The 57,264-nt window shown below is 59.4% G+C and carries 49 protein-coding genes; 23 read left to right on the plus strand and 26 right to left on the minus strand.

All coding sequences use genetic code 11. The features are described 5' to 3' along the window. Positions 1–468 precede the first annotated feature (468 nt). The 7 genes from ACZM8Y_RS06700 to argF form a co-directional block, all read right to left on the minus strand. On the minus strand, positions 469–798 hold the full coding sequence (locus ACZM8Y_RS06700; protein WP_482330370.1) for a hypothetical protein: 330 nt from the start codon (positions 796–798) through the stop codon (positions 469–471). A gap of 198 nt (positions 799–996) precedes the next feature. Then, on the minus strand, positions 997–1,953 hold the full coding sequence (locus ACZM8Y_RS06705; protein ID WP_482330371.1) for a Tim44 domain-containing protein: 957 nt from the start codon (positions 1,951–1,953) through the stop codon (positions 997–999). Positions 1,954–2,099: 146 nt separating this feature from the next. Next, positions 2,100–2,765 carry a CatA-like O-acetyltransferase gene (locus tag ACZM8Y_RS06710; protein WP_482330373.1) on the minus strand — a complete coding sequence of 222 codons (666 nt, stop codon included), beginning with the start codon at positions 2,763–2,765 and terminating at the stop codon, positions 2,100–2,102. A 3-nt stretch (positions 2,766–2,768) separates the two neighbouring features. Beyond that, positions 2,769–3,656: a DUF4198 domain-containing protein gene (locus tag ACZM8Y_RS06715; protein ID WP_479859039.1), complete on the minus strand. Its 888-nt coding sequence runs from the start codon at positions 3,654–3,656 to the stop codon at positions 2,769–2,771. A gap of 24 nt (positions 3,657–3,680) precedes the next feature. Then, positions 3,681–4,526 carry a phosphoribosyltransferase family protein gene (locus ACZM8Y_RS06720; protein WP_482330374.1) on the minus strand — a complete coding sequence of 282 codons (846 nt, stop codon included), beginning with the start codon at positions 4,524–4,526 and terminating at the stop codon, positions 3,681–3,683. After that, positions 4,519–5,148: a flavodoxin family protein gene (locus tag ACZM8Y_RS06725; RefSeq protein WP_482330376.1), complete on the minus strand. Its 630-nt coding sequence runs from the start codon at positions 5,146–5,148 to the stop codon at positions 4,519–4,521. Before ACZM8Y_RS06725 ends, ACZM8Y_RS06720 begins: the two co-directional genes overlap by 8 nt. Before the next feature lie 146 nt (positions 5,149–5,294). Further along, positions 5,295–6,197, minus strand: coding sequence for an ornithine carbamoyltransferase (gene argF, locus ACZM8Y_RS06730; RefSeq protein ID WP_302553322.1), 903 nt, complete (start codon positions 6,195–6,197; stop codon positions 5,295–5,297). 121 nt (positions 6,198–6,318) lie between these two features. On the opposite strand from argF, the gene ACZM8Y_RS06735 reads away from it, so the two are divergent. The 6 genes from ACZM8Y_RS06735 (at position 6,319) to ACZM8Y_RS06760 (ending at position 16,077) form a co-directional block, all read left to right on the plus strand. Then, a complete protein-coding gene (locus ACZM8Y_RS06735) occupies positions 6,319–7,092 on the plus strand; it encodes a UPF0280 family protein (protein ID WP_482330377.1) in 774 nt (257 codons plus the stop codon). 211 nt (positions 7,093–7,303) lie between these two features. Continuing rightward, the gene (locus ACZM8Y_RS06740; RefSeq protein ID WP_482330378.1) at positions 7,304–7,846 is read left to right on the plus strand and encodes a GNAT family N-acetyltransferase; all 543 of its coding nucleotides are present in this window, start codon (positions 7,304–7,306) and stop codon (positions 7,844–7,846) included. A 333-nt stretch (positions 7,847–8,179) separates the two neighbouring features. Next, complete coding sequence (locus ACZM8Y_RS06745) at positions 8,180–9,634, plus strand: MFS transporter (RefSeq protein ID WP_337431131.1); 1,455 nt, start codon at positions 8,180–8,182, stop codon at positions 9,632–9,634. A gap of 12 nt (positions 9,635–9,646) precedes the next feature. Beyond that, on the plus strand, positions 9,647–10,663 hold the full coding sequence (gene hypE, locus ACZM8Y_RS06750; protein WP_479859043.1) for a hydrogenase expression/formation protein HypE: 1,017 nt from the start codon (positions 9,647–9,649) through the stop codon (positions 10,661–10,663). A 997-nt stretch (positions 10,664–11,660) separates the two neighbouring features. After that, entirely contained in the window at positions 11,661–14,219 is a 2,559-nt protein-coding gene (secA, locus tag ACZM8Y_RS06755) for a preprotein translocase subunit SecA (protein ID WP_302554204.1), read from the plus strand. Positions 14,220–14,568: 349 nt separating this feature from the next. Then, entirely contained in the window at positions 14,569–16,077 is a 1,509-nt protein-coding gene (locus ACZM8Y_RS06760) for a DUF4139 domain-containing protein (RefSeq protein ID WP_482330379.1), read from the plus strand. A gap of 1,662 nt (positions 16,078–17,739) precedes the next feature. Here the strand turns inward: ACZM8Y_RS06760 and mutL are convergent. Beyond that, positions 17,740–19,833, minus strand: coding sequence for a DNA mismatch repair endonuclease MutL (gene mutL / locus ACZM8Y_RS06765; RefSeq protein ID WP_482330380.1), 2,094 nt, complete (start codon positions 19,831–19,833; stop codon positions 17,740–17,742). Between the two features lie 122 nt (positions 19,834–19,955). On the opposite strand from mutL, the gene ACZM8Y_RS06770 reads away from it, so the two are divergent. Then, the gene (locus tag ACZM8Y_RS06770; protein WP_308772219.1) at positions 19,956–20,447 is read left to right on the plus strand and encodes a GlcG/HbpS family heme-binding protein; all 492 of its coding nucleotides are present in this window, start codon (positions 19,956–19,958) and stop codon (positions 20,445–20,447) included. A gap of 246 nt (positions 20,448–20,693) precedes the next feature. Here the strand turns inward: ACZM8Y_RS06770 and ACZM8Y_RS06775 are convergent, their stop codons facing one another. The 7 genes from ACZM8Y_RS06775 to ACZM8Y_RS06805 all read right to left on the minus strand — a co-directional run bounded on the left by ACZM8Y_RS06775 (position 20,694) and on the right by ACZM8Y_RS06805 (position 25,303). Beyond that, positions 20,694–20,939: a hypothetical protein gene (locus tag ACZM8Y_RS06775; protein WP_482330382.1), complete on the minus strand. Its 246-nt coding sequence runs from the start codon at positions 20,937–20,939 to the stop codon at positions 20,694–20,696. Beyond that, complete coding sequence (locus ACZM8Y_RS06780; protein WP_482330384.1) at positions 20,936–21,076, minus strand: hypothetical protein; 141 nt, start codon at positions 21,074–21,076, stop codon at positions 20,936–20,938. Before ACZM8Y_RS06780 ends, ACZM8Y_RS06775 begins: the two co-directional genes overlap by 4 nt. A 100-nt stretch (positions 21,077–21,176) precedes the next feature. Next, the gene (locus ACZM8Y_RS06785) at positions 21,177–21,743 is read right to left on the minus strand and encodes an HD domain-containing protein (protein ID WP_482330386.1); all 567 of its coding nucleotides are present in this window, start codon (positions 21,741–21,743) and stop codon (positions 21,177–21,179) included. Positions 21,744–21,766: 23 nt separating this feature from the next. After that, entirely contained in the window at positions 21,767–22,213 is a 447-nt protein-coding gene (locus ACZM8Y_RS06790; RefSeq protein ID WP_482330387.1) for a GNAT family N-acetyltransferase, read from the minus strand. A gap of 165 nt (positions 22,214–22,378) precedes the next feature. Further along, entirely contained in the window at positions 22,379–23,296 is a 918-nt protein-coding gene (gene lpxC, locus ACZM8Y_RS06795; protein ID WP_302551525.1) for a UDP-3-O-acyl-N-acetylglucosamine deacetylase, read from the minus strand. Between the two features lie 130 nt (positions 23,297–23,426). After that, positions 23,427–24,374: a peptide chain release factor N(5)-glutamine methyltransferase gene (gene prmC / locus ACZM8Y_RS06800; protein WP_337431767.1), complete on the minus strand. Its 948-nt coding sequence runs from the start codon at positions 24,372–24,374 to the stop codon at positions 23,427–23,429. Positions 24,375–24,736: 362 nt separating this feature from the next. Beyond that, positions 24,737–25,303: a cysteine hydrolase family protein gene (locus ACZM8Y_RS06805; protein ID WP_482330390.1), complete on the minus strand. Its 567-nt coding sequence runs from the start codon at positions 25,301–25,303 to the stop codon at positions 24,737–24,739. Between the two features lie 136 nt (positions 25,304–25,439). Here ACZM8Y_RS06805 and ACZM8Y_RS06810 point away from each other — a divergent pair, with 136 nt between their 5' ends. Beyond that, on the plus strand, positions 25,440–26,990 hold the full coding sequence (locus ACZM8Y_RS06810; RefSeq protein WP_479859889.1) for a sulfatase-like hydrolase/transferase: 1,551 nt from the start codon (positions 25,440–25,442) through the stop codon (positions 26,988–26,990). A 1,186-nt stretch (positions 26,991–28,176) separates the two neighbouring features. Here the strand turns inward: ACZM8Y_RS06810 and groL are convergent. Next, the gene (gene groL, locus ACZM8Y_RS06815; protein WP_302551519.1) at positions 28,177–29,820 is read right to left on the minus strand and encodes a chaperonin GroEL; all 1,644 of its coding nucleotides are present in this window, start codon (positions 29,818–29,820) and stop codon (positions 28,177–28,179) included. A 73-nt stretch (positions 29,821–29,893) separates the two neighbouring features. Next, positions 29,894–30,181 (minus strand): co-chaperone GroES, encoded by a 288-nt coding sequence (gene groES / locus ACZM8Y_RS06820; RefSeq protein WP_005030493.1) that lies wholly within the window; start codon positions 30,179–30,181, stop codon positions 29,894–29,896. 509 nt (positions 30,182–30,690) lie between these two features. Between groES and rplU the strand changes: the two genes are divergently transcribed. From rplU to rfaD, 6 genes are all read left to right on the plus strand, one after another. Further along, positions 30,691–30,999: a 50S ribosomal protein L21 gene (gene rplU / locus ACZM8Y_RS06825; protein ID WP_302551517.1), complete on the plus strand. Its 309-nt coding sequence runs from the start codon at positions 30,691–30,693 to the stop codon at positions 30,997–30,999. A gap of 25 nt (positions 31,000–31,024) precedes the next feature. Next, positions 31,025–31,306 carry a 50S ribosomal protein L27 gene (rpmA, locus tag ACZM8Y_RS06830; protein ID WP_005030497.1) on the plus strand — a complete coding sequence of 94 codons (282 nt, stop codon included), beginning with the start codon at positions 31,025–31,027 and terminating at the stop codon, positions 31,304–31,306. 215 nt (positions 31,307–31,521) lie between these two features. After that, the gene (locus ACZM8Y_RS06835; RefSeq protein ID WP_482330391.1) at positions 31,522–31,923 is read left to right on the plus strand and encodes a hypothetical protein; all 402 of its coding nucleotides are present in this window, start codon (positions 31,522–31,524) and stop codon (positions 31,921–31,923) included. 27 nt (positions 31,924–31,950) lie between these two features. Then, positions 31,951–33,057: a GTPase ObgE gene (gene obgE, locus ACZM8Y_RS06840; RefSeq protein WP_302551515.1), complete on the plus strand. Its 1,107-nt coding sequence runs from the start codon at positions 31,951–31,953 to the stop codon at positions 33,055–33,057. Between the two features lie 1,045 nt (positions 33,058–34,102). After that, positions 34,103–35,251 carry a glutamate 5-kinase gene (proB, locus tag ACZM8Y_RS06845; protein ID WP_337431895.1) on the plus strand — a complete coding sequence of 383 codons (1,149 nt, stop codon included), beginning with the start codon at positions 34,103–34,105 and terminating at the stop codon, positions 35,249–35,251. A gap of 60 nt (positions 35,252–35,311) precedes the next feature. Beyond that, entirely contained in the window at positions 35,312–36,283 is a 972-nt protein-coding gene (rfaD, locus tag ACZM8Y_RS06850; protein WP_302551513.1) for an ADP-glyceromanno-heptose 6-epimerase, read from the plus strand. Between the two features lie 1,009 nt (positions 36,284–37,292). On the opposite strand, the gene ACZM8Y_RS06855 is transcribed toward rfaD, so the two are convergent. Further along, a complete protein-coding gene (locus ACZM8Y_RS06855) occupies positions 37,293–38,558 on the minus strand; it encodes an OmpP1/FadL family transporter (protein ID WP_482330394.1) in 1,266 nt (421 codons plus the stop codon). A 193-nt stretch (positions 38,559–38,751) separates the two neighbouring features. Here ACZM8Y_RS06855 and ACZM8Y_RS06860 point away from each other — a divergent pair, with 193 nt between their 5' ends. After that, positions 38,752–39,729 (plus strand): ABC transporter ATP-binding protein, encoded by a 978-nt coding sequence (locus ACZM8Y_RS06860; protein ID WP_482330396.1) that lies wholly within the window; start codon positions 38,752–38,754, stop codon positions 39,727–39,729. A 230-nt stretch (positions 39,730–39,959) separates the two neighbouring features. Here the strand turns inward: ACZM8Y_RS06860 and ACZM8Y_RS06865 are convergent, their stop codons facing one another. The 5 genes from ACZM8Y_RS06865 to ACZM8Y_RS06885 are packed head-to-tail and all read right to left on the minus strand — an operon-like array spanning position 39,960 to position 43,950. Then, on the minus strand, positions 39,960–41,978 hold the full coding sequence (locus ACZM8Y_RS06865) for a hypothetical protein (RefSeq protein WP_482330397.1): 2,019 nt from the start codon (positions 41,976–41,978) through the stop codon (positions 39,960–39,962). Positions 41,979–41,986: 8 nt separating this feature from the next. After that, positions 41,987–42,466 carry a PulJ/GspJ family protein gene (locus tag ACZM8Y_RS06870; RefSeq protein ID WP_482330399.1) on the minus strand — a complete coding sequence of 160 codons (480 nt, stop codon included), beginning with the start codon at positions 42,464–42,466 and terminating at the stop codon, positions 41,987–41,989. After that, positions 42,456–42,812, minus strand: a complete 357-nt coding sequence (locus ACZM8Y_RS06875; protein ID WP_337431063.1) for a type II secretion system protein — start codon at positions 42,810–42,812, stop codon at positions 42,456–42,458. The genes ACZM8Y_RS06870 and ACZM8Y_RS06875 overlap by 11 nt, the downstream gene beginning before the upstream one ends. Next, complete coding sequence (locus tag ACZM8Y_RS06880) at positions 42,809–43,300, minus strand: prepilin-type N-terminal cleavage/methylation domain-containing protein (RefSeq protein ID WP_482330400.1); 492 nt, start codon at positions 43,298–43,300, stop codon at positions 42,809–42,811. Before ACZM8Y_RS06880 ends, ACZM8Y_RS06875 begins: the two co-directional genes overlap by 4 nt. Before the next feature lie 8 nt (positions 43,301–43,308). Next, positions 43,309–43,950, minus strand: coding sequence for a DUF4124 domain-containing protein (locus tag ACZM8Y_RS06885; RefSeq protein WP_482330401.1), 642 nt, complete (start codon positions 43,948–43,950; stop codon positions 43,309–43,311). A gap of 139 nt (positions 43,951–44,089) precedes the next feature. Here ACZM8Y_RS06885 and ACZM8Y_RS06890 point away from each other — a divergent pair, with 139 nt between their 5' ends. Then, a complete protein-coding gene (locus ACZM8Y_RS06890) occupies positions 44,090–44,788 on the plus strand; it encodes a lytic transglycosylase domain-containing protein (protein WP_489501683.1) in 699 nt (232 codons plus the stop codon). Here ACZM8Y_RS06890 and ACZM8Y_RS06895 read toward each other — a convergent pair. Further along, positions 44,778–45,590 carry a prepilin peptidase gene (locus tag ACZM8Y_RS06895; RefSeq protein WP_302551504.1) on the minus strand — a complete coding sequence of 271 codons (813 nt, stop codon included), beginning with the start codon at positions 45,588–45,590 and terminating at the stop codon, positions 44,778–44,780. The two genes, ACZM8Y_RS06890 and ACZM8Y_RS06895, sit on opposite strands and share 11 nt — an antisense overlap. Positions 45,591–45,817: 227 nt before the next feature. On the opposite strand from ACZM8Y_RS06895, the gene ACZM8Y_RS06900 reads away from it, so the two are divergent. Then, complete coding sequence (locus ACZM8Y_RS06900; protein WP_482330404.1) at positions 45,818–46,882, plus strand: type IV pilus twitching motility protein PilT; 1,065 nt, start codon at positions 45,818–45,820, stop codon at positions 46,880–46,882. Between the two features lie 413 nt (positions 46,883–47,295). Here ACZM8Y_RS06900 and ACZM8Y_RS06905 read toward each other — a convergent pair whose 3' ends face one another. Continuing rightward, complete coding sequence (locus tag ACZM8Y_RS06905) at positions 47,296–47,613, minus strand: hypothetical protein (RefSeq protein WP_482330405.1); 318 nt, start codon at positions 47,611–47,613, stop codon at positions 47,296–47,298. Between the two features lie 253 nt (positions 47,614–47,866). On the opposite strand from ACZM8Y_RS06905, the gene ACZM8Y_RS06910 reads away from it, so the two are divergent. From ACZM8Y_RS06910 to clpA, 5 genes are all read left to right on the plus strand, one after another. Next, positions 47,867–49,273, plus strand: coding sequence for a mannose-1-phosphate guanylyltransferase/mannose-6-phosphate isomerase (locus tag ACZM8Y_RS06910; protein ID WP_482330407.1), 1,407 nt, complete (start codon positions 47,867–47,869; stop codon positions 49,271–49,273). A gap of 2 nt (positions 49,274–49,275) precedes the next feature. Then, positions 49,276–50,970, plus strand: coding sequence for a potassium channel family protein (locus ACZM8Y_RS06915; RefSeq protein WP_308770847.1), 1,695 nt, complete (start codon positions 49,276–49,278; stop codon positions 50,968–50,970). 219 nt (positions 50,971–51,189) lie between these two features. Further along, positions 51,190–52,539: a DNA repair protein RadA gene (gene radA, locus ACZM8Y_RS06920; protein ID WP_302551497.1), complete on the plus strand. Its 1,350-nt coding sequence runs from the start codon at positions 51,190–51,192 to the stop codon at positions 52,537–52,539. Between the two features lie 212 nt (positions 52,540–52,751). Further along, positions 52,752–53,027 (plus strand): ATP-dependent Clp protease adapter ClpS, encoded by a 276-nt coding sequence (gene clpS / locus ACZM8Y_RS06925; RefSeq protein WP_374044387.1) that lies wholly within the window; start codon positions 52,752–52,754, stop codon positions 53,025–53,027. Then, on the plus strand, positions 53,024–55,297 hold the full coding sequence (gene clpA / locus ACZM8Y_RS06930; RefSeq protein ID WP_482330409.1) for an ATP-dependent Clp protease ATP-binding subunit ClpA: 2,274 nt from the start codon (positions 53,024–53,026) through the stop codon (positions 55,295–55,297). The genes clpS and clpA overlap by 4 nt, the downstream gene beginning before the upstream one ends. A 404-nt stretch (positions 55,298–55,701) precedes the next feature. On the opposite strand, the gene ACZM8Y_RS06935 is transcribed toward clpA, so the two are convergent. Continuing rightward, positions 55,702–56,460 carry a sulfite exporter TauE/SafE family protein gene (locus tag ACZM8Y_RS06935; protein ID WP_302551494.1) on the minus strand — a complete coding sequence of 253 codons (759 nt, stop codon included), beginning with the start codon at positions 56,458–56,460 and terminating at the stop codon, positions 55,702–55,704. Between the two features lie 102 nt (positions 56,461–56,562). Between ACZM8Y_RS06935 and aat the strand changes: the two genes are divergently transcribed. After that, entirely contained in the window at positions 56,563–57,243 is a 681-nt protein-coding gene (gene aat, locus ACZM8Y_RS06940; RefSeq protein WP_482334141.1) for a leucyl/phenylalanyl-tRNA--protein transferase, read from the plus strand. Positions 57,244–57,264 lie beyond the last annotated feature (21 nt).

The raw sequence follows: 57,264 nt of genomic DNA on the forward strand, positions 1-57,264 counted from the left end.
AACCAGCAAAATGCCTTAGCCATAGGTTTCGCCAAGGGGAAAACTGGAGAAAAAGGCTGTATTTTCACCACACTGTGGGATGAAACAACCGCATACTATGACAGGGCCAAATTATTTAACTGTTTTTTAAAGCTATAAAATATTATTTTTAATAATTTCAAATAATTATATTCAAAATAACGATACGGCCTAAGCCATTCAAAGGTGATTGTCCCGGTTTCCGCTTGCATGTTCAACAAAACAAGAGGGTACCGTCCTTTGAATACTTCCGATTTCTTATTCTATATACATTACAATTGGTTGTTAAGATACGATCATTTGACGCAGCGTCTTTGAGAAGAAAGGCCGTTTCATGGCAGACGATAGGTGCTTTACTCTAGGCTGTGCCGTTATTTTGAATATAATTATTTGAAATTATTGAAAATATTTTTTTGTGATTTTGAAAGATAGTTAACTAACTTCAATATATCATATATAATTGGCGACACGGCCTAATCCCTTATTTATTGAAGCTGCTCCGTCATTGCATTGGATTGGTGTAATTTTAGAACCATTGCCTTCATTGCGTTTTTTAAGGTACTTGCCGAAGATTTCTGTGGCAAAAAATGCTTGTCGGCACTTATTTTGAATTGCATAAAATGAACATCGAGCTTTCACTATGATGGAGCCATTGCTTGTTTCAAGCGATAACGGATGAAAGGTTTCGCTATAGCTCCCGCCAGCGGGAAATTGGAGAAAAAGGCTATATCTCCACTCCAGCGTGGAGATGAAACAACCATATACTGCGGCAAGGCTCAAAAAAGCCCCGAACCATAAAGGTTCGGGGCTTGCTTTTTGCTGAGATGCCGGGAGACGCCCTGTAGAGGGACGGCTTCCCGTGCGGCCCGTCCCGCCATCGACCCTTATAAAAGTTTTAGGGGGATAGGGGAGGGGTTCGGGGAGGGGAAAGGGAGCCCTTTTTCAAAAGGGGCCCTTTCCCCTCCCCGATTCACTCATCTACACATTCTCAACCTGCTGGATGCCGTCGAGCTTCCATGTGCCGTCGCCGGAGGCGGGGCGGACGAAATGCCAGATTTCGCGGACGTCGATGGGCGCTTCCTGCGAGGGGTCTTCGCGAAGCAGGACGTTGAAATAGACCTGCGCGATCTGCTCGTTGCCGATGGTGTCCACGGAGAGGAGCGAGGCGTTCACAAGCATGATCTCGGTGTTGCCGGGGGTCTTGTCCTCGGCGGCCTGCTGCTGGATCTCCTTCTGGAACGCGGGGGTGGAGAACTGGGCGATGTCGGAGAGATCGCGCTTGTCCCACGCGCTGTTCAGACGGGTATAGGCGGCCTTCGCGCCGCGAAGGAACTCTTCTTCATCGAATCCGGCGGGCTTCTTGGGCTCGTCCTGATACAGGGGCTGCTGACCGGAAGAAGGGGCAGTCAGCGCATCCCAGTCAAAGCCGCCCTTGCCGCTTTGGGGAGCCGCCGTGCGCTGATGCGTCGAATCGGAGTCGGGCGTGCTGCGGAGCGAGTCGAAACCGCCCGCATTGGGCTGTCCGGCGCCCTGCGTCGCGGCGCGGCGTCTGCTGAAGAACTTGAACGCAAGGAAAAGGAGGCCGCCGATCAGGATGATATCGAGGAAGCCGCCGCCATTGAAGCCGCCGCCGAAGAGCAGCGAACCGAGCAGGCTGCCGGCGAGAAGGCCGCCGAGCATACCGCCCATGCCTCCGAAGAGACCACGGCTCGGAGCGGCGGAATTGGCCATCTGCTGGCTCTGGCGGTTGGTCTGCTGGTTGAATGAGGAGGAAGGATTAGAGGGCAGCGGTTTCGTGTAGGGCTGGCTCATGGACGGGCGTCCGCCGAAGGAACGGCCACCGCCGATACGGGCGGCATCGGCCTCACCATAGGCGAAAGCCAGCATGACCAGAACCAGTACGGTGCTGAGACAGGCATAAAACGACTTGGGCATGATGTGTCCTCTGGATGGTTGGGCAGGCGTTTCCTGCCGCTGGTTTGGGTGTTGCAGTATATAGGGTAAGGACGAAGTGGGAAAAAAGCAAGCCCGGCACGTCCTTGTTGGGAAACGCAGCCGGGCTTTCTCATCCGTTCGGCGCATCAGGGCCGCATCCACTGGGCGGCGGAGGCGGCAAGGGCCTGCATGTCGTTGATGAGTTTGCTGGTGTGGTATCCGTCGGCCGCGGCATGATGGACGGAAACCGAGATCGGCAGAAGCGTGTCCGCCCCCTGCGCAAAGTACTTGCCGAAGGTGATGATGGGCGGCAGGAAGGGCGGTTCCGCGGCCTGCACATGGGCCATGCCGGTAAAACTCAGCCACGGCAGCGCGGACATGGGGCAGCAGTTGGCCGGCCTGCCCGGTTTGGCCCGGACGCCTTTGACATCTTTGTAGGTTTCCATGTCGCTCAGGACGTTTTGGTAGAAAACGGGAAACGATTCGTCGTACTCGCTCCAGACGTCCGAAAACGTTTTGTCGTCGTCATGGAAGATCGTATAGGACGGGTTGATGAAATCCCAGTAGCCGGGCGCGCCGTGCTCGTTGAAGCCCATGCGGAATTCCCGGTTCGCATTGACGGCCCGTGCCGCGATATAGAGCAGGAGCGGGTAAAAGCGCAGCCCAAGGGACTTGCCGCGTTCGCGCAGGGTGGTGACGGTCAGGTGGGCGGTCAGGTCATAGCGGCATTTCACTGTGCGGATGTAGTACTCGAAATGCCCGCTGCGGGGCCATGCCGCCCGGTCGAACAGGTGGAACGAGGCCTCGCGCATGGCTTATTTCTTTCCCGGAGCCGCTTTAGGGCAGTTGTTCATATAGACCCAGAAAATGGTCTTGATTTCCAGAGGCTTTTGCTTGCCCTCCGGATCTTGGAGGGGATCGCCTGCCATGCTGGCCGAGAAGGCCCACCAGCCGGGGAGCGGACAGACAAACGTAAAGACGCCTTGGCTGTCCGCTTTGACCTGCTGCGTGTCGCCGAAGGCGGAAATGGGCTGCGGCGTGGGCTGTTTATCCTGCTTTTTCGCCTTGGGCTGGGCCTTGCCGTCCTGCGGCGGCGCGTTGGGATCTTCCGGCTGGGTGACGTTGGGCTTGATCGCCGGATCGAGCCGGGCCACGTCGATGAGCGCACCGGGGATGGGCTTGCCGTCAAAGAGGGCCTGCCCGGAGAAGGCCATGCCTGAACACAGGCCGAAGGGACGGCTCAGGGGCGAGATTTCAAAGCTGATGTTGGCGGGCTTGTCCCATCCTTCGGCGGAGCCGTAGGCCGGGATCTGCACCTTGGTGACATACTGGACGAACTTGTCCTGTTCGGGGACCCAGCCCGCCTTGGTCTGCATGACGAGCTGGTAGACGCCGGGGTGGGGCAGGGAGATGTTCGTTGTCCATGCGCGGGCGCCGTAGGCGACGGCTTCGTCGAGGACGGAAAGGTGCTCGCTCCGATCCAAGGTGTCGCCGCTGTAGCGCAGTGCGGTGAAGACTTGCGGGCGTTCGATGGGGATGCCCGCGCCCGTTGCCGGATCGACGGCGCAGATGACGAGGTTGAGGGATGTTTTTTCCGGGTCGTCAACAATGGGGCTGTCGGGAAGGAGCAGGCCGAAACCGGCATGGGCCGGAGCGGCCAGAAGCATGGCCAGCCCGATGGTCATCAGGATACGTCCGAACATGAAAGGCCTCCGCAGTCGGGGTTTTCATCTGTTTTGGGGGAGCGGCTCGTGTGGGGAGCTCCAGTTGTATTGGAAATCGTGTTTTTCGCGCGGCGTTCTGGCGACGACGGCCACATCCACGGCGGCGGCCCCGGCATGCGGATCGAGCAGGGCGAGGGCGGCTCGGCGCAAGGTCGTGCCGGTCGTGTAGGTGTCGTCGACGAGCAGGATACGCTTGCCCCGGACTTCCGGGAGGGAGAGGAACGCGCCCTTGAGGTTGGCGGCGCGTTCGGCTTCGCTCAGGCCCACCTGATGCCGCGTGGGGTGCCGGCGGAGCAGCAGATCGGGCATAAGCGGCACGCCGAGGGCGTCGGACAGGGGGCGGGCCAGCTCCTGGCACTGGTTGAATCCGCGCTCGCGCAGCCGGGTGGAGTGCAGGGGGACGGGGACAATGGCGTCGGGCTTGGGCAGATCCTTACAGGAAAGGGCGAGGAACCGTCCGAGCAGGTGCAGCACCGCGGGGTCGGCGCCGAACTTGCCGCGCAGGAGAAGCGTTTTCAGCGCGCCGCTGTATGCGCCGTAGAAGCGGAAATGTTCCCACGGCGGCGGCGTTTTTCGGCATGCCTCGCACAGGGCGGGCTCGGAATCCGGGAAGGGGCGGAGCTCGCCGCATGAGGGGCAGTACCCTCCCTTGCGGGGACGGAGCAGGGCCCGGCAGGCCGGGCAGAGGGGGATCCGCATGCGTTGCCCGCTGCCGCCATCGGCGGGGAGTTCCCCCCCGCTCAGCGGGGAAAAGGGGATATGGCACAGGATGCAGCGCCGCTCGTCCAGCGAAGTGGCGTGGAGCAGATCCCGTAACGGCTGGAGGAAACGAAAACTTCGTTCATTCATGATGCAAACGTGTGGCCTGTTCGGCGGCTTCGAGCCCGAATCGTTCAATCTGGGCAATAAGATGTGGATGCAAAAGATCGTCGGGCCGCTCCACGCCGCGCAAAAGCAGCGGCTCGTGCAGGCTGAACCCCAGCGTATCCAAAAAACAGCGCAGGATGAGGAGGTTGGCCTCAAAGAGCCTGTCGCCCCGCGTACGCGCCGCGCAAAGGACGGCATGGGCGGGGCGGCGCGGCGTGGGCGTTCTCTGCCGCTCCCAAAAAAGCTGTGCCCGGTCGATGAAGCCCTTGAGCTGTGCCGGGGGGCCATAAAAATAGACGGGGATGCTCAGGATGAGGCAGTCCGCGCGTTCCATCCGCCGGAACAGCCCGGCGGCGCCGTCCCCGTCAAAGGCGCAGCGCCCCAGATGTGAGGAGCAATAGCCGCAGCCGATGCAGGGATGGATCGTGTAGTCCCTGAGGCTGATGCGGTCGACGGCCGCACCGCGCGACAAAAGGGCCTGTTCCAGCAGGCGGGCGGCGGCATCGGTGCTGCCGTTGGGGTGCGGGCTGCAGGCCAGAAGGCAAACGTGCGTCGCTTGTTCGGGAGGGTCCTGTTCGGCGCGGGAAGGGAAGGGCGATTCCATGAATCCTCCTTTTGTCGGGCGGAGAACACGTCTGTGCCGGAACGCCGGAGAAAGGCTGGTTTGAAACCATTCTCCCCGACAGGGAGGATGTCAATGATTTCCGGGCGGAACGCTCCGGCCCGGAATTGGGGCCGGAGCGGAGGCTTCTAGTCGGAGAAAACCCATTCGAGGATGGCTTTCTGGGCGTGCAGGCGGTTTTCCGCTTCGTCCCAGACGATGGAGGCTTCGCTTTCCATGACCTCGTCGGTCACTTCCTCGCCGCGATGGGCGGGCAGGCAGTGCAGGAACTTGACGCCGGGGGCGGCGAGGCTCATGAGTTCGCTGTCCACGCAGAAGCCCTTGAAGGCTTCCTCACGCTTTTTCTGTTCGCTTTCCTGTCCCATGGAGGCCCACACGTCGGCATAGATGTAGTTCGCGCCGTCGACGGCGAGCTTGGGATCGTGGGTCAGGAAGATCTTCGCGCCGGACTGGAGCGCAAGGGAGAGGAGCTGCTGATCGGGCTCATAGCCGGGGGCGATGGCCATGTTGAGCTGGAACGGGAAGTACATGGCGGCTTCGATCCACGAGTTGGCCATGTTGTTGCCGTCGCCCACCCACGCTACGGTGACTTTGGAGAAGTCGGGGGTACGCTCGTAGATGGTCAGGAGATCCGCCATGAGCTGGCAGGGATGGCCCTGATCGGTGAGGGCGTTGACCACCGGGAGGGAGCCGTATTCGGCGAGTTCGTCGAGCTTTTCCTGCCCGAACGTGCGGACGATGAGGCAGTCCACGTAGCGGGAGAGCACGCGGGCGGTGTCGCGCAGGGGCTCGGAGCGGCCGAGCTGGCTTTCGGCGGGGGTCATGAAGATGGTCGTGCCGCCGAGCTGGCGGACGGCGACGTCGAAGGAGACGCGCGTGCGCGTGGAGGCTTTTTCAAAAATGAGCGCAGCAACCTTGCCGTCCATGCAGTGACCGCGATAGTTGGTCTCTTTCATTTCCTTGGCACGGCGGATGATTTCCCATGCCCCGCTGTGTCCGAGGTCGCGGATTCTCATGAAATGCTTTGGCATGACGTTCTCCTGTATGGACGCTTTGGAAAAAGTGAAAAGGTGATGCCCGGCGGGCGGAAATCGACTTTGCGAACACATTTTTTTAGAATCAATCGCACTAAAAGTAAAGGATGGGCAGGCTGTGAAAGGGATTCATCTTGATCCGCACCGCAGGTACCGGGAGCGGTGCGCCCCGCGCGAGGGCGAATGCGGGTTCCAGATCGTGATCGGGGAGACGGATCTGCGGGTGACGGCGGTGTCGCCCCTGCCGGAAGGCTTCAAGGACGCCTTGGCTGCCCGCGTGCGTGCCCTGCGCGGCGAACTGGAGGCGTGGATCGTGCTGCATCCCGAATTCCGGCACAGCCTTGTGCCCGTTCCGCTGTCCTGTCCCGTGCCTCCCCCCGAAATCGTCCGGCGCATGGCGGAGGCTTCGGCCATTGCCGGTGTGGGGCCGTTCGCGGCGGTGGCGGGAACCATCGCGCAGATGGCGGCGGAATCGCTTTCGGAACGCTCCCCGGATCTCATTATAGAGAACGGAGGTGACATTTTTATGTACTCGCGGCGCGATCGTGTGGTGGGGCTGCTTCCCGACCCTGCGTCCGGGGTGCTCATCGGGCTGAACGTGGCGGCGTCGGCGTGCCCGCTGGCCTTGTGCGCGTCTTCCGCAACCATCGGGCATTCCCTGAGCTTCGGGCAGGGCGAGCTGGTGCTCGTGCGCTCCCCGGACGGGGCGCTGGCGGACGCGCTGGCGACGGCGCTGTGCAACCGGCTGCAAGGCCCCGGCGACGTCAAGGCCGTGGTGGACTATGCCCGGCGTTTCGTGAAGCATGGCCTGACCGGGATTTTCGCCCAGTGCGGGGGGGCCGTCGGCGTCTGGGGCGACATGGAGCTGACGGCGGTGGAACACAATGCTTGAGGTGGAACATCGGTGCTGAAAGGGAAAGCGTTTCCGAGGGAAGGGGGCCGCACGCCTTTCCCGTCCGCCCCCAAAAACGCCGGTGCGGGGCTCCGCCTTTTCCAGCGGCTTTGCGGGCTGAACCCCTGCTTGCCTTTTCCGGCACAGGCACTTTTGCCATGAACCGCATCCCAAAGCTGAAATGTTCCAATATGTGGGTATGGGAAGAGGCATGCACACCATCGAGCAAGATCGGCTGAGCCAAGGCCGCCGGAACAGGCCGGGAAGGGCCATGCACACCATTACGCAGCTTGCGCCTGAAGACATCCCCGCAGCGGCGGAGGTCATCCGGCAGGCGTTCGCCACCGTCGCCGAGGCTTTTGACCTCACGGAAGAGAACTGCCCCACAAGCGGAGCCTTCCTGCGGGATGCGGCGCTGGCCGAGGAGCTGGATCGGGGGGCCGTCCTGTACGGCCTGTCCGATGGGGACGGGCTTTCCGGCTGCATGTCCCTCAAGCGGAAAGACGGGGCGACGTTTTATCTTGAAAAGCTGGCCGTGGCCCCGTGGAGCCGGAACCGGGGATACGGCGGGGCGTTGGTGGCGCACGCCGTGGAGGAAGTGCGGCGGGCCGGAGGCGGGACGATCCGCATCGGGGCCATGTACGAAAACAGGGAATTGGTGCGCTGGTATGGGCGGCAGGGGTTCGGCATTACGGGAACCCGGAAGTTCGCGCACCTGCCGTTCGTGGTGTGTTTTATGGAACGGCGCGTATGACAGCGTGATTTCGGCAAGCGTTCTCCCGGTTGCCACGCTGGGGAGTCGGGAATGGCAAGGCGCATGGAAGCATGCAGGGGATATTCATCTTTTCGATGGTTTATAAAAATATTTTAAATTTCATATAGTTGAATCCAGATTTCATTGAAAGGTGAATGCCCTGAGTGCGGCGGCCTCTTGAAAAGGTATGTCCGTTCATGAAAAGCGGCAAATCAATAGGGCTGCGAAACTTAGGGAGATTAAGGGGCGGCATCAGGAGGGGCGTTAGAAAGATTGTTCAAGCGTTCAATCTGGACGATTGACCCCCTCTCAAAGGGGACGTACAAGATTTTCATGAGAACTGAACATCCAAATACTTCCTGCGATGTGGAACGTCCCGTCGTCTCCCTGCGAACCGTCATCATCGCCGTGGGGGCCGCCCAATTCATGCTCCCGTTCATGCTGTCCGGCGCGGGGCCGCTGCTGCCCGCCATCGGGCGGGATCTGCACGCCAGCGCCATGCAGTTGAGCCTCATCAACGCGGCCTATACGTTGTCGCTGGCGATTTTCCATCTGGTGGCGGGCCGGGTGGGGGACATGATCGGGCGCAAGAGGCTTTTCCTCAGCGGCCTGTCGCTGTTCGTCGTGATGTCGGCCCTGCTGCCGTTCGTGACGGACATTTGGCTGTTCCTGTGCTGCCGTTTCGTGCAGGCGATGGGCACCGCCATCATGAACACCTGCGCGCTGGCGATCCTGGTGAGCTGTGCGCCGCCGGAACGGCTCGGCAGGGTGCTCGGGCTCACCTCCATCGGCGTGTACAGCGGCCTGTCGCTCGGCCCCGGCCTGTCCGGCCTCCTCGGCACGGCCCTCGGCTGGCAGTTCCTCTTTTTCAGCGTGGTCCCCATCGGGATCATCGCGTGGCTGCTCATGTACTGCAACGTCCGCTGCGACTGGAAGGACGCTCCGGACGATCCTTTCGACTGGAAGGGGAGCCTCTTCTACACGCTCGCCGTCAGCTCGTTGTCCATCGGGGCCATCTGGCTCTTTTCCGGCGCGTGGGCGGGCGTCCTGTTCGCCTTGGGGGTAGTGTTCCTCGGCCTGTTCCTGTGGGAGGAGCGCCGCTCGCACCACCCCATTCTGGACGTCGCGTTTCTCGTGAGGAACAAGGCGTTCGCCCTGAGCACGCTGGCCTCCTTCATCAATTATAGTTCCATTTTTGGGGTGACCTTCTATTTTAGCCTGTATCTCCAAGGCGTCCACGGGCTGTCCTTGCTCGAAACCGGGCTGCTTTTGTCGGCGCAGCCCGCCGTTCAGGTGTTTATTTCGCCGTTCGGCGGGCGCATGGCGGACAGGCACGGCGCGGACGTCATCGCCACGCTCGGCATCGCGGTGTGCGGCGTCGGCCTGCTGGTGGCATCTTCCCTCGACGGGGCGTCGCCGCTGTGGGTGGTCACGCTGGTTCAGCTTGTGATAGGTTCGGGCACCGCGCTGTTCGCGTCTCCGAACACCAGCGCAATCATGACCAGCGTGGACGAGGCCCACATGGGGCAGGCATCGGGGCTGGTGGGGACGGCCCGCACGCTCGGGACGCTGTCGAGCATGGTCATCATTTCCCTGACCATGAACGCCTATCTGGGCGACGAGGCGCTCGGCCCGAACAACATCCCGGAATTTTTGGAAGCGATGCACGTCAATTTCGCCCTGTTCGGGATACTCAACCTGCTCGGCATCTTCTGTTCGCTCGGAAGGATGGGCGGCCGCGTCAGGCGTCTTTCGCATCGGCTGCTCCATCCGTGGAATCATCATTAAGACAGGTCGGTTATGACAAAGACACTTCTTCTGGATTGCGGCAGCGGCGGCAGGGCTTCCCAGCGGCTCATCAACGAACTTTTTCTCGAACAGTTCGACAATCCCATACTTCGGACGCTGGACGACGCCGCCAGGCTGGAACTTTCCGGCCCCATCGCCATGAGTACGGACGGGTATACCGTCACCCCGCTGTTCTTCCCCGGCGGCAACATCGGCACGCTGGCGGTGCATGGCACGGTCAACGACGTGTCCATGCTCGGCGCGCGGCCCAGATACCTGACCTGCAGCTTCATCCTTGAGGAGGGCCTCGATCTCGATCTGCTGCGCAAGGTGGTGGAAAGCATGGCGGAGGCGGCCCGCAGCGCCGGGGTGCTCATCGTGTCCGGCGACACCAAGGTCGTGCCGCGCGGGGCCTGCGACAAGCTGTTCATCACTACGGCGGGCGTAGGCGAAATCCTTGCGGATCCGTCGCCGTCCGGCAGCGGCGCCAAGCCCGGCGACGCCATTTTGGTAAGCGGGGCCGTGGGCGATCACGGGCTTGCCGTGCTCGGGCAGCGCGACAGCCTTTCGTTCCTGCAGGGCGTCGAGAGCGACAGCGCCGCGCTCAACAAGATGGTGGAGCGCCTGATGCTTGAGGTTGGGGACATCCATGTGCTGCGCGATCCCACGCGCGGCGGGTTGGCGACCACGCTGAACGAGATCGCCGGGCAGTCCGGGGTGGTTTGTTCCATTGAGGAGGCCGCGATCCCGATCCACGATGCGGTGCGTTCCGGCTGCGACGTGCTCGGCCTTGATCCCCTGTATCTCGCCAACGAGGGCAAGATGCTGTGTTTTGTGCCGGAAGCCAAGGCGCAGGCCGCGCTCGACGTGCTCCGCTCCGAGCCGCAGGGCCGCGAGGCCGCCCGCATCGGCACCGTGCTCGAAGCCGCGGCCCCGTCCCGTCCCGGTCAGGTCGTGCTCCAGACGCCCATCGGAGGCCGCCGCCTGCTGTCCATGCTCGAAGGCGACCAGTTGCCGAGGATTTGTTAGGAAAGTTGGGATGGTGGGATGATGTGGGGAGGGGAGAAGGAACTTTTCTGAAGAAAAGCTTCCTTCTCCCCTCCCCACACCCCTCCCCTCATCTTCCAAAGACTTTTGTAACCGGCGTCAGGCGCGGCGTTGTATGCCGGGCGGGGCCGGGATGAAGGGATGCGGCAGCGGGGCTGCCATTTTATGCAGTGAATTTCAGGCGTCGGCGTGGCCTTTGGTAGTTCGGCTTTACACCCTCGCGTACTGCCTCATCTTCCAAAGGCTTTTGTAATCGGCGTCAGATGCGGCGTTGTATGCCGGGCAGGGTTGGATGAAGGGATGCGGCAGCGGGGCTGCCATTTTATGCAGTGAATTTCAGGCGTCGGCGTGGCCTTTGATAGTTTGGCTTCACACCCTCGCGTACTGCCTCATCTTCCAAAGGCTTTTGTAACCGGCGTCAGGCGCGGCGTTGTATGCCGGGCGGAGCCGGATGAAGGGATGCGGCAGCGGGGCTGCCGTTTTATGCAGTGAATTTCAGGCGTCGGCGTGGCCTTTGGTAGTTTGGCTTCACACCCTCGCGTACTGCCTCATCTTCCAAAGACTTTTGTAATCGGCGTCAGATGCGGCGTTGTATATCGGGCAAGGCCGGATGAAAAAACGTTGATGTCTGCGGGGCTCACGGGCGGAGTGCGGGGGCTGCGCTGATTCGCCCCTGAACTCCTTTCGTGCAGCCTCCCCACCCGTCGAAGTTTTTGCGGGAGGGGGTACGGGGGAGGGCGCTTTTTTCAAAAAGCGTCCTCCCCCGATTCATCCCTCTCCACGATACGAGGCTCTGGAAACGCGAGGGCGCAGGCAAGGCGTGGGAGGGCTTGGGGAAGGCGTTTTTTCCTGTGGAAAGGCGGCCTTCCCTTTCTGTTATAAAGAAACCCCTGTCGTCGTCATTTGCCAATCGGTGAAGCATGTCTTATTAGTTGAGGGATGCGGTACTCGCCGTGTATCCTCTTTTTTGGGAGTTTTCATGATAGGTTTCCTCGTACGCAAGATTTTCGGTAGTAAAAACGATCGTTTTCTGAAAAAACTCAGGCCGCTGGTGGCTAAAATCAATGCGCTTGAGCCCGAAATGCAGGCCCTTGCGGATGAGGAGCTGCCGCAGCGCCTGGCCGTTTATCGGGAACAGGTGCAAAGCGGGGAAAAGGATCTGGATGCCGTTCTCCCCGAAGTGTTCGCCCTTGTCCGTGAGGCCAGTACCCGTGTGCTCGGCATGCGCCATTATGACGTGCAGTTGCTCGGCGCGATGGCCTTGCACAACGGCAAGATTGCGGAAATGAAAACCGGCGAAGGCAAGACCCTCGTCGCCACCCTCGCCGTCATCCTGAACGCGCTGGAAGGCAAGGGCGTCCACGTCGTTACCGTCAACGACTACCTCGCCAAGCGTGACGCCGAATGGATGGGCCGGCTGTACAACTTCCTCGGCCTTTCCGTGGGCGTCATCGTCGCCGGCCTGAGCGACGAGCAGCGCAAGGAAGCCTACGGCGCGGACATCACCTACGGCACGAACAACGAGTTCGGCTTCGACTACCTGCGCGACAACATGAAGTTCTACGCCGAGCAGTTGGTGCAGCGCGGCCACCATTACGCCATCGTCGACGAAGTGGACTCCATCCTGATCGACGAAGCCCGTACGCCGCTCATCATCTCCGGCGCTTCCGACGAATCCACCGATCTGTATCAGAAGGTGGACGAAGTTGTCCGCACCCTCGAAAAGGAAAAGCACTACACCGTTGACGAGAAGGGCAAAACCGCGTCGCTCACCGATGAAGGCGTGCAGTATGTGGAAGAAAAGCTCGGCGTCGACAACCTGTATGACACCGCCAACATCACGGCGCAGCACCATGTGTTGCAGTCCCTCAAGGCGCACACCGTATTCCGCCGCGACGTCGACTACATCGTGAAGGACGATCAGGTCGTCATCGTCGACGAATTCACGGGCCGCCTCATGGCCGGGCGTCGGTTCAGCGACGGCCTGCATCAGGCCCTTGAAGCCAAGGAACACGTCACCATCGCCGCCGAGAACCAGACCCTCGCCAGCATCACGTTCCAGAACTATTTCCGCATGTACGACAAGCTGTCGGGCATGACCGGCACGGCCGACACCGAAGCCGTGGAGTTCGCCCAGATCTACGGTCTGGAAGTGTCCACCATCCCGCCGAACCGCCCCATGATCCGCAGGGACATGCCTGATCTCATCTACCGGACGCGGCGTGAAAAGATGCAGGCCATCATTCAGGCCATCAAGGAGCTGCACGCCACAGGCCAGCCCGTGCTGGTGGGTACGATTTCCATCGAAACGTCCGAACTCATTTCGCAGCTCCTGAAGCGCGAAGGCGTGCCGCACAGCGTACTCAACGCCAAGCACCACGCGCAGGAAGCCGAAATCGTCGCGCAGGCCGGTCAGGTCGGCAAGGTGACCATCGCCACCAACATGGCGGGGCGCGGTACGGACATCAAACTTGGGGAAGGCGTCGTCGAACTTGGCGGCCTGCACATCCTCGGCACCGAACGCCATGAGAGCCGCCGTATCGACAACCAGTTGCGCGGCCGTTCCGGGCGTCAGGGCGACCCCGGTTCATCCCGCTTCTATCTGTCGCTTGAAGACGATCTGATGCGCCTCTTCGGTTCCGACCGCCTTTCCGGGCTTATGCAGAAGCTTGGGATGCAGGAAGGCGAACCCATTGAGAACAACATGGTTTCCCGCGCCATCGAGAACGCCCAGAAGCGTGTGGAAGGCCATCATTTTGAAATCCGTAAGACCCTGCTGGACTATGACAACGTCATGAACCAGCAGCGTACCGTCATCTACAGCCTGCGCCGGGATCTGATGCGGGAGCCGGATCTTGAGCCCATCCTGAACGAGTATCTGTCCGATCTGCTGGACGATATGTATGACGGGCTCGAAGTTTCCAAGGCCGCGCATGACATCGAGGAAGAAAAGCCCGTGCGCGCCCGTTTGTCCGAGGTCATGAACATTGACCGCGTGCTGCCCGGCGATGCCCCCCTGCCGACCCGTGAAGAGGCGCAGGAGCTGGTGCAGTCCATTTTGGCCCAGTTGAAGGAAGAGGCCGGGCCGCTGTACGCCGACCTGCTGCGCTACTTCCTTCTGGAAGAATTGGATCGCGGCTGGAAGGAGCACCTCCGCAACATGGATTTCCTGCGCGACGGCATCGGCCTGCGCGGTTACGGCCAGCGCGATCCCAAGCTGGAGTACAAGCGCGAAGGCTTCAACATGTTCCAAGAACTGCTCGTGCACATTCGTGAGGGGGCGTTCCGCGCCCTTACCCGCGTACGCGTGGAGCAGCGCCCCGCGGAAGTTGCGGAAGAAGCCGTAGCCGCGCCCGAACCGGAACCGATGTTCCAGCACAAGGAGCAGCCGCAGCAGCTTTCCTATTCCAACGAACCGGAGGAACTGCTTGGGGCCCCCGCTCAGGCCAGGGCCGAGAATAAGCCGGGCCGCAACGATCCTTGTCCCTGCGGCAGCGGCAAGAAGTACAAGAAGTGCTGCGGCGCGAACGAGAAATAGTGAAAGAGCTTTTGGGGAAGGGAGGGCTTTCCGAAAAGGCCCTTCCTTCCCTCGGATTGCCGATGAAGGGCACAGCCCCGAAAAACCTTTTCGCGTACCGGGTTCCCATGCGTGGGGTTCCTGCCGCATGAAAAGGGTGCATGTGCAAACGCCTCCGGTGCTGCCGCGGGAGGCGTTTTTTAGTGGGCGCTGGTAAGGGGGGGCTTGGGAACGCGTGAGATTGTCATGGCTTTTCCAAGGGAGTTCTGAGAAACTGAGTCACCTCCCTGTTGGGATAGAAAAGGAAAAGGACATTGGGGAGGCGGCTGAAGGGCCTCCTTTTTTCTTTGAGCTGTAAAGTGAGGTAGTGATGCGGAACCGTCTGGTGCTGTTGGCGGCTTTGATGTTGTGTCTGTCCGGTGTCGCGGCTGCGGCCCCGGCGGTGGATATTGTGCTGTACCCTTCGAGTGCGCAGGTGCAGGTCGACGATACGCTGGCTGTGGAAAACGGGGCCGTGGCGTTTGTGCTTCCTGCGGGTGCCGACTTGGATTCCCTTGTGATTTCTTTGGATAAAGGCGAGGTCGCCAGCCGCCGGGCAATCCCGGTTCCGATAGCGGACAGTGAGGCCGTAGCGGCGCTGCGTCAGGATTTGGCCGAAGCGCGTGCGCGTGCGGCGGCGCTGGAAGGCGAAGCCGCGGCGGTGGCGGCGCGGATCTCGCTGTGGAGCAAGGGCGCGCTGGCGCAAGAAATTTCGATGGCGGAGATGGAAAAGCTGGATGCGGCTATGCCGGAACGCCTCAAGGCGTTGTATGTGCAGGCCGCCGCGCTGGAGCCGCAGGTCAAGGAAGCGCGGGAAGGCGTGGCGCGCCTTGAGCAGGCCCTGTCCGAATACGGCGATGCTGCGGAGGGCACCCGGATCGAGGCGCAGGTCAACGATCTCTCTGGAACTGTCCGGGTACGCTATTCGTATATGCTGTCCGGGTGCGGCTGGTCTCCGGCCTACCGGTTTGATGCCGCGCCTGAAAAGGGCTTGGTGCGTTTCACGCAGCAGGCGGAAATCCGGCAGGCGACGGGACAGGACTGGAAGGACGTGCATCTTACGCTGGCTTCCTCCGATCCGGGCAGCGGGTTGCAGCCGGGAAGCCTGCCGGAGTGGACGTTGCGGAAGGCGGCAGGTATGCCTCGCGCGTTGGCTGCGGGCCCCGTCATGAAGTCGGCGGCGATGGATGCGGCCCCCAATATGATGAAGGCGGCTCCGTCCATAGATGTCCGTGAAATGGCGACGTTTACGGTGTGGGACTTGGGGGCGCGCACGGTTTCCGCCGGTCGGCCCGTGCTGTTCGAGTTGGCGCGGGGCGGCTGGAAGGCGTCGTTCGTCCGCTTGGCCCGCCCCGGCTACGGCGGCAAGGCGGCGTGGCTGATGGCCGAGGTTCGTTTGCCTGAAGCCGTGGACTGGCCGCATGGCCCGGCGCAGTATTCGGTGGACGGGCTGCCCGTGGGGGTGGGGACGTTTGCGCTGTCGGGGGATCATGAGGATATGTTTTTCGGCAGGGATTCCCGTGTGACGGTGGACATGAAGCAGGATCTCCGTCAGAGCGGCAGCGAGGGCTTTGTGGGCAAGCGTCAGACCCGTGACTGGAAGTGGACGATTGAGGTAACGAACAACCACACGCAGCCCGTTGCCGTGCGCGTGGAAGATCCCGAACCGCAGATCGGCGACAGCGCCATTGAGGTGAAGGTCATCGCCAAGCCCGCCCCGGTTGTGAAGGATCACGTCAATACGTGGAACCTCACCGTGCCCGCTTCCGGCAAGAGCGTCATCGGCTATACCGTCGAAGCCTCCGCGCCTGAGGACATGCGCCTTATCGACGGGAGGTAGGAAAATTGGGGAGGGGGAGGGGAAACTTTCTGAGGAAAGTTTCCCCTCCCCCTCCCCAAACCCCTCCCTCTCCTCTTCAAAGACTTTTGTGTTTATTGAATCCCTGTTTGTAATGTTCCCTGTATATGAAAGCCGTCTGAAAGTTTCGGGCGGCTTTTTTTGAAGCGGGCTGTTTTTAAGAGGGGAGGCTGTTCCAGCGAACATGTTGGTATTTTATTTTTCCTCCCCTCTTCAAGGGCTTTTGTGCTTATTGAATTCTTGTTTGCAATGTTCTCTGTATATGAAAGCCGTCCGAAAGTTTTGGGCGGCTTTTTGAGAAGCGGGCTGTTTTTGAGAGGGAAGGCTGTTCCAGCGTAACATGTTGGTATTTTATTTTTCCTCCCTTCTTCAAGGGCTTTTGTGCTTATTGAATTCTTGTTTGCAATGTTCCCTGTATATGAAAACCGTCCGAAATGTTTCGGGCGGCTTTTTTTGAAGCAGGCTGTTTTTAAGAGGGAAGGCTGTTCCTGCGTAACTTGTTGGTATTTTGTTTTTTGAAATGGAAAATAGAAAAAGAATGGGCCGTCTCGGTCATGGCGTTTTCAGTGGAACAGTATAACAATACGGAATATTCAATATATTATGTGAATAGGTCGATTGTATTTCACGACAAAACTAAAGAAGAAGCTGCCCGAAGTTGATTCGTTTGGCTGTGTTATAGAAAATGGTTGATGCTGTTTTCCTTGAAACTCCAAAGGGATAACCGGAAAATGCCTTAGCCGTGGATCCCGGCAAGGGAAAAACTAGAAAAAAAGCTCTATTTTTCACCGCACCGTGGAGATGAAACGACCACATACTATAACAGAGCCATTCGTTTTTACTTTGTCCAAGACTGTGTCACGGCAGAAGACGGATATTCTATTTCTTGGAGTTCCAAAGAACTGGCCGACAAATACCCCGGCCATAGAGTCAGCCAATGAAAAAACAGAAGAAAAGACTGTGTTTTCACCATGTGGTAGAGATAAAAAGGTCACATCCCATGGCAGTACCTTGTCCAAGCTTTTTAGGTTTGTTTTTATCACACGGACAGTATATTAGGTTGTTTTGCTAATTATGTATAATCTATTGAAATTATGTAATTGTTTTAAGTCGCAAAATATTATTTTAAATAGTTTCAAATAATTATATAAAATAACAACACAGCCTAGAGCGTTTCACGTTGAAAATGCTCTTCCGATTGCGGGAAGCAGGCTGTCGCTGCGAAGGTACAAGTACAATGTTGCGTTGTTCAATGCCGGAGCAAGTGTGTTTTAAACTTTAATATTATAAAATTTTAGGCTCTGTCATAGTGTATAGTTGTTTTATTTCAGCAGCATGATGAAAATAGAGGCTTTTTCTCCAATTTTTCCGCTGACGGATCCCATGATTGGGGCACGTTATTGGTTATTCTTTTGGAATTTCAAGAAATAAAACATCAACCGTTTCCTATGTCACAGCAAATTTTAGAGTTCATTTGCTCCAGCCCTCCGCAGTTCCGGGGGACGTATGCGGACGGGAAACGCTCGGCAGTCCCCGGATCCGCCATCGACCCATACGAAATTCTTTGGGGAGGGAGAGGGGAGGCTTGGAGGGGAGAGGGAGGGGCTTTCTTCAGAAAGGCCCTCCCTCTCCCCTCCAATTCCCTTACCCCACCCTTTTGAACATCTTGTCCAGATCGCTGGTGCCCCATTGCAGGACGCAGGGCCGCCCGTGCGGGCAGAACTGGCGGTTCTCGGTCATGAGCCACTGGGCGATGAGGTTGACCGCTTCATCCGGGGCAAGGGCGTCCCCGGCCTTGATCGCGGCTTTGCAGGCCATTGTAGCCCAGAGCGAATGGAGATCCTCCTTACGCCCGGCGAGTACCTCACGGATGAATTCCCCGGCGGCGGCACGCTCCAGCAAAGGCGGCACGGCACGCACTTCGAGCACGGTTCCGGCTCCCTGCTCCCGCAGCGCCAGTTCAAAGCCGAGCGCGGCGAGGGATTCGTGGAACTCCTGAATACGTTCCCGTTCCGCCGGATGCAGCGTATATTCAAGCGGCAGCACCAAGGGCTGGGACATGCCCGAAAAGCCCCCGGCCTCTATCCGGGACACCAGTACCCGTTCGTGCGCGGCGTGCTGGTCGAGGATCAGCAGGGACGCATTCTCGCGGCTGTTGCGCATATCCCGGAGCAGCAGATACGTCCCGCCGATCTGCCCCATGTACACGTAAGGGCCGACGCGTACTTGGCCTTCGCCGAGCTGCTCGATTTCAGGCTGTTCCGGTTCGGACCGTTTCGGCCCGGAAGGTTTGGCGCGGTCGGCGGCTGGTGCGGCTGACGGCTGCACGGCGGCATACGGCGGGTTTTCCGGCGACGGAGCCGAACCTGCCGTTGGGGGCTGCGGATCCGCGAACGCTTGGGGGGCTTCGTGGAAGGCAGCTGCGGCGGGCTTGTCGGGAGCCATATCCCAAGGAAGCCCTTCCTCGCCGTACAGCAGCGGATCAGGGGCGGAGGCCGGTTCGGAGGATGCCCGCCCCGACACGGGGGGCACGGAGGAAGGCGTTTCCTCGTGATCCGGCGGTATGAGGGGTTGCTGCTGAGGCCGCATGATCCGCTCCCGATCCGCTTCGCCCCAAAAGCCGAGGGGCTTGGGCTCGTACGCAGGGGCATGGCGCGCTTTTTCGCCGGAAGGGGCCGCATCAAGATCGCCCGTGGGAAGGCTGCGGACAACCGCCTCTTCCACGGCCCGGAGTACGGCCCCGAACACGGAACGCTCATCCCGGAAGCGGACTTCAATCTTGGCCGGGTGTACGTTGACGTCCACTTCTTCCGGCGGCAGTTCCATGAACAGGACGATCTGCGGGTATTCCTTGGAGAGGAGGCGCCCCTTGTAGGCCTCGCGGACGGCGCGCAGGATGACCTTGTCGTTGACGGCCCTGCCGTTGACGTAGAGCAGCATCCGGTCGCCGCGCGGCTGGGCCTGTCCGGGCGGTGAGGTCAGCCCGTGGACGCGGATGTCATGGGTGGTACGGTCGAACGGCAGCAGGGTTTCCGTAACGGAGTCGGGCCAGATGACCGAGAGGCGTTCCTGAAGGGACTGCCCGGCGGGGAAGCGCAGGACTTCCCGCGTCCCGGCAAGGAAGATGAAGCCCGCGTCCGTGTGCGTGAGCGCCAGACGGGTGAGGAGTTCCTGCGCGCGCTTCTGTTCGGTCGCGGGCGCTTTCAGAAATTTGAGGCGGGCGGGGATGGTGGCGAAGAGGTCGCGGATTTCGACGACCGTTCCCTTGTGCAGGCCGCTCGGCCCTTGCTGGGCGAGCACGCCGTGTTCCATCTGGATGAAGGCCGCATCGGGATCGGCGTCTTCCGAGGCGCGGAAAGCCGATTCCATGCGGAAGCTGGACACGGAAGCGATGCTCGGCAGGGCTTCGCCGCGGAAACCGAAGGAGCTGATGTGCCAGAGATCGTCCATGCTGGTTATCTTGCTGGTGGCGTGGCGCGTGACGGCCAGCTCCAGCTCGGCGGCGGGGATGCCTACGCCGTTGTCCCTGACCCGGATAAGGCTCTGCCCGCCGTTTTCCAGCGTGACCTCGATCAGCGTTGCCCCGGCGTCGAGGCTGTTTTCCACAAGTTCTTTGACTACGCTCGCGGGGCGCTCCACGACTTCACCCGCTGCGATCTGATTGCGCAGTTCGGGGGAAAGGAGGTGGATGCCGCGGCGTTCGGCAGGTGAACCGCCGTGAGGAGGTGTTTCGTTCATGTCATTTGATATAGTGCCTTGCGGAAAAAGGCGCAAGTGGATACCGTAAGAGAAAGCGGAACGCCGGGCTGCGTTCCGTGGGATGGGGCGTTTTGCCCATACCGCAACAGATGGAGGTTTCCATGCGTCGTCTTTTCTTGTCCGGCCTGATGGTTCTGGCTTTTTCCTTTACCGCGTTCGCCGGTGTGGATGTGAGCAAACTCCAGCTTCCCGGCGACATCACGCAGGCACAGGCCGATACGGTCATCAAGGGCGCCCTCGCCAAAGCCAAAGAGCAGGGCGTGCCCATGAACATTGCCGTCGTGGACGCCGGGGGGAACCTGAAGGCCTTCACGCGCATGGACGGGGCTTTCCTCGGCAGCATCGACGTTTCCATCGGCAAGGCCCGTACAGCCCGCCTGTTCAACATGCCGACCTCCGCCCTCGGCGCGGCTTCGCAGCCTGGCAAGGAGTTGTACGGCATTGAAGTCACCAACAACGGGCTGGTCATTTTCGGCGGCGGCGAACTGCTCAAGAACAAGGACGGCGTCATCGTCGGCGCTATCGGCGTGAGCGGCGGCAGCGTGGCTGAGGATACCAACGTAGCCAAGGCCGGCGTCGCGGCGTTCAAGTAGTCGGTTCCATACAAAAACGGGAAGGGGGCCGGGAATAGGCAGGTGCGCTTGCCGCCCCTCCGCAGCCCTTTTCCTTCAACAGACCTTTTTTCTCTCCGCAGCCGAAATGGAGCCGACAGCCGGAATCCGCCGGGTCGCATTCCATAATGGGGCGGGTAGGTGAAGGTTTTCGGCGGGGTTCCCGTCAGGCAGGGCAAAGGCATGTGGGCCGGAAGGTTCCCATGCCCTTGCCGTTTTTTAGGGCGTTCAATCCGTGCCGTGGATCTTGGCGGCGGTTTCTTCGTCCAGAACCGTGCGGAGTCCGCGCAGGAATCCGTTGCCCTCGAAGTATTCTTTTCCGTAGCCGAAATGGAGCCGATAGCCGGAATCCGCCGGGTCGCATCCCATAATGGGGACGGGTAGGTGAAGGTTTTCGGCGGGTTTCCCGTCAGGCAGGGCAAAGGCATGTAGGCCGGAAGGTTCCCATGCCTTTGCCGTTTTGGGGGCGTTCAATCCGTGCCGTGGATCTTGGCGGCGGTTTTTTCGTCCAGAATCGTGCGGAGTTCACGCAGGAATCCGTTGTCCTCGAAGCATTCTTTTCCATAGCCGAGGTTGAACCGGTAGCCGGAATCCGCCGGGCTGTGTCCCAAATGGGGGCGGATAAGTGAAGGTTTTCGGCGGGGTTCCCGTCAGGCAGAACAAAGGCATGTGGGCCGGAAGGTTCCCATGCCTTTGCCGTCTTTGGGGCGTTCAATCCGTGCCGTGGATCTTGGCGGCGGTTTCTTCGTCCAGAATCGTGCGGAGTTCACGCAGGAATTCATTGCCCTCGAAGTATTCTTTTCCGTAGCCGAGGTTGAACCAGTAGTCGAAATCCGCCGGGTTGCGCCCCTGATTGTGCTGGATGATGGTTTCCGCCTTGTCCAGCGCCTTGACGAGCCGGGCTTCCGGGGTGGCGTTCGCATTGTATTCACGCCACAGGGCCAGCAAGGATTCGGCTTCCCGTTCGGGGAGCAGGGAAAAGGCCTTGTGTACGGCCCGGCTTTCCTCGTCGTTTTTTTCTTGCGGGTCTGGGCACAGGGCCGCCGAAATATCCCCGCCGTAGAGTTCGCCCATGTCGTGGATGAGGCTCATCATAAGCACTTTTTCCCTGTCCAGTCCGGGAAGGCGTCCCGCTGCGAGCCCGGCGAACAAGGCCAGCCGCCACGAATGTTCAGCCGTGCTTTCCCGCCGTCCGTCGTGTGCCCATGCCGTGCGGGTGACGGCCTTCAGCCGTTCGGCTTCCTTGATGAACCGCAGATAGTGTTCGATGAAGTCCACTGGTGTTTCCTTGGGCGTCCCAGTCAGGCCAGCTCTTTTTTGAGGTAAAGCATGTCCGTGAGGAGAACGCCGTTTTCGTAGATAGGTTCGGGGTAGTTGTCGGTAAAGAACCCGGTGACGGTATGCGAGGGCGTGAAGCCGAGCCGGGTGTAAAAGGCCACGCCGCTGTCTGAGGTTCCCACATACATCATTCGGAAACGTGCCGCATAGTATTTGAACAGGGCCGTCATCAGATGGGTCGCGTGCCCCTGCTTTTGGAATTGGGGATCGGTGGCGAGGTTTTTGAGTTCGCAGGCCGTATCGGAATACGGGGTGACCACAGCCACGCAGACGGGCGCGCCGCCGATGGAGAGGACGTGCATATCCCCGGCTTCCAGATAGCGATCGATCATGGCTTCGCAGGGGTCCGCGAGCAGAAGGAGCGGGAGGTACTGTTTTTTGTCGGCCTTGATGGTCTGGAAGGTGGTCATTGGTGCGCCTCGAAAAAAGGTTGGCGGCATTTCCGCCCGTGAGGAAAAAAGGAAAGCGCCTGCCGTCCCGAAAGGGGCGGCGGGTACGGAAAAGGGGGAGCGGCGTACCGCGCGGGGAAAGCCCGCAGGGTATACCGTCCCCCTCGTTAGGTCGGATGGGGTGCCTTATGCCAGAGCCAGCGAACCTTCGTAGGCGGGCCGCTTTTCGCGGGCCTTGCGGTTTTGGGCCTCTTCAAGGGAGAGGTCGATGAGCTGGAGCGCCCGTTCGCTTTCCGCCTTGCGCAGGAAGGCGTTGTTCAGTTGATGGCCTGAGCAGCAGATTTCAAACTGGCCCTGAATGGGCATGCCGAGCATGGCCATGTCGCCGATGAAGTCCAGCACCTTGTGGCGGACGAATTCGTCCTTGTAGCGAAGCCCCTCAGGATTCATCACGCCGTTGTCGTCGAGCACGACAACGCTTTCCAGGGAGCCGCCGCGGGCGAGGCCGTGGCTGTGCAGATATTCGACATCCTTGAAGAAGCCGAAGGTGCGGGCGTTGGCGACGCGGGCGAATGTTTCCGGGGTGACTTCCATGCTGAAGCGTTCCCGGCCAATGGCCGGATGGGGAAAGTCGATGGTGCAGTCCACGCGGAACCCGGCATAGGGGAGCGCGCGGATATACTTGTTGCCGTCACGCAGCTCCAGAGGGCGGCTGATGCGCATCACCTTGCGGGGCGCGGGCAGCTCACGGATGCCGGCTTCGGCGAACAGCTCCAGAAACGCCGCAGCGGAACCGTCCATAATCGGGATTTCACCGCCTTCGACGCTGATGATCAGGTTGTCGATGCCAAGGCCAAGCACGGAAGCCAGCAGGTGTTCCACCGTGGAGACGGTGGCCCCGTTCGAGCCGAGAGTGGTGGCGAGCACCGTCGTGGCGACGGCTTTGGGGGCGGGACTCACGCGGCGGATGCCATCCGGGGTATGGATGTCAAAGATGATGCCCGTGTTGGCCGAAGCGGGACGAAGGGCAAGGTAAACCTTGTTGCCGCTGTGCAGGCCAATGCCGGAACAAGTAACGACGCGTTGAATAGTAGTCTGGTTCATGGAATCCCTCCGCTCTAACCTGTAGCAAGAAGCGGGCCAAATTCTTTATTTTTGTATCTCCCTTGAACAATATGAAAAAAATGTATTGTGACAAAAAAACAATCGTGTCTTTTTCACAACACTGTGGCCCTCAAGCCGCAGGCTTCCGGGCGCTCGCCACGCGATCGCGCCCCGCCAAATCTTTGAGAATCAAGACGTTTTCCCATCTGTGGCTTTCAAGCAACACTTTCAGGGCAGCGCCTTGCGCATAGCCGTGCTCCATAAGCAGCAGGCCGCCCGGTTTGAGGGCCACGAAAGCCTCTTGAGCCACGGCTATCAAGTGTTCCAACCCTTCCGGCCTGTCTGGGGAAATGGAAGGGGCGGGCTTGTGTCCGGCGCCGTGATCATGATGGTGGTCATGGCTGGGGATTTTATCCGAGTCCACAAAATTCGGGATGAGCGCCGTGACGGGTTCAAAATCACGGACTTCGGCGGAGAGCCCTTCGTATTCGGCCTTGCCGACATAGGGCGGGTTGCTGACCAGCAGATCCAACGATTCCGGGCGCAGGAGAGGCCGGGTGAAGTCGGCGCGGACGGGTTGGAGCCGTTGGCGGACATTGTGGCGCACGGCGTTTTGGCAGGCTACGGCCAGTGCGCGGCCTGACAGGTCGACCATGAGGCCGTGCCAGTCGGGGCGTTCCGCGCACAGGGTCACGGCGATGCAGCCGCTGCCCGTACCCAGATCCGCAAAGCTGACGGGGCCGCCGCAGCCTTTGAGGGCCGCTTCGATCAAGTGTTCCGTTTCAGGGCGGGGGATGAGGGTGGCGGGCGTGACCCGGAAGTCCCTGCCGTAGAATTCGCGCTGGCCGAGGAGGTAGGCGGCGGGCTCGCCATCGGCCCGGCGGCGGAGCAGGCCGGTCATGCGGGAAAGCTGATCGCTGGTGAGGAGGGTTTCCGGGCGGGTGGCGAGTTCCACGCGGCTGATGCCGCAGACGTGCTGGAGGATGAGTTCGGCGGACAGGCGCGGCGAGTCCACTGCGGCCTCTTGCAGCGTGCGGGTCGCTTCGCGGATCCAGCCGGATCGGGAAAGTTCAGGCATGGGCGTATCCTTTGGGGGTGAAAGGTGGGGGAGGGGAGAAGGGGCCTTTCTGAAGAAAGCCCCCTTCTCCCCTCCCCCACACCCCCTCCTCTCATCCCCCAAAGACTTTTGACTGGTGGGGAGGCGGCGCGGAGGGAGTTCCTGTTGGAAAAGGGTAGGGGAGGGCATACCGCAACCGTAGGCAGGGCTTCCCCTTTTGGGCGGAAAGAACAGGGGAAGCCCGCCTTGGGCCGCGTAACGGAGAGTCCTCTAGGTTGTGTCGTTGTGTAACATATAACAATTTGAAATTATTGAAATAATGTTTTTGTAGATTGAAAATGATTTAATAATTTCAATAGATTATGTCTAATTGGCAGCATGGCCTAGGCCAGTGCGGAGGGCAGTTCCGCCAGCGTGACGCAGGTGATGCCCATATTTTTCATATCGCGGATATTGGTTGCGGCGATTTCGTCCGTTTGGGCGGAGCAGGCGTCCGTGACCACGATGGTGTTGTAGTCATGGCTCATCGCATCCGTGGCGGTTCCCCGGACGCAGTTGGGGTATTGCGTCCCGGCGATAAGCAGCGTGTCGATCTTGAGGCGCCGCAGGATCATGTCGAGTTCCGTCTGGAAGAACGCGCTGAAACGGAGCTTGCGCAGGATGGTTTCACCCGGCAGGGGCGTGAGCCCATCGACGATCTCGGCGCCTTTGGTGCCGGGGACGCAGATGCCTGCCCCTTGGGTAAACAGCGGCGCACGCCCGATCTCCACATCGCTCCCATCCCGGCGGTGCTGGCGGATCACGTGGATCACGCGCCAGCCTTCCGCGCGTGCGCGGTCGAGCAGTTTGCGGATGGTGGGTACGGTGGCCTGCGCGCCCTTCACGCACAGCGGGGCTTCGGGAAGGACGAAATCGTTTTGCATGTCGATGATGACGAGGGCAATGTTCATGATGGTTCCTTGGCTGCGTGTTTGGCTGCCGTTCTTCCGGCAACGAAGGGGACATCAAGAAGAGACGTTTCTCTTTACGATAGGATGTCGAACAGGTATAGCCCTTTTGCTGAAGAATTTTTAAGAGGTAATAAGCATGAAAGAAAAAATATTGCCCGGTCTCTTTTTTGGGGTGAGCGTGCTCTGCGGTCTTTTGTACAATCCGGAAGTCTTCAGCTCTGCCCGTGGTTTTCAGTTGATATACTTTGGATTTTTATACGCGAGCCTGTTCCTTTCCTGCTCATTGCTGTTCGCCCGTTGGAAAAAGGTAGGGGCTGTCGGCATTTTTCTCCTGCATGGCATCGGGTTGGGATTGACGTATTTTTATTGGGTATACGGCAGAATCCTCACCTATGATGTCCTTGCCGCCATGCTTGAGGCCAACGCCTTTGAAATAAAAAGTTTTTTGAGTATCCCTCTCGTTTTCACAGCCATCTTGGCCATTGTGGTTTCCGCAGCCCACGCCTATCTGCTGCGTTTTGTCCGCATAAGCAATAAAAAATGGATTGCCGGTTTGCTTCTCTTGGTTTCGGCTTTTCTGATTTTGAAAGAGGGAGGAAAGCTCTATATAGACAAAACGGATCCGGAGTCTCCCCTCAGGACGTATCTGGGAACGCGCAACATTGTCCCTCTGTCCTTCTTTTCTGTTTTCAAGACGTATTGGGTAGAAGAGGAAAAATCACAGCGTTTGGCTTCGTTGCCTTCGCCGGCGGATTTGCCCTCCGAATGTGGGGCTGACAAGCCCATCGTTGTCCTCGTGTTGGGCGAAAGTGCCCGTGGCGATCATTTCAGCCTGAACGGATACCAAAGGAAGACGAACCCCCAACTGGAACAAGTAAGCCATATCATTAACTTGGGGATTGCCCATTCCTTCGCCGTGCAGACGAGAAACTCGCTCATCGGCATGCTGACGAACGCCACGGAGGAAAACAGAGTCCCTACGATGGGGAGCTTTATCCCGCTATTCAACAAGCATGGCTTCATGACGTGTTTTTATTCCAGGCAGAATAGGCTTGGCCGTTCAGGGCATTTGACGGACGCCCTCATCGGATCATCGAAAGAGATACGGTACTTTCATTCCCCTACGGATCAGGATTTGTTGAAAGAAACGGAACCGTTGTTCAAGGCATATCCGAACGGCCTGCTGCTGTTGCTCCATACGACGGGATCGCACTACGATTATCGTGGAAACTATACGGATACATTCAAGGTTTTTGTTCCGGATGAGTATACGCCCGAATCAATGATGGCGCACCGGCAGAATGTCATCAATGCGTATGACAATACAATCGTCAAGACGGATGATTTTCTTGCGAAACTCTACGCGCAGTTGAAAGGCTATGACGCTATTGTGGTGTATGTATCCGATCACGGGCAATTGCTTGGCGAACATGGAAGGTTTTTGCATGCAATAGGCGGGACGGGAACGGAATACCCGGAGCAGAAAAATATCCCTTTCTTCTTTTGGTACAGTGAGTTGTTTTCCAAAAAGCGTGGAGATGTCGTTGCGGCGCTCAAACAGGCTGCTACATCAGGGAAAACTTTTACGCATGACTACTTATACCATACGATAATAGCCTTGGGAGGCATCCGTTCCAAAGCCGTAGAGCCTCAACTGGACATCACAGGGATGGGATCTCTCGATTGATTTCAAGGGCTCTGCCATAGCATCTGGTTGTTTTATATCTACAATATGCTGAAACTCCAGTTTTTTCTCCAGTTTTCGCTGACGGGCTTTATGATTGGGAGCATTTTATTGGTTATTCCTTTGGAATTTCAAGAAATAAAGCATCAGCCGTTTTCGGGGGGTGCCTTTCACTGCGTTGGAAGTGCGGCCGTATTCACGGCAGCGAATGCTCCGTTGAAACAGGGGCAGATGAACGACCTCTGATTGCTGTATCAGCCGGAAACTTTAACACAGCCTTAAAATATGGCTCTGTTATAGCACGTAGTTGTTTCATCCCCACAGTGTGGTGAAAATATAGCTTTTTTTCCAGTTTTCCCCTTGGCGGGATCCACGGCCAAGGTATTTTTCCGGTTATTCCTCTGGAATTTCAAGAAAAAAACATCAACTATTTTCTATAACACAGCCTAAAATATTTTCCGAACAGTTTGCGACAAGAAGGCATCCCCGGCATCGGGGATGCCTTCTTGTTCATTGCGGCTTCAGCCTGTTGAGGGCGCGAGGCAGCCGAAACAAGAAACAACCCGCTATGTGGGTGGTCATTATGGGCGAAGACTTCTCACAGAGCAGTGAGTTCCAAAAAGGCAAAGCTGATAGTCGCCAAAAAGCAACTCTCCTTTTACAAAAAAGTTGTCCTGACTTCCGTAGCTATAAAGGAGGGCGAGAATAGATACGCAAAGTTTGGAACATAGGTGTTGAATTATGCATATCATATTATACTTGTACCGAAGTTCCGCCTTAATCTCACCTTTTTCTGAAGGCTTTGTTATAGCATGTAGTTGTTTCATCTCCATAGTGCGGTGAAAATATAGCTTTTTTCCAGTTTTCCCTTTGGCGGGATCCACAGCTAAGGCATTTTTCCGGTTATCCCTTTGGAGTTTCAAGAAAAAAAGCATCAACCATTTTCTATAGCACAGCCTTCCTGAACCATGCCCGTATGGAAATTGTGGTAATCGGGAAAGCGGCGAACAGGGATTCGATAAACGTGAAAGTCTTGGGAAGGAGAGGGGTGGGGTTTGGGGAGGGGGGAGGAAACCTTTCTGGAGAAAGGTTTCCTCCCCCCTCCCCAATAATAACAAAATCCCCCGGCAACATGGCGCTGCCGGGGGATTGATTCAGCTAGGCTGCGAGGGCCGTGCTAAGCCGTGGCTTAGTACATGCCGCCCATGCCGCCCATTCCACCCATGTCGGGCATGGCGGGCATGTCCTTCTTGGGTTCGGGCTTTTCGGCGATGGCGCATTCGGTGGTCAGGAGCAGGGAAGCCACGGAAGCGGCGTTCTGCAGGGCGATGCGGGCCACCTTCTTGGGATCGATGACGCCGGCCTTGATGAGGTCTTCGTATTCGCCGGTAGCGGCGTTGAAGCCGAAGCCGTCCTTGCCTTCACGAACCTTTTCCACAACCACGGAACCTTCATGCCCGGCGTTGCCGGCGATGAGGCGCAGGGGTTCTTCAAGGGCGCGGCGGACGATGTTGAGGCCAGCCAGTTCGTCGTCATCGGCGGGCTTGATGTCGTCGAGAACCTTGATGCAGCGGACGAACGCGGTGCCGCCGCCGGGGATGATGCCTTCTTCAACGGCGGCGCGGGTCGCGTTGAGGGCGTCTTCCACGCGGTCCTTCTTTTCCTTCATTTCGGTTTCGGTAGCCGCGCCGACATGAATCACGGCAACGCCGCCCACCAGCTTGGCGAGGCGTTCCTGCAGCTTTTCGCGGTCGTAATCGGAAGTGGTTTCTTCGATCTGGGCGCGGATCTGCTTCACGCGGGCCTTGATTTCGTCGGACTTGCCGGCGCCGTCAACGATGGTGGTGTTTTCCTTGTCGATGACCACGCGCTTGGCGGTGCCGAGCGAGGACAGGGGCAGGCTTTCCAGCTTCACGCCGCGTTCTTCAAACACGGCTTCGCCGCCGGTGAGGATGGCGATGTCTTCGAGCATGGCCTTACGGCGTTCGCCGAAGCCGGGAGCCTTCACGGCCACCACGTTCAGGGCGCCGCGGAGCTTGTTCACCACGAGGGTGGCCAGGGCTTCGCCTTCGATGTCTTCAGCGATGATCACCAGAGGACGGTTGACCTTGGCGACCTGTTCCAGCACGGGGAGCATGTCCTTCATGCTGGAGATCTTCTTTTCGTTGCAGAGGATGTAGGGGTTGTCCAGTTCGCAGACCATCTTTTCGGGGTTGGTCACGAAGTAGGGGGACAGGTAGCCGCGGTCGAACTTCATGCCTTCGACGACGTCCAGCGTGGTTTCAAGGCCCTTGGCTTCTTCAACGGTGATGACGCCTTCCTTGCCGACCTTGGCCATCGCTTCGGCGATGATGTTGCCGATGGTGGCGTCGGAGTTGGCGGAAATGGTGCCGACCTGAGCGATTTCTTTCTGATCGCGGGTGGGCTTGGCGATGTTGCCGAGTTCTTTGGAAACGGCTTCAACGGCCTTGTCGACGCCGCGCTTGATGGCCATGGGGTTGCGGCCGGCGGCCACGAGCTTCACGCCTTCGCGGTAGATGGACTGGGCGAGCACGGTGGCGGTGGTGGTGCCGTCGCCGGCGATGTCGTTGGTCTTGGAGGCCACTTCGCGCACCATCTGGGCGCCCATGTTTTCAAACTTGTCTTCGAGCTCGATTTCCTTGGCGACGGAAACGCCGTCCTTGGTGATGACGGGGGCGCCGAAGGACTTTTCGATCACGACGTTGCGGCCCTTGGGGCCGAGGGTCACCTTGACGGCGTTGGCGAGCTTGTCCACGCCGCGGGACAGTTTTTCACGGGCTTTGGCGTCAAACAGAATTTCTTTGGAAGCCATGAGAGTATCCTCCAGAACTATCTATAAAAAATAAGAATTGATGTTTCAGTCGCAGCGGCAAAAACGGGGCTGCTTAGGCAATGATGGCAAGGATGTCGTCTTCACGCATGACGAGATGCTCGGCGCCGTCGATTTTGACTTCGGTGCCGGCATACTTGTTGAAGAGGACCATGTCGCCCACCTTCACAGCCATGGGAACGAGCTTGCCGTCGTCGGCATGCTTGCCGGGGCCCACGGCGACCACTTCGCCCTTGGAGGGCTTTTCTTTGGCGGTGTCGGGGATGTACAGGCCGCTGGCGGTACGTTCCTCGGATTCGAGGCGCTTCACAAGAACACGGTCATTCAAAGGTTTCAAACTCATGACGACTTATCCTCCAAAAAAGGTATTTTTTTGTTGCAACCAGCCCCGTCATCATCGGACTGCCTGCGGGGAATCCCTGCAAGCCATCCGAAATGGCGGACGTATCCCCGATATAGCGGAAGAGGCCGCTCGTTTCAAATCGGGATGGACGCTCGCCGGGGGGGTAAGCCTTGCAAGTGGGCCGTGGTGTTCCGGCCTCTCGTGGCATTAAATAATTCCCCTGCGCGCGTTGGGAAGGGGGGAAGGAGGATTTTTTTTGCATTTTTTCCTCTTTTTTAATAACTGCCGGTAAATAATCGCTCTTTTTGCCGTCTGACCGGGGCGGCTCCTTTATCCCCCTTGCCATATCCTTAAAAAGAGGATTATAAACGGAATTCGCGCCCGCTGGCCTGCACGAACCCTTCACCTAAGAGCAACCGCACGTGGGCGAACCTGCAAAGTACACCAATCCGCTTGACAGGTTGCGGAGAAGGGGGTACTAATCCCTTCTCTTTTTTCGGAGGTTCTTAATGTACGCGATTATCGAAACGGGCGGCAAGCAGTTCCGCGTTGAAGAAGGCACCAAGATCCTCGTGGATCGCATGGCTGCCGACGTGAACAGCGAAGTGTCCCTCGACAAAGTGCTTATGGTTGGTGGGGCCGAACTGAAGATCGGCGCGCCCTATGTTGAAAATGCCAAGGTGACGGCCACTGTGCTGGATCACGTTCGCGGCGATAAGATTCTTGTCTTCAAGAAGTGGCGCCGCAACGATTCCCGCAAGCTGCAGGGCCATCGTCAGGACTATACCGCCATTCAGGTGAAGGCCATCGAAGCCTAAGCCCGAAGTGTAAGGAGATCCCCTCATGGCACATAAAAAAGCAGGCGGCAGTTCCCGCAACGGTCGCGACAGTAACGCACAACGCCGCGGCGTGAAGCGTTTTGGTGGGCAGCCCGTTCTCGCTGGCAACATCCTCGTTCGTCAGCTCGGCACCGTGATCCATCCCGGCGAAAACGTGGGCATGGGCAGCGACTACACCTTGTTCGCCAAGATCGACGGCACGGTGAAGTACGAAACCTATGTTCGCAAGCGCAAGATCCAGAAGCGCGTCCACATTCTGCCTTTCGAAGCTCCCGCTGCCGAATAGTTCGCAGAAAAGACGATTTTTCAAGGGAAGGGGCCGTCAGGCTTCTTCCCTTTTGGTGTATGCGCCGTCTCCGGGCGGAGGGTGCCTTTCCCTAAGGGCAGGCCCTTCCCGCCCCATTTTCCCGAAGATGGCCCGGCCTCCCTTCCCCGCTCCTTTTTCATTCCACAAAAAGGCGTTTCCCCTCCTCCGCATTGCGCAAGGCTCAAGGAGATGTGATGGACAAGATGTTTGTGTTCGCCGTCCAGTTGGGGATACTGGCCCCCTTTTGGCGCAGCATGCAGGCGTTGTTGTGGGCCAATACCGGCAGGGTGCCCGAAGGGGCGTTGTGGAATATCGCTTACTGCGGAGGGCCGCTCCTGATGGCCTGCGCCCTTGCCCGGTGGCGGATGCTCAAAGGAAAGGAATTTTTTTCCCTGATTCAGGCCGTCTGCGGCGTCTTGCTGGCGCTGCTCGTCTCAACGGTTTTCGTCTGGGTGGGGACGCCTGAGAGGGGGATGCCGCCGGTATCCGCGTACGGTTTGGCGGTTGACGGCGTGCTCTATGCCGTCGGGCTGGCCTTGGCCGTGTTCGTCTGCAAGAGGCGGCTTTTGCAGACGGGCGGCGGCAGCGATAGATAATTTTATGGTAAGGAACAGGATATTCATATGCGTTTTGTGGATGAAGCTGTGATCAGCGTTAAGGCCGGCAAGGGCGGGAACGGCTGTGTATCGTTCCGGCGTGAAAAATTCGTACCTCGCGGCGGGCCGGACGGCGGCGACGGCGGCGACGGCGGCAGCATCATCCTGCGCGCCGATTCGCGCCTTTTGAGCCTGTACGACTTCCGCATCATGCGCCACTACGAGGCGCAGAACGGGCAGGGCGGCATGGGCAGCCAGCGTTACGGGCGCAAAGGCGAGGATTTGATCCTCAACCTGCCCGTGGGTACGCTTGTATTCGAGCAGACCCCCGAAGGCGAGCATATGCTGGCCGACCTTGCTGAAGCGGGCGACGAATATCTGGTGGCGCGGGGCGGACGCGGCGGCAAGGGCAACGAGCATTTCAAGTCCTCGACCATGCGCGCCCCCCGTTTTGCGCAGCCCGGCGAACCCGGCGAAGAGCGTAACCTGCGCCTTGAGCTCAAGATCCTTGCGGACGCGGGGATCATCGGCCTGCCCAATGCGGGCAAGTCCACCTTCATTTCCCGCATTTCGGCGGCCCGGCCCAAGATTGCGGCCTACCCCTTCACCACGCTGACGCCCAACCTCGGCGTCGTGATCGACGAGTATGATCCCGATCAGCGTATGGTGGTGGCGGACATCCCCGGCCTCATCGAAGGCGCCAGCGAAGGGCAGGGCCTTGGGCACCGCTTCCTCAAGCATGTGGAGCGGACTCGTTTTCTCGTCCACATCCTCAGCATTGAGGACGTGAACCCCGAAGAGAACCCTTGGGCGGGCTTTGACCTTGTCAACGATGAGCTGAACGCCTTTGATGAAGAGCTTGGCCTGCGCCGCCAGTTGCAGGTCATTAACAAGATAGACCTGCGCACGCCTGAGGAAGTGGATGCCCTCCGCGCCATCGCCGCGAGGGACGGGCGAGAGGTTTTCTTCATGTCCGCGGATCAGGGCGAAGGCGTTGAGGAGCTGCTTGCCGCCATGTGGCGTCTCCGCGCCGAAATGGAAGCCCACGCGCCGCTGCTGCACTATCAGGAAATGGTTCTTGAAGACGAGGAGTTCCCGGACATCGAGGTGGTGTACACCCGCGAGACGGATTAGTCGGATATTTTTTCTTGGGGAAGGGGAGGGGAAACTTTCTGGAGAAAGTTTCCCCTCCCCTTCCCCAAACCCCATCCCCTCCTCTTCAAAGATTTTCGACTGGTGGGGAGGCCGCGCGGCGGGAGTTCGTTCCGGCCGGGGGAAGATGGTTCTTTTCTTCATGGCTCTGTCATAGTACGTGGTTGTTTCATCTCCACCGCACTGTGAAAATACAGTCTTTTTTCCGGTTTTCCCCCTGGCGGGCTTCATGGCTGAGGCATTTTGGGGGTATTCCCTTGGAACGTCATAGAAAAAGGCATCAACCTTTTTCTATGCTTCATCTATAGTGGATAATGATGAGCTCGTTTCGGTCTGGGTGAGAAGAGGGGATGGAGGCGTCCGGCCCAGAAACCTGATCAAAGTCCGTTCCGGCTGGGTGGGGAAGAGGCAAGAGTTTTTATTGCATTATGAAGGGCGGGAGAGCTTCCCGCCTTTTTTGTTGTAGGGACAAGAAGCCGGGATGTTCGCTTTTTCGGTGATTTTTTAAAAATGTATTTTTTAGGCTCTGTTATAGTATGTGGTTGTTTCTCATCTCCACAGTGCGGTGGAACATACAGCCTGTTTTCCCCTTGGCGGGAGCTGCGGCTAAGGTCTTTTCTGGTTATCCTTTGGAACTTTAAGGAAAAAGTGTCAATCATTTTCTATAACACAGCTATTTTTTAATTTGGCGCTGTCATAGTACGTGGTTGTTTTTATTAAAAACAACACATTGAACATATAGATTTTTCTCAATTTTCCCCTTCGGCGGGCTTCATGGTTGAGGCCTTTTGTTGGTTATTCCCTTGGAGCGTCAAGGAAAAAGGCATCAACCATTTTCTATGACACAGCCTTTAATTATTGTTGAAATCCGGCGTTCATTGCAGAAGTGGATGTCTCAAGGGCCGGGGACTGGCGTTTGAGGGGAATTTGTGGTGTAACCGGGGTGTTGTGCAGACCATTAAGCCGGGTCAAGGGGCGTCGCCCCTTGTGGGTACAAGCCCGCCGGAGGCATCATACGGAGTACATCATGAACTGGCAGGAAGAACGGGACGCGACGCTGCGCGAGGCCCGATGCGTAGTGGTCAAGGTTGGATCGGCGGTTCTCAGCACCGGTTCCGAACTGAACCTCCCCGTACTGGACAATCTGGTCGATCAGCTTGCCGTGTTGAGCCGTCAGGGGCGCCGCGTGGTGCTGGTGTCTTCCGGGGCCGTGGCCGCCGGGCGGACTGCGCTCAAGAAGCTGCCCGGCGAACCCGTTGCCGTGGGGTTGAGCGGCAAGCAGGCCGCCGCTGCGGTAGGGCAGGGGCGGCTCATGCACCTGTATGACAACGCCTTTGCCGAGCGGGGCATCCTGACGGCGCAGGTTTTGCTGACCCGTGACGACCTCAAGAACCGTACTCGGTTCCTCAATATCCGCAATACGTTCAGTGAACTGCTGGGCTGGGGCGTTATCCCGGTGGTCAACGAAAACGATACCGTGTCCGTCAACGAGCTCAAGTTCAGCGACAACGACAACCTCGCCAGCCTGCTCATCAATCCGGTGGAGGCCGATTTGTTCGTCAACCTGACGACCATCGGCGGCGTTCTGGACGCCAACCCGCTGGAAACCCCCGACGCCGCAATCATGCCCTGCATTGAGGACATCCGTGCCCTCAATCTCGATGCCCTGTGCGGCGGCAAGACTTCCGTGGGCACGGGCGGCATGTATTCCAAACTGCTTTCCGCGCACCGGGTGGCGCAGCTCGGCGTGCCCACCGCCATCCTGCCGGGCTGCGAACCGGACGTCATCCCCCGCCTGTTCGCTGGCGAGGCCATCGGAACATGGGTGCGGCCCGAACAGCGCACGGTTTCCCGCCGCAAATACTGGCTGGCATATCAGGCCGATCCGCAGGGGACGCTGTACCTCGACGCGGGCGCGGCGGATGCCGTCAGAAATCACGGCAAGAGCCTCCTGCCCGGCGGCATTACGGAAGTTCACGGCAGTTTTGAGTCGGGGGCGCTCGTGCGGCTCGTGTTTGGCCGCGAAACGGTGGGCGTGGGCCTGAGCAACTACAATGCTGCGGATCTGTTGCGTATCAAGGGGCTGAAAAGGCATGAGGTCGCCGCCATTCTCGGCGACGCGCATTACCCCGAAGTGGTGCATCGCGACAATCTGTTGCTGGATGCGGCCTTGTAGCGTACAAAAAACGGAGGCGTCCGTTTCCCGACGGCGTCATTGCATTTTTAAGGAGTGACCATGTACATCGTAACAGGCGGTGCGGGCTTCATCGGGAGCGCCATGATCTGGCGGCTCAACGAAGCGGGCATCGACGATATTCTGGTTGTGGACAATCTGGCTTCCAGCGAGAAATGGCGTAACCTCGTCAACCGTCGGTACCGGGACTACGTGCACCGTGACGAATTCCGGCGCATGGTGCAGGAAGGCCGTGCCCCGCAGAAGGTTGAAGCCGTCATCCATATGGGGGCGTGCTCGTCCACCACGGAACGCAATGCCGATTTCCTGATGGACAACAACCTGCATTACAGCCAGATGGTCTGCCGTTACGCCCTTGAGCAGGGCGCGCGCCTCATCAATGCGAGCAGCGCGGCGACCTACGGTGACGGTTCGCACGGCTTTTCCGACAGCCTGCTGACCACGCTGTCCCTGCGCCCCCTCAATATGTACGGTTATTCCAAGCAGATGTTCGATCTGTGGGCCTACCGCGAGAATCTGCTCAAGAGCATCGCCAGTGTGAAGTTCTTCAATGTTTACGGACCCAACGAGTACCACAAGGGCGAGATGAAGAGCGTAGCTTGCAAGGCTTTCACCGAGCTGCGCGAAACCGGTTCGCTCCGCCTGTTCAAGTCGGATCGCCCGCAGTATCCCGACGGCGGCCAGATGCGCGATTTCGTGTATGTAAAGGACTGCGTCAACGTCATGTTCTGGCTGTTGGAGCATCCCGAAGCCAACGGCATCCTGAACATCGGTTCAGGCAAGGCCCGCACATGGAACGATCTCGCCAATGCGGTGTATTCCGCGATGGACAAGATCCCGGACATCAACTACATCGACATGCCCGCCACGCTGAAAGGCCGCTATCAGTATTACACGCAGGCGGACATGGCGTGGTTGGAACGCCTCGGCTGCGGCATTCAGTTCCACAGCCTTGAGGACGGCGTTTCGGACTACATCAAGAACTATCTGATGAATCCCGATCCGTACTTGTAGGAACGGGAAGGGAAGAAAGTATGTTGGGGAGGGGAGGGAAGAACTTTCTGTAGAAAGTTCTTCCCTCCCCTCCTATCTCAAAGACTTTTGACCTTATCGAATCCCTTTTGCAGGTTTTTCCTGTGGCTGTGAGGCGTTGAGCAGAGGAAAGAGCCTTATTTAGGTTTAACCGTATGAAAAAAGGCGAGGAAGTAAATGCTTTCTCGCCTTTTGTTTTTGGCTGTGTTTGCAGGAAACGCTTGATGTTTTTTTTAAGTCCCAAAGGAATAAAACCAATGACATGCCTCAGCCATAGAGCCCGCCAGCGGGAAAACGGAGAAAACTCTTTCTTTTTACTCTGCTGTGGAGATAGAGCAACCACATCCCCTGACAGAATCTTATTTTTGGGCTGTGTTATAGAAAATGGTTGATGCTTTTTCCTTGAAGTTCCAAAGGAATAAAATCAATGAGATGCCTCAGCCATAGAGCTTGCCAACGGGAAAACGGAGAAAACTTTGCCTTTTTACTTTGCTGTGGAGATAGAGCAACCACATCCCTTGCAGAATTTTATTTTTTTAATGCGGAACCGGGAAGGTAGGTCGGGTAAACGGGGCTGAGTCGTTCCTAGTGAATCCTTCTTGCAGATTTTTTCTATGGTTGTGAGGCGTTGAGCAGAGGAAAGGAGCACTTTTTAGGCTGTGTCGTCATTTTTTGATATAACTGTGTGAAACCATTAAAAACAATCTTTTACGATTTATAAATAGTTAATAGTTTAAATAAATTATATCTAATTGGTGACGCGATCTAGATTTGACCATATAAAAAGGCAAGGAAGAGAATGTTTCCTTGTCCTTTGCCTTTTTGATGTGGAACCGGGGGACGTAGGCCGGTAAACGGGATTGGGCCGTCCCCCAGATCGTTACTGACCCTTACGAAAGTCTTTGGGAGGGTTGGGGGAGTTTGAGGGGGCGGGGAGGGCTTTCTTCAGAAAGTCCTCCCCGCCCCCTCAATCATCTCTTCTCTTCAACCGCTAGAACTTATAACCGACGGATACGGCGGCAATGTGGCTGCGCCCATTGTGGGAGCGTCCTTTCAATATGCCATCGGCACTTGACTTATCGTAGCTGAGTTCCTTGATGATCAGGTAACCGTAAGCAAGGTCAACAGTCCACTGATCCCAGTTGAAGCCCACACCGGCGGTGATGCGGTGACGCCCGTTGCTTGGGGTCATGTAGTCACAGGTGCTGTCCTTCATCGGGCTGGTTTCAAAAACATAGCCGCCGCGCAGGGTCAGCCAGTCGAGCGCCTTGTATTCGGCGCTGACGTTGAAGCCCCATGTGTCGCGCCAGTTTTTGGGGCTGTACTGCGTGCCGTACTGAGGATTATCCACGTGGATGTTCAGGGAGCGGTAGTTGCTCCACACGGTATAGACGGTTCCGGCTTCAAAGCTCAGGGTTTCCATGGGCTTCCACATCACGCCGAAGGAAATGGTGTCGGGAAGGTTCAGATTGCCGTGCAGATCCGAGTTGGGCAGATTAAGCCCCGGAACAGGGTTTTTGTTTTCAAATTCCACATGCCCACGCACGGCCTGCTTCACGCGGCTGCGGTAGGTCAGGCCGGCGGCCCATTCGTCATTGAATTTGTAGTGTGCGGCGATGTTGAAGCCGGGGGCGATGCTGGAGCCGGTGAGCATCTGCTGGTCGTAGCGACCGGAGAGTGCGGAAACGCCGGTCATTTTGCCAAGGTCGCCGTCCTTTTTCATGAGCATAGTGGCGTACATGAATTCGAGGCCTACGGCGAGGGAGAGGTTATCATTGATCTTGAAGGCAAGGTTGGGATTCAGTGAAACGGTCTTGAGGCTGACATATTCGAGGTTTTCGTTTCCCGGCCAGTTATTGGGGTAGGAGTTGCCGAGGCCGAAGCGGGAGAAGATGCCGATGCCGCCCCAGAGCTTGTCGCTGAACTGGTGGGTGAGGTAGGCGTGCGGATTTACCCATGTATGCTTGTCCACGTCGGTGGAACGGCCGATGCCGAAGTGGTCCACCGTGTCGACGGTTCCGGAAGGCTGAATGGCGGTCATGCCCACCATCATCTGGGTACCGGGGAGCTGGGTGATCCCGGCGGGGTTCCAAGCCACGGCGGAGGGATCGTCCGCGCGGGCAACCATGCCGCCAGCGAGAGCCGTGCCTCGGGCGCCGAAGTCGGACAAGGCGAACCCTTCCGCTTGGGCTTTTCCAGTAAGCTGGGGGGCCGCCAACAGGCAGGCGGCAAGCAACAGGGAGGCAATCCGTTTCATAGTCTTCCTTGCTTTGTAAGAGGTTGACGTGTAAAAAACAACCGTAGCGAAAAGACAAAAAGCGTCGGTGGTTGTCGATGCTTTTTGTCTTTAAATGGTAAAAGACCCATTTTTTTATCAGAAATAATGCTGAAATGCTAGCCGATTTTCCGGTTTGGCGTTTTGGGGGTTCCTTTTCAACTTCGGGGTGTGCATGGTTTCCGCCTCTTCTCCGCTTCTTGATTTTCGTGGCGTAAGCCGTTCGTTTACCGTGCGGCAGGGTGTGCTTGGCAGGGTGCGGGGTGAGGTTCGCGCGGTGGACGGCGTATCACTTTCCATACGGCGCGGCGAGACGCTCGGCTTGGTGGGCGAGTCCGGGTGCGGCAAGTCGACATTGGCGCGCATGGCGGTGCGGCTCCTTTCCCCGACTGGCGGGGAAATCCTTTTCGACGGCGAATCCGTGCTGCCCGGCGTGCCGGGGCGTGATGACACGTGGTATTCCCGTCGGTTGCAGATGGTTTTCCAAGATCCTTTTTCCTCGTTGAATCCCCGTTTGAAGATCGGCACATCCGTTGCCGAGCCGCTGATGGCCATAGGCGTGCCGCCTGCGGAGCGTCGGGAACGTGTGGGCGAAATCCTGCGCCGTGTGGGGTTGCAGCCCGAACACGCCGGGCGTTACCCCCATGAATTTTCCGGGGGCCAGAGGCAGCGCGTGGCGATTGCGCGGGCGCTGGTGACCCGCCCGGAACTTGTCGTCTGTGATGAGGCTGTGTCGGCCCTCGACGCTTCGGTTCAGGCGCAAGTGCTGAACCTGCTGAAAGAGGTGCAGGCTGATTTCGGGCTGACGTATTTCTTCATTTCACATGACTTGTCGGTCGTGGGCCATATGAGCGACCGGGTGGCGGTCATGTACTTGGGGCGCATCGTTGAGCAGGCCGATAGGAATACCTTGTTCGGTTCTGCGGCGCATCCGTATACGAAAGCCCTTTTGGCCGCCGCGCCCGTACACGATCCCGCAAAGAGGCGTATCCGGGCTTTCCTGCCCGGTGAACTGCCGAGCCCCTTTTCGCCGCCCACGGGGTGCGCGTTCCATCCCCGATGCCCGCAGGCAATGCCCCGCTGCCGCGAGGAAGCCCCGGAACTCCGGGAAATCGCGCCGGATCATCTGGCCCGTTGCCATCTGTATGGATAGCGCCTTGTTGGAGTGACAAAGAAGGCGCTGTCACAGCATGGGGTGTTTCATCACCACAGCGCGGTGAAGCAGCCTTTTCTCCCGTTTTTCCCTTGGCGGGATCCACGGCTAAGGCATTTCGCCGGTTACTCCTTGGGAACTTCAAGGGAAAAAGCATCAACCATGTTCTATGCACAGCCACGAAGAAAAGCCCCTGTTTCCGACGGAACAGGGGCTTTTCTTCGGATGGGCTACTGGACGATGCCGGGTGTGAGGCCGGGGATGTCGTCGGTACCGGAACCGCCGGTTCCGGGAATGCCGGTCTTGAAGTGCCGGAAGGCAAGCCCGTCTGGTGTTTCAGGGGTGGAGGAATAGGCCCCTGAAAATATCCCGGCATGATCATGGACACCGGATACGGGAATGCCTTGGGAGGTTGCAATGGTATAGTCATCTATCTTTATGGCGAGAGCCGGGTTGACGTATCCCCAGATGACACGGCGGAAGGCCGGACGCTGCCCCTGTGGGAGATCGTTCGATGGCTGGGTGTCCGTGAGGGAAGGCCAATATGTTTCTTCCATAACATTGTTGTTGTCTTGGAATGCGATCCAGCCTTGGATGCAGTTCTTGTTATCCTGTTCCCACACGCGGACGACAAGGGTTGTCGTGCTGTCCTTCTTGAGGATTTCCTCTGTAGGGATGCCGTAGGCGAGGCATGTGAGGGCATGTTCCGGCTTGCCGTCATCGGCATGCCACAACAGGATGCCGTCGCGCAGCGTGCGATCCGCCGCGTTTGCGTACAGGTAATCATAGGTGCCGTAAGGATCATCGGGGATATAGACGTTCGGTTGGCGGTAGTGGATGGAATCATTGGGCTGATAAGGGGATATGGCCCCATAGCCTCCCGGAAGGAGGGCCGGGTTCACCGGGGATCGCGTTACGCCCGTGTCGGTGCTGCCATAGGCTCCCGGAGCAGTGGGGTATTGTATATACCCTGTGGCCACCTTGCCGGAGACGACCCCCATGCCGAGGCTGGAAACGCCGTATGAGGTCAGACCGTCGCCATCGGCGCCGCCCGGTTCTGGAATAAGATGCGTTCTGAACAGAATCCCGGCAAACAGGTTTGCCGAGGCATGATGGTACGGCATGACCGATGTTTGGATGAGGATGTCGTTGTTTGGCGTTTCGGCTGTTTCTTCTTCAGTGATGCCGGCGAACCAAGAGTCGTAGGTCGTATGGTTTTTTCTGGTGTTCAGGAAATGATCCGGTGTGGCTCTTTCATGCCCTTGTACGGACAGCCCTTTTTGGCCTTGAGCCGTCCCGATGCGTCCGAGCCTGTTGCCGCCAAAAATGGCTTCCGCGTCGTCTTCGTTTTGGAGCGGGCTTGATGTTTCCGGCATTTCCTGTACGCCGCCGTTTCCCGATCCGCCGGAACCGCTGGCCGGGCGCAGCGAGCTTCTTCCGTTCGTGTGCCATACCAATGCGGCCCGTGCGCCGTTGGCGGTCTGGGCTTCGCTGACCACGCGGATATATTGCCCAAGGACGAGTTCCTTGCCTTCGCCGAGTTCCGGGTAAGAAGAGCCTGAGACGGGGCGGACGCCCTCGAACGTGTAGGTGGAACCGGATTTGGACAGGCGTTCGTAGGTAAGCCGTTTCGCGCTGTCGGGATTGAGCGTTGCCCCGCCTTTGTCCACGACGCCGATCAGCCCGCCGGTTTCGGGAAAGTAGTCAAAGTCGTTTGTTGCCGTGCTGACGGAAATGGCCGTTTGTGCCTGTGTGGGGTACGTCGGCGTCCCCCGCCCGATGAGGTACGCATCCGCGTTGGGCGTGAGCGCCGTAGCCTCTCCGAAAGAGTATTCCGCTCTGCTGGCTGTACCCGGCTTGGCGATCAGGAGAAGTTCGCGCGTCCCGGATGGGGCTTCAGGATACCAGCCGGAACCTCCCGTCAGCAGCGTCCCCGCCTCTGAGGTGCGGAACCACGAGGGGAACAGCTTGAGCGAGATGTCCCCGCCCGCGATGGAAAAGGTTTTGCCGTCCAGCGCATTATCCGCCAAAGCCATGAGCTTTGCTCCGGTATCGGCTTTCGCCGCCTGCACCCGGACGATTTCCTTTCCCGATTCCGCGAGGTAAGAGGCTTGCACCGTTTCCTTGGCGTCCAGCCCGGCCATGACGGATCCGGTCATGAGCGAAACCGCAGCCATGCCGAACAGGGCCAGAATGATGATCCCGCCTATGATGGTCAAAAGGACGCTTCCGCGTTGTGGCGTCTGCATGGGGAGCCTCACTCTTTGGCGGGGGGTGTATTGCGTGGGGCGACGGAAAGTGTCCATGTGGCTTGCCGTCCGGCGAGTTGCCGGGTCAGCACGATGCCGATGGAGGAAGGGCCTGCCCCGTTCGAGGTGAAACGGCATGAGGCTACGTCTGAAAGGAGCACTTGCCCGTCAATGAGCAGCTTGCCCCCGGCCTCTTCGCAGTTGATGGTTGTTTGCGTGCCGTCCGCCCTTGTGAATGTGACGGAAGGGCTGTCTTTGAAAGGGGCTTCGGGAAAATCGGCGGCTCCCGCCAGCTCTTTCCAAAGGCGGATGAGGGCCAGTTCAGTCTGCATATACGATGCCCCGGCCTCACGTACCCGCGCATATCCGCTGAGAGCCGTGCCGAACCCTGAAAGCACGAGCGAGCCGAGCACGCCGAGGATGATCAGCGTGCAGACGGTTTCCAGCAACGTGAAGCCCCGCTCTGGGGCACGGGCGTCAGAACGCACGGGAAAGCTCCACGGAGCCGCGCCTGACGGTGATCAGCAGGTTTTCCCATTCGCAGCCGGGCGGTGTCCAGAGTTCCGCGGAGGCGTCCCTGTCTTTCAGGAAGGTGTTGAAGGCTGAATCGTCGGCGAGTTGCCCCGCGGTTTTTTGCTGCATGGTTTCCGTGTTGAGGTAGGCGATGCATTCTTCCAGGACGCTGGCGGCCTCCGTCAGATCCCTGATTTGCCCGGCGCTTTCGGCGCTTCCGCGCAAGGCCGTGGCGATGGGCTGCGCCGCCATGAAGCCCATGATTGCCATGAGGATAATGGCGACGATGGCCTCAATGAGGGTAAAGCCGCGCGCGTTCATTGGACGAACCCCGTTTCCGCGAAGAGGGTGAGCGTGATCCCGCCGCCGAAATCGAAAGCCCATGTTTGGTTGGGGGCGGAAGTGAGGGGTGGGGGAGGGCAATGGAGGATGTCCGTCCCGTTTTGTTTTTCAAGGCTGCCTTCGCCGCAGGCGCGCCCCGCCGCGTCGAAGCAGAACGCAGCCGGGGGGCTGCTCTGGATGGGGGTGGAAGGCGTATAGTCCTTGAGCAGTGTGGGCAGGGTTGGGCTGCCTTTCATGAAGAAGCCCACCTTGCTTTTCCCTACACTGACGCATTGCCCGCCGCCCATCGCCATGCCTTGCGCACGGGCATGGACGAGCCGGGAGAGGAGCCTGTCCCGTTCCGCGCAGGCGGTTATCCCGTCATGGCCCCGGAAGGCCGAAACGCCGAGGGAGGTCAGCACGCCGAGCACGACAAGCACAGAGACGATTTCAATCAGGGTAAACCCGTTGCGGGAGGGTGGCTGCATGGCATCTGTCACTGTTGGGGGATGAGCTTTTCCAGCGCCTCCCGGTTCTGTTCCAGCAAGGTGCGGAAACGGATCTGCGCGTAGCCGTCGCCCGTGGCTCGTGCTCGGTATAATTGCTTTTCAAGCTGCCCCCGTTCCTTTTGCAGTTGTCCGATTTGCTGCCGGAGCCTGTTCCGGGCTTCAGCGGCGGCCTTTTCCCGTTCGGCGGATGGCTGATGCTCAAGGCCCGGTCTCCCAAGGGGGGCAACAGAGCCGGGCTGCGCGGCTGAAGGCTGCGGCGAGAACCGGTACTCCTCCACTTTGCCCGCGGGCGGTTTGGAGGGCGGCGTTTCGCTGATGTGCGTGACCCCGGAGGCATCTTTCCAGATGTACATCTGTTGAGGGGCGGCATTGGCTGGGGAGGGGGTTGGGGGCAGCGTTTCCCGTATGCCGGGCACCATGCGGGACAACGGCGCACCGCCAGATGGCGTGCCGTCCACGATAAGCGGTTCCACCCCGCACGCCAGTGTGAGCAGGGCAAGCCATCCGAGGGAGAGATGCGTGCGTTTTTTCATGGGCGGCCCTTTTCCCTTGGCGTCGCCGGACAGGTGCGGGACACGCTCCTTGTCTTTTGACGGGAGGCTCGTTACGGTTGGAAATAGTGGTAACACAGGCCGTTCCGAAAGACGAGAGGCCCAGGCCCTTGTGAGACATTCGCTGCTGCAATGAACGAAGCATTTCAACTATATGAAATTCAAAATGAATTTTTTGGAAAACCATCGAAAAGGTGAATGTCTCAGGCCATTATGGTTGGGGTTCCCCGTACGGGCGGGCTTCGTTCTGGGGTGTTGCCTTTTGTGCGTCTCAGGCGTTGGGGCCGCCGAATCGTCCAAGCTGAAGGTCGTGGTGCGGCCTCCCATCAAAAAAACGCTTCCCCAGCGGCCCCACGCTGCCCGCCCGGAAGCCCGGCCAGTTCAAGCAGCGGAGCCGTTGCCTGCGGAGTCCGTGGCCATTTACCGGCATGTGGGGAAGGACGGAACCGTTTTTTTGACGAACAGGCCGGATGGTGACGGGAGGTACCGGCTTTTCGGGCGGTTCAGCACCGGGCGGCTGATGCGCGCTGTGGGGCCGGACGGCGTGGCACGGCTTGCGGAACGGCATGCCGGGCGGCATGGGGTCGAGCCCCGGCTGATCATGGCGATCATCAAGGCCGAATCGGGATTCGACGCCAAGGCCGTCTCTTCGGCCGGGGCCAGCGGGCTCATGCAGCTCATACCCGGCACGCAGCGGCATCTTGGGGTGCGCGATGCGTTCAATCCCGATGAAAATGTGGAGGGCGGGGTACGCTATTTCCGATCCATGCTGGATCGGTACGGCGGGAATGTTTCGCTGGCTTTGGCGGCGTATAATGCCGGGCCCGCCAATGTGGACAAGTACGGCGGCATCCCTCCGTTTGAGGAGACCCGCAGTTACGTGCGCAGGGTGCTTGCGCTGTACGCTACCCCGTGATGAATCCGATCCACCAGTCGAAGATTTCCTGTCCGGCGATGATGTGCACGAACGCGCCGAGGCTCAGGAACGGGCCGAACGGGATGGGCATTTCGCGCAAGGGCGCTTCGTGGGGCATCAGGCAGGCGACGAGCAGGAAGGCGGCAAGGGCCGAGACCCCCGCGACCAGCGTGATCAGCGGCAGGCCGAGCGGCCCGCACAGGACGCCGAGCATGAGCATGAGTTTGACGTCCCCGAACCCCATGCCGTCCACGCCGCGCAGGTGTTTGAAGATGAGAAGCACGGCGAGGAATGTCCCGCCGCCCACAAGCCCGCCGAGGAGCGCGTCCGCCCAGTCCATGCCGAGGGCGAAGATGGCGGCGGGCACGGCCAGCGCGGTTCCGCCGAGCGTGATGCCGTCGGGGAGGATGAAGCATTCCAGATCGATGCCTGAGGCGACGATGAGCATCCCCGTGAACGCGAGATAGACGGGAAAGGCAAGCGTGGGGCCGAAGCGCCATGCCAGAAGGCCGGACGTCAGGCCGGACAGGAGCTCGACGAGCGGATACCGGATATGAATGGGCTTGCGGCAGCGGGCGCACTGGCCGCGCAGCAGCAGATAGCTGAGGACGGGGACGAGTTCCCAGAAGCGGAGGCGCTGTCGGCAATGTGGGCAATGGGAAGGCGGAAAAAGGATGGATTCGCCGCTGGCGTACCGATGGATGCAGACGTTGTAAAAGCTGCCGAGCAGGAGTCCGAGCAGCGTGGCGGCGGGGATGAACAGTTCGGGATGCAGCAATTCCGGGGGGATGGTCTGGTACACGCGGAGCCTTCCTTTGGCATGCCCGATCGGGCAACGGTGCGTGGGCTGCCGGTAAGCCTTTTGCGGCCGGGCCCAGCATGTTGTGGGCATGTTCACAAATGGCGGGCGGGCCTTCAGCGGAGATGGCAGGATCTTCCGTCTCGCGTATTTCATACGCACCTTGTTCCTGCCGAGATGTACCAAGAACCGGGCGCTCCGGCAACAAAAACCGTGCGGGAAGGTCATGCATGGCAAAAATAGACAGTCTTTTTCATTTGTTGCATGCCAATCACGGTTCGGATTTGCACCTTTCGGCGGGCAATCCGCCGCTCCTGCGCATTTATGGGGATCTCGTGCGGGTGGACGCTCCGGCTGTCACGGCCGGGGAGCTTTTGGCCGTACTGCGTGAAATGGTTCCCATAGAGCGCGTACGGGCATTCGAGCGGACGGGCGATCTGGACTTCGCCTATGAAATTCCGGGGCTGGCGCGTTACCGTGCCAACTTTTTCCGGCAGAACCGCGGCATTTCCGCGGTGTTCCGCGAAATCCCGCAGCGCATCGGCACGGTTGAGGAGCTGGGGCTTCCGATCATGCTGCGCGAGCTGGCCCTGCTGCCCAAGGGCCTCGTGCTTGTGACCGGCCCCACCGGGAGCGGCAAGTCCACCACGTTGGCCGCGCTCGTGGATTATGCGAACACCAAGCGCCGCGACCATATCATTACCATTGAAGATCCCATCGAATTCGTGCATCAATCCAAGAGCTGCCTCGTGAACCAGCGCGAGATCGGGCGCGATACCCTTTCGTTCGGCACAGCGCTGCGTTCCGCACTGCGCGAGGATCCCGACATCATCCTTGTGGGTGAAATGCGCGATCTCGAAACCATTTCCCTCGCCCTCGAAGCGGCGGAAACGGGGCATCTCGTGTTTGCGACCCTGCACACCATCTCCGCGTCCAAGACCATCGACCGCATCATCGAGGTCTTCCCGCCGGAGGAGCAGGCGCAGATACGGACGAGCCTTTCCGAGTCGATTCAGGCGATCATCGCGCAGACGCTGTTCAAACGGGCCGACAAAAAGGGCCGGGTGCCCGCGCTGGAAATCCTGTTCGGCATCCCGTCCGTGCGGAACATGATCCGCGAGAACAAGACGTTTCAGTTGCCGAGCGTTTTGCAGACCAATCGCAATGTGGGGATGCAGACGATGGATGACGACATCGAACGCCTGCTTATGCGGCGCATCATCGCGCCTGAGGCGGCCCTCATCCACGCACAGGACAAGGGGCGTATCCGTGAGGCCATCGGGAAGTTGAAATAGCAAGGACGGGGCAGGGAAAAGCGGGAACCCCCGCCAGCCCATGCGCCTTGGGCATCAAGGCTGATTGCCCTGCTGTGGGCGCCGTACAGCCGTAAGCATGGTGCGGGCGGCCAGCCGGGTACGTTTTCCCTTTCGGATGCCGTCGGCTGGCGTAGGTGGCTCGTAACGGCAGGGGGATGAAAACCGTTGGGGAGGCTGGCTGGTCATGGTGTTGGCGTTGATCCGTGCCGCTGGCGGATGCCGTCGGCTGCCGGAAGCTGTAAAGGCCGGTGCGCACGCCCGTCTGGAGCCGGTGGTGTCCTGCGTGCCGGGCGGTTGCCGCAGGGGAAGGCGGATACCGCCGGGAGCATGCCGGACAAAGGCGGGGAGTTATGAAGATGCCGAACGCGTGCCTTGTCGCGGGAAGCCGTTCTTCAAGCCGCATCTTTGGAGATGCCGCCGTTGCTCCTGAAGAGGCGGAACCGGATATTGCGGAAGTGGCGGTTGGGCAGGGAACAGGATATGGAAAAGGACGCACTCCCTGATACGCTGGGGCGTTCCGTTTGCGGCCCGGCGAGGCCCTTGCCGAACTGGTGCGGGCGTTGTACGCTTCCGGATCCGCCTTGGAACTTGCCTTCGGCAACAACCCCGGATACGGAAACGATTTGACGCCGGGCCGCAGGAGCCGACTTTCCCGCCGTAGCGTATATCCCTCCGCCGTCCATGACCAAGCGCGTGCGGCCTTGGTGCATTCAGCACGCTGGAAGAGGGATGTACGGCGCGGCTGTTGCGCTTGGTTTTCATCCGTGGCGCTGGCCTCGATCCGGCGTCGGGGCAACGGGTTGTGGTTTCATGGCTCCGTGCGGATTTGCGGCGGAGCGGGCCGCGTGGAGTTGGCCTTTCCGCTTCTCTCCGCTGGCCGGGGCCTCCGTGCGGCTGTTGCCGTCTTCGGCGGGGCGTGTTTCATATCCCATACAGTTACAGTGAAAGAGACAGGAAGTGTTCATGTCCACATTACGTTCCATTGTCTTATGCGGCGGCAGCGGCACCCGCCTCTGGCCCCTCTCCAGGGCGTTGTATCCCAAGCAGTTTATGGATCTGGGAGGGCATACCCTGTTCGGCGATACGGTGGATCGGGCGGCGGCTTTGCCGGACAGCGCCGATCCGTTGGTGGTCTGCAATGAAGAGCACCGCTTTTATGTGGCGGCGGCCTTGCAGCAGAAAGGCGTATCCGGGACTATTCTGTTGGAGCCCAAAGGACGGAATACCGCGCCCGCCATTGCGCTGGCGGCGTTCGCGGCGTTGTCCGGCGGCGACGATCCGTTGCTGCTGGTGCTGCCGTCCGATCATGTGCTGAAACCTCAGGCCGTTTTTGCCGAAGCCGTGGCGCAAGCCCGTGCCTGCGCCGAGTCCGGGCGTATCGTTACGTTCGGCATCACGCCGGATGCGCCGGAGACAGGGTTTGGGTATATCCGTTTGGGAGAGGCGCTGCCTGCGGGCGGGTATGCCGTGGCGCGTTTTGTGGAGAAGCCGGATCTCGCCAGAGCCGAGGCCATGCTGGCGGATGGGGGGTATCTGTGGAACAGCGGCATGTTCCTGTTCCGCGCTTCCGTCTACCTTGAAGAACTGGCCCTGCATGCCCCCGGCATCCATGCGGCGTGCAGGGCGGCGTGGGAAGGGCATCACGCCGATCATGACTTTATCCGCCCCGACGCCGGCGCTTTCCTGAGTTCGCCCGCCGACTCCATCGACTACGCGGTGATGGAAAAGACGGGCCGGGCCGCCGTGGTTCCCCTGACCGCCGACTGGAGCGATCTCGGGTCATGGGAGGCGTTCTATGAAGCCGCCCCGCATGACGGGGACGGCAACGTGCTTGTGGGGGATGTGTACGCCGAAGGCGCGGAAAACTGCTATCTGCACGCCTCCAAGCGGATGGTCGCCGCGCTCGGCGTATCGGATTTGGTGGTCGTGGAGACGGCGGACAGCGTGCTGGTGGCGGATCGCGCCCGCACGCAGGACGTGAAGAAAATCGTGGAGTCCCTGAAAGCGCAGGGGCGCGGCGAGGCGGAAAACCACCCGCTGGTCTACCGCCCGTGGGGGAGTTACGAAACGCTGGCGAGGGGCGAGCGTTTCCAGGTGAAGCGCATCATCGTCAAGCCGGGCGGCCAGCTTTCGCTCCAGAAGCACCACCACCGGGCGGAGCATTGGGTGGTGGTCGAAGGGACGGCCGAGATCACCGTTGGCGGCAAGGTGCTCCTGTACCATGAAGACCAGTCCACCTACATTCCTCTCGGCACCGTGCACCGGCTCAAGAACCCCGGCATGATCCCGCTGGCCATCATCGAGATCCAGTCCGGCAGCTACCTTGGGGAAGACGACATCGTGCGTCTTGAAGACAGCTACGGGCGCTGACCATGAAACTGCTCCTGACCCTGCTTCCGGCGCTCCTGACCCAGACCACGGGACGCCGCAATCAGCGCATCGTGATCGGCTTTCTGCTGTTCACGACCGTTCTGGTGGCGCTGTTCAGCATCGTGTTTCATCAGATCATGGCCTATGAAGGGCGGGATTATTCTTATATCACCGGCGTCTACTGGACGCTGACCGTCATGTCCACGCTGGGGTTCGGGGACATCACCTTCACGAGCGATATCGGGAAATTGTTCTCCATCATCGTGCTGGTGTCGGGCATCATCCTCATCATGATCGTGATGCCGTTTACGTTCATCCGTTTCGTGTACCAGCCGTGGATCGAGGAATACAACAACAAGCGCAAGCCGCGCTCCCTGCCGTCCGATACCAGCGGCCATACGGTTCTGGTGGGCGACAACGACATCTCGTTGAGCGTGGCCCGCAAGCTCCGGCAGCACAACTATCCGTACGTCATCCTCGTACCGGACGGGCAGCACGCGCTGGAGCTGTACGACAACCGCTATAATGTGGTGACCGGCGAGTTCGACGACGCCAACACCTACCGGAACCTGCGGGCGGACAAGGCCGCGCTGGTCGCCGCGCTCGAAGGGGATCTGCGGAATACGAACATCGCCTCCACGGTGCGCGAAGTTGCGCCGTCAACCCTGCTCGCCGCCAGCGCGGAGAACCCGGAGGCCATGAACATCCTCATGCTGGCGGGGTGTGACCACGTCTATTCGTTCACTGAGATGCTTGGTCGGAGCCTTGCCCGCCGCGTTTACGGAACCCGCGCCCAGTCGAACATCATTGCCCGGTTCGGGACGTTGTGCCTTGCCGAGGCCCCGGTCATCCATACCGAATTTATGGGGCAGACGCTGCGTGAGTGCAGGTTCCGCGAACGCTTCGGCCTCAACGTGGCCGGGCTGTGGGAAGGCAACTCCTATATGTCCGCGCGCCCGGACAGCCGGATCGACGAGGCTTCCATCCTGCTGCTCGCGGGGACGGCGGATCAGCTTGAGGCCTATGACCGCAAGGCCGAACGGTGGAGCAAGGCGAACCGGACGCCCGTGCTCATCCTCGGCGGCGGCAAGGTTGGGGAAGCGGCGGCGGATGCCTTGGAACGCCGCGGCCTGCCGTTCTGCCTCGTCGAGAAGAACCCCCGGCTCGTGCCGCCGGACGATCCACGCTATATCCTTGGGAATGCCGGGGAGCTGGCGGTGCTCCAGCGGGCGCACATCATGGAAACCCCGTCCGTCATCGTGACCACGCATGACGACGACCTGAACATCTATCTGACCATCTATTGCCGCAAGCTGCGGCCTGACGTGCAGATCCTCAGCCGTTCAACGCTCGATCGCAACGTGGCCTCCCTGTACAATGCCGGGGCGAACCTGGTGATGTCGCACGCTTCGATGGCGGCGAGCACGATCATCAACCTGCTCAGCCCCGGCCGTGTGACCATTTTGACCGAAGGCTTGAATATTTTCCGGGTGACGGCTCCCCCGGCCCTCGTCGGCCTGTGCCTGCGCGACAGCCGCATTCGCGAAAAGACCGACTGCAACGTGGTCGCCTTGAAGAGTCAGGGCGTATTGCGCGTGCCCCCGGACCCCAACGCGCCCATGAAGCCCGATACGGTGCTTGTCCTCATCGGCACCGCCGATGCCGAGCGCCGGTTCATGGAGCATTTTCCGAGTTAGGTGGCGTAGTTGGAGGGGGGAGGAGGGAACTTTCTGGAGAAAGTTCCCTCCTCCCCCCTCCAAGCCTCCCCCCTTCTCCCTCAAAGACTTTTGACTTTATCGAATCCCTGTTCGCCGCGTTCCCTGTGTCTCGTTTGATCGGGTGGTGCTTTCCTTCTCAGGGGAAAAATCCTACATTTCATAAAGTGTTCGTCTTCTCCTTTTTCAGAAGGTTTCTTCATGGCAGGCAAGATCAAGGAAACATATGTGTGTACGGAATGCGGGGCAAAGTCGCCGCTGTGGAGGGGGCAATGCCTCGTGTGCAAGGCGTGGAATTCGCTGGAATTGGTGGCCGCGCCCGCCGAGGGCGCACGGAAGCGCCCGATAGGGAGCCTCGGCCCTGTGAAGGCCATGCCGTTGGCCCATGTCGAGGATCATGGGCATGAGCCGTTCGGTACGGGGCTTGATGCGCTGGATCGCGTGCTCGGCAAGGGGCTCGTTCCGGGAAGCGCCCTGCTCATAGGCGGTGAGCCGGGCATAGGCAAGTCCACGCTCCTTTTGCAGATGGCGGGGGCCGTAGCCGCTTCGGGCAAGCTGGTCTTGTACGCAAGCGGCGAGGAGTCGCTGCCGCAAATCAAGGATCGCGCCAGCCGTCTGGGGGTGCTGCATGACAACCTGCTGGCACTGTCGACCTCACGGGTTGAGGACGTGCTGCCGCTGCTTGAGGGCGACGGCGCGCCTGATCTGCTAATCATGGACTCCGTGCAGACGTTTACGTCGGAAAGCGCGGAAGGGCTGCCCGGCAACGTGAGCCAGGTTCGGGCCGTGGCGACGGAAATCGTCGATGCCTGCAAGCGCGGCACCACGACCGTGGTTTTGGTGGGCCATGTCACGAAGGATGGTGCGCTCGCCGGGCCGAGGCTGCTTGAGCACATGGTGGATACGGTCATTTCGCTGGAAGGCGATCGGCGCCAGATGTTCCGGCTTCTGCGCGTGCTGAAGAACCGTTTCGGGCCGAATCAGGAATTGCTGGTCTTCCAGATGGTTCGGCAGGGGCTGGAAGTCGTTGAAGACCCCGCAACCTATTTTTTGGGCGCGCGCGACGCGAGCCTGAGCGGGACGGCGGTGGTCATGGCCGTGGACGGGCAAAGGCCGCTCGCCGTGGAAGTGCAGGCTCTGGTCACGCGCAGCTATTTGTCGATCCCCCGGCGCACGGGGCTGGGATTTGACGTCAACCGATTGCATCTTATCTTGGCTGTATTGGAAAAACGCCTGCGCCTGAATTTCGGTCAGGTGGACATCTATGCCAAGGTCGGCGGCGGCATGAAGATTCAGGAGCCGGGTATGGATCTCGCGCTCGTGGCAGCGATGCTGTCGTCCTTCTACGATGTCCCGTTGCCTGAGCGGGCCGTGCTGTGGGGTGAGGTGGATCTCAACGGGCAGATCCGCCCCGTGGCTGCGCACGATATCCGGCTTTCGCAGGCGCGCAGGCTCGGCTACAAACCGATCCTTTTCCCTTCACAGGGCGAGGGCGACGGCATCGCCACGGTCGTGGAATTGCAGGACAGGCTGTTCCGCCGCAAGAACTGACGGCGGAAGCGGAAAGGGCCTCAAGTCGATTAGGTGTGGATTCTCCACGGGCCGGTTTTGGCGTGTGGGGAAAAAATGCATGACGCTCTCCCGTTGCCCTTGCGCAGCCCTTGCGAACGCGCTATTAGGAATTATTCTTTATTTAAAAGGACGATTGAACCATGAGCCAGAATCCCTTTCACGCGGCTCCGGGCGGCGAACCGGACGTCATCATGGACGCTGAGGTGGCGGAACCGAAAATGTATCAGGTTCTGCTTCACAATGATGACTATACGACTATGGAGTTCGTCGTGAATATCCTGATGACCGTTTTCCATAAGACGGCGGATCAGGCTACGAACATCATGTTGGCCGTACACAAGCGCGGAAAAGGCATTGCTGGGGTCTATCCTCATGAAATCGCCGAAACCAAAGTAAATAAAACTCATTTCCTTGCGAGAGAGGCAGGCTACCCCCTGCGTTGCACGCTTGAGGAGGTTGGCGCATGATTGGCAAGAACTTACAGAAAGCATTGAGCATTGCGGTGGAGGAGCTGAAACAGCGTCGGCATGAATACCTGACGCTGGAGCATGTCCTTTACGGCATTGCATCCGAGCCTTCCGGGAGGAAGCTCATCGAGCGGTGCGGCGGCAGTGCGCCCGTGCTGCGGCAGGCCCTCGATCATTTTTTCAAAACATATATGGAAAGCCTCGCCGAGCCCACCAAGGACGTTTACCAGACGCTCGCCGTCCAGCGTGTGCTGGACAACGCGCTGGCGCATGTCAAAAGCGCGGGACGGGATGAGGAGATTGGCGTTGAGGTCGGCGACGTGCTCGCCGCGATCCTTGAGGAAGAGGAATATTCGTGGGCTGCCTACTGCCTGAAAAAGCAGGGCATCACCCGGCTTGCCGTGCTGGAGAGCATCTCCAACAACGACGAAGAGGCGGAAGGCGGATCATCCTCGGAATCTGGAGGGGGCGAAGGCGGCGCCGAATCGGCCAAGGACGCTCTGGCCCGCTACACGGTGGATCTGACGGCCCGCGCCCGTGAAGGCAAACTCGATCCGCTGGTCGGTCGCGAGATGGAACTGTCGCGTTCCATCGAAATCCTCGCCCGGCGCCGTAAGAACAATCCGCTGTACGTGGGCGATCCCGGAACCGGGAAGACCGCCATTGCGGAAGGCTTGGCCCTGCGCATCGTCAGCGGCAATGTGCCGCAGGAGTTCAAGGATACGAAAATCTATTCCCTTGATCTTGGGGCGGTGCTCGCCGGGGCGCGTTACCGCGGCGACTTTGAAGGCCGCATCAAGGCCGTGGTCGGAGCGCTGCAGAAGATCCCCGGCGCGATCCTGTTTATTGATGAAATCCACACCATTGTGGGCGCCGGCTCCACCAGCGGGGGCTCGATGGACGCTTCCAACCTGTTGAAGCCCATCCTTGCCGAAGGCAAGCTCCGCTGCATCGGCTCGACGACCTACGACGAGTTCCGCAACCACTTTGAAAAGGATCGTGCGTTGGCCCGGCGTTTTCAGAAAGTGGACATCAAGGAGCCTTCGCTGGACGAGTGCGTGGACATCCTCAAGGGCCTCCAGCCCCACTATGAGAAGCACCATAACGTGCGCTACTCCGCATCGTCCCTGCGGGCGGCGGTGGAGCTCTCCGCCCGCCACGTGCAGGATCGCCTGCTGCCCGACAAGGCCATCGACGTCATGGATGAAGCCGGGGCTTCCGTGCGGCTGCGTCCGGGCTTCAAATCCGGCTCTTCGGTTTCGCGTCAGGACGTGGAACGCATTGTGGCCCGTATGGCCGGGATTCCCGCCCGCACCGTTTCGGGCAAGGAGCGCGACCGCCTGAAGACGCTCAAGGATGACCTCCGTTCCGTGCTGTTCGGGCAGGATGAAGCGGTGGACATCGTGACCCGTGCCATCCTGCGTTCGCGGGCCGGGCTCGGCAGGACGGATCGCCCCGCCGGTTCGTTCCTTTTCTATGGGCCCACCGGGGTCGGCAAGACGGAGCTCGCCAAGCGGCTTGCCGAGCGCATGGGCGTCGCCTTCCTGCGTTTCGACATGAGCGAGTATATGGAAAAACATGCCGTGTCGCGGCTTATCGGCGCGCCTCCCGGCTATGTGGGCTTTGATCAGGGCGGCCTGCTGACCGAGGCCGTGCGCAAGACGCCCTATGCCGTGGTGCTGATGGACGAAATCGAAAAGGCGCATCCCGACATCTTCAACGTGCTGTTGCAGGTGATGGACTACGGGACGCTGACGGACAACACGGGCCGCAAGGCCGACTTCAAGAACGTCGTCCTGATCATGACCTCCAATGCGGGCGTCCGGGATATGGATGCCTCGCCGATGGGCTTCATTGAGGCCCCTGCGGGCAAGGTGGCCCAGAGTGCGGCGCAGCGCGGCCGCAAGGCTGTGGAGGCGATGTTCAGCCCCGAATTCCGCAACCGCTTGGATGCGTTGGTGCCGTTCAATGCCCTGACGCCCGACCTGATGGGCATGATTGTGGACAAGTGCATAGCCGAAATGGGCAAGGGCCTTGCCGACAAGAAGGTCAACCTGACCCTGACGCCCGAAGCCCGGAGCTGGCTGGCCAAGGAAGGCTATGACGCCAAGCTCGGCGCGCGTCCCTTGCAGCGCCTCCTCCGCGAGGCCCTGGAAGATCCGCTGGCCGGGGAAGTCCTCTTCGGACGTCTCGTCAAGGGCGGTACGGTCGTCGTGGATGAGCCCGAAGAAGGCGGCGACAAGCTGGTCTTGACGTTTGAGGAAAAGTAGGGGGGAAGATTGGTGAAGATTGGGGGAAGGGAGGAGAAACCTTTCTGAAGAAAGGCTTTCTCCTCCCTTCCCCCAAACCCCCATCCCTCCTCTTCCAAAGACGTTCATTTTTATTGAATCCCTGTTGCCCGCATTCCCTGTGGACGATAGAATGCGAATTGTAATATTTTTTGATGGCAAATCCGTTTCGTGCAGAAAAAAGAGAAGCCCGAACAACTCTGTTCGGGCTTTTTCATCTTCCGTCTTTCTTCGCTGCATCGGAGTGGAACGAACTTCTTTCGCGCCGCCTCCCCACCAGTCGAAAGTCTTTGGGGGAGAAGGGGGGAGGTTTGGAGGGGGGAAGAGGGGACTTTCTCCAGAAAGTCCCCTCTTCCCCCCTCCAAGTCCCTCTTTCCTCCTTCCTCCTACCCAGCGAAATAATACTTCCAAATAAGGGAAACGAACAAAATGACGAGCGAGAGGAGCAGAAAACGGCGGACGATGGTCGGGCCGGTACGGATGGCGAGCTGGCTGCCGGTGAGGTTGCCGAGCACGTCGGCCACGGTCATGGGAATGGCGTAGAGAAAAAGCACGTCGCCGTGATACAGGAAGACAAACAGCGAGCCGAGGTTGGAGGAAAGGTTGAAGACCTTGGTCAGCGCGGAAGCCTGAATGAGGTTCATGCGCAGGCAGACGTTGAAGGCGATGATGAAGAAGCTGCCCGCGCCGGGCCCGAAAAAGCCGTCATAGAAACCGACGCTGAAACAGATGAGCGGGGTCAGCAGGCAGATGTCTTTTGAGGTGAAGCTGTCCTTACACGGCTTGGAGCGCCGGGGGATCAGGGTTATCATGGCCGCTACGGGGAGCAGGGCGATCAGGATTTTCCCGGCTGTCTGGGGATCGAAGGCGAGGATGCACTTGCTGCCGACCGCGGAACCGAGCAGGGCACAGGGGATGCCGACGAAGGCCAGTTTCCACAGGATGAGCCCCTTGCGGGCGAAGTTGAGCATGGCCGCGCCCGTGCCCATCGCACCGACGAACTTGTTGGTGCCGAGCGCCTGCTGCGGCGAAACCCCCGCGATCAGGATGGCCGGCAGCCTGAGCAGCCCGCCGCCTCCGGCGATGCTGTCGATGAGTCCCGCAAGAAAGGTGACGATGCAGAGGAGAGATACGGTCAGGAGCATGAAAACTTCCCCGGAGCTGAATACATTGGTGTTGAAAGTCGACAAAAAGCGTAGGCCCCTGTTGCCCCATACGGAAAACCTTCCCCTATGGGAGGGCGGCATATGATATACCGCCTGCATCCCGATTACCCGGAACTGTTTCCTGATCCGGAGGGGGCCGATCCGGAGGGCCTTGTGGCGGTCGGCGGCGACCTGAGCGTCCGCCGCCTGCTGGCGGCCTACAGCGCCGGGATTTTCCCGTGGTATGGGGAAGGCCAGCCTTTGCTCTGGTGGTCGCCCGATCCCCGGTGCGTCCTGTTTCCTGAAAACTTCCGCATTCCGCACACCGTCCGCAGGGAGATACGCAAGTGCGGCTTTTCCGTGACCGTCAATCAGGCTTTTCGCGAGGTCATGACGGGATGCGCGGCTGCACCGCGTTCGGATCAGGACGGGACGTGGATCATGCCTGAAATGGTGGATGCCTACGCCAGCCTGCATGAACTGGGTTTTGCCCATTCCGTTGAAGTGTGGGAACATGACGCGGTCGGAAATACGCTCGTGGGCGGCCTGTATGGGGTCGGGCTGGGGAGGGCGTTTTTCGGGGAATCCATGTTCCATGTGCGCCCCCACGCATCCAAGCTGGCTTTGGTCAGGCTGATGGAGTGGCTGAAAACGCGGCATTGCCAACTGGTCGACTGCCAGATGGCGACGAACCACATCATGCGTTACGGCGCGGAATGTATCCCTCGGCATGATTTTCTGCAACAGCTTCGGAAGGCCCTCCGCCGCGATGGATACGCCTAAAAGAAGGCTCTGAGCATATGG

It is taken from the genome of Bilophila sp. (genome assembly GCF_057864385.1).

What these genes read in the sequence shown, in the direction of transcription:
- ACZM8Y_RS06705 (WP_482330371.1), bottom strand. Translation starts at nt 1,953, where the DNA reads ATGCCCAAGTCGTTTTATGCCTGTCTCAGCACCGTACTGGTTCTGGTC.
- ACZM8Y_RS06710 (WP_482330373.1), bottom strand. Translation starts at nt 2,765, where the DNA reads ATGCGCGAGGCCTCGTTCCACCTGTTCGACCGGGCGGCATGGCCCCGC.
- ACZM8Y_RS06715 (WP_479859039.1), bottom strand. Translation starts at nt 3,656, where the DNA reads ATGTTCGGACGTATCCTGATGACCATCGGGCTGGCCATGCTTCTGGCC.
- ACZM8Y_RS06720 (WP_482330374.1), bottom strand. Translation starts at nt 4,526, where the DNA reads ATGAATGAACGAAGTTTTCGTTTCCTCCAGCCGTTACGGGATCTGCTC.
- ACZM8Y_RS06725 (WP_482330376.1), bottom strand. Translation starts at nt 5,148, where the DNA reads ATGGAATCGCCCTTCCCTTCCCGCGCCGAACAGGACCCTCCCGAACAA.
- argF (WP_302553322.1), bottom strand. Translation starts at nt 6,197, where the DNA reads ATGCCAAAGCATTTCATGAGAATCCGCGACCTCGGACACAGCGGGGCA.
- ACZM8Y_RS06740 (WP_482330378.1), top strand. Translation starts at nt 7,304, where the DNA reads ATGCACACCATCGAGCAAGATCGGCTGAGCCAAGGCCGCCGGAACAGG.
- ACZM8Y_RS06745 (WP_337431131.1), top strand. Translation starts at nt 8,180, where the DNA reads ATGAGAACTGAACATCCAAATACTTCCTGCGATGTGGAACGTCCCGTC.
- hypE (WP_479859043.1), top strand. Translation starts at nt 9,647, where the DNA reads ATGACAAAGACACTTCTTCTGGATTGCGGCAGCGGCGGCAGGGCTTCC.
- secA (WP_302554204.1), top strand. Translation starts at nt 11,661, where the DNA reads ATGATAGGTTTCCTCGTACGCAAGATTTTCGGTAGTAAAAACGATCGT.
- ACZM8Y_RS06760 (WP_482330379.1), top strand. Translation starts at nt 14,569, where the DNA reads ATGCGGAACCGTCTGGTGCTGTTGGCGGCTTTGATGTTGTGTCTGTCC.
- mutL (WP_482330380.1), bottom strand. Translation starts at nt 19,833, where the DNA reads ATGAACGAAACACCTCCTCACGGCGGTTCACCTGCCGAACGCCGCGGC.
- ACZM8Y_RS06770 (WP_308772219.1), top strand. Translation starts at nt 19,956, where the DNA reads ATGCGTCGTCTTTTCTTGTCCGGCCTGATGGTTCTGGCTTTTTCCTTT.
- ACZM8Y_RS06790 (WP_482330387.1), bottom strand. Translation starts at nt 22,213, where the DNA reads ATGACCACCTTCCAGACCATCAAGGCCGACAAAAAACAGTACCTCCCG.
- lpxC (WP_302551525.1), bottom strand. Translation starts at nt 23,296, where the DNA reads ATGAACCAGACTACTATTCAACGCGTCGTTACTTGTTCCGGCATTGGC.
- prmC (WP_337431767.1), bottom strand. Translation starts at nt 24,374, where the DNA reads ATGCCTGAACTTTCCCGATCCGGCTGGATCCGCGAAGCGACCCGCACG.
- ACZM8Y_RS06805 (WP_482330390.1), bottom strand. Translation starts at nt 25,303, where the DNA reads ATGAACATTGCCCTCGTCATCATCGACATGCAAAACGATTTCGTCCTT.
- ACZM8Y_RS06810 (WP_479859889.1), top strand. Translation starts at nt 25,440, where the DNA reads ATGAAAGAAAAAATATTGCCCGGTCTCTTTTTTGGGGTGAGCGTGCTC.
- groL (WP_302551519.1), bottom strand. Translation starts at nt 29,820, where the DNA reads ATGGCTTCCAAAGAAATTCTGTTTGACGCCAAAGCCCGTGAAAAACTG.
- groES (WP_005030493.1), bottom strand. Translation starts at nt 30,181, where the DNA reads ATGAGTTTGAAACCTTTGAATGACCGTGTTCTTGTGAAGCGCCTCGAA.
- rplU (WP_302551517.1), top strand. Translation starts at nt 30,691, where the DNA reads ATGTACGCGATTATCGAAACGGGCGGCAAGCAGTTCCGCGTTGAAGAA.
- rpmA (WP_005030497.1), top strand. Translation starts at nt 31,025, where the DNA reads ATGGCACATAAAAAAGCAGGCGGCAGTTCCCGCAACGGTCGCGACAGT.
- ACZM8Y_RS06835 (WP_482330391.1), top strand. Translation starts at nt 31,522, where the DNA reads ATGGACAAGATGTTTGTGTTCGCCGTCCAGTTGGGGATACTGGCCCCC.
- obgE (WP_302551515.1), top strand. Translation starts at nt 31,951, where the DNA reads ATGCGTTTTGTGGATGAAGCTGTGATCAGCGTTAAGGCCGGCAAGGGC.
- proB (WP_337431895.1), top strand. Translation starts at nt 34,103, where the DNA reads ATGAACTGGCAGGAAGAACGGGACGCGACGCTGCGCGAGGCCCGATGC.
- rfaD (WP_302551513.1), top strand. Translation starts at nt 35,312, where the DNA reads ATGTACATCGTAACAGGCGGTGCGGGCTTCATCGGGAGCGCCATGATC.
- ACZM8Y_RS06855 (WP_482330394.1), bottom strand. Translation starts at nt 38,558, where the DNA reads ATGAAACGGATTGCCTCCCTGTTGCTTGCCGCCTGCCTGTTGGCGGCC.
- ACZM8Y_RS06860 (WP_482330396.1), top strand. Translation starts at nt 38,752, where the DNA reads ATGGTTTCCGCCTCTTCTCCGCTTCTTGATTTTCGTGGCGTAAGCCGT.
- ACZM8Y_RS06865 (WP_482330397.1), bottom strand. Translation starts at nt 41,978, where the DNA reads ATGCAGACGCCACAACGCGGAAGCGTCCTTTTGACCATCATAGGCGGG.
- ACZM8Y_RS06875 (WP_337431063.1), bottom strand. Translation starts at nt 42,812, where the DNA reads ATGAACGCGCGCGGCTTTACCCTCATTGAGGCCATCGTCGCCATTATC.
- ACZM8Y_RS06880 (WP_482330400.1), bottom strand. Translation starts at nt 43,300, where the DNA reads ATGCAGCCACCCTCCCGCAACGGGTTTACCCTGATTGAAATCGTCTCT.
- ACZM8Y_RS06900 (WP_482330404.1), top strand. Translation starts at nt 45,818, where the DNA reads ATGGCAAAAATAGACAGTCTTTTTCATTTGTTGCATGCCAATCACGGT.
- ACZM8Y_RS06905 (WP_482330405.1), bottom strand. Translation starts at nt 47,613, where the DNA reads ATGCACCAAGGCCGCACGCGCTTGGTCATGGACGGCGGAGGGATATAC.
- ACZM8Y_RS06910 (WP_482330407.1), top strand. Translation starts at nt 47,867, where the DNA reads ATGTCCACATTACGTTCCATTGTCTTATGCGGCGGCAGCGGCACCCGC.
- ACZM8Y_RS06915 (WP_308770847.1), top strand. Translation starts at nt 49,276, where the DNA reads ATGAAACTGCTCCTGACCCTGCTTCCGGCGCTCCTGACCCAGACCACG.
- radA (WP_302551497.1), top strand. Translation starts at nt 51,190, where the DNA reads ATGGCAGGCAAGATCAAGGAAACATATGTGTGTACGGAATGCGGGGCA.
- clpS (WP_374044387.1), top strand. Translation starts at nt 52,752, where the DNA reads ATGGACGCTGAGGTGGCGGAACCGAAAATGTATCAGGTTCTGCTTCAC.
- clpA (WP_482330409.1), top strand. Translation starts at nt 53,024, where the DNA reads ATGATTGGCAAGAACTTACAGAAAGCATTGAGCATTGCGGTGGAGGAG.
- ACZM8Y_RS06935 (WP_302551494.1), bottom strand. Translation starts at nt 56,460, where the DNA reads ATGCTCCTGACCGTATCTCTCCTCTGCATCGTCACCTTTCTTGCGGGA.
- aat (WP_482334141.1), top strand. Translation starts at nt 56,563, where the DNA reads ATGATATACCGCCTGCATCCCGATTACCCGGAACTGTTTCCTGATCCG.